The 54,852-nt window shown below is 71.1% G+C and carries 57 protein-coding genes, 3 tRNA genes and 2 pseudogenes (2 of these 62 only partly in view); 36 read left to right on the plus strand and 26 right to left on the minus strand.

Annotated elements, in window-relative coordinates:
* From ACH4E8_RS22855 to ACH4E8_RS22925, 15 genes and pseudogenes are all read left to right on the plus strand, one after another.
* Positions 1-99, plus strand: a pseudogene (locus ACH4E8_RS22855) (protein spdB) (its annotated part extends 571 nt beyond the left edge of the window); the annotation flags it as partial.
* A 517-nt stretch (positions 100-616) separates the two neighbouring features.
* The gene (locus ACH4E8_RS22860; protein WP_398450975.1) at positions 617-994 is read left to right on the plus strand and encodes an RRQRL motif-containing zinc-binding protein; all 378 of its coding nucleotides are present in this window, start codon (positions 617-619) and stop codon (positions 992-994) included.
* 22 nt (positions 995-1,016) lie between these two features.
* Positions 1,017-1,355 (plus strand): hypothetical protein, encoded by a 339-nt coding sequence (locus ACH4E8_RS22865; protein ID WP_398450977.1) that lies wholly within the window; start codon positions 1,017-1,019, stop codon positions 1,353-1,355.
* A gap of 90 nt (positions 1,356-1,445) precedes the next feature.
* Complete coding sequence (locus tag ACH4E8_RS22870; RefSeq protein WP_398450979.1) at positions 1,446-1,664, plus strand: DUF6257 family protein; 219 nt, start codon at positions 1,446-1,448, stop codon at positions 1,662-1,664.
* A gap of 97 nt (positions 1,665-1,761) precedes the next feature.
* The gene (locus ACH4E8_RS22875) at positions 1,762-3,912 is read left to right on the plus strand and encodes an FtsK/SpoIIIE domain-containing protein (RefSeq protein ID WP_398450981.1); all 2,151 of its coding nucleotides are present in this window, start codon (positions 1,762-1,764) and stop codon (positions 3,910-3,912) included.
* A gap of 204 nt (positions 3,913-4,116) precedes the next feature.
* Positions 4,117-4,305, plus strand: a complete 189-nt coding sequence (locus tag ACH4E8_RS22880) for a hypothetical protein (protein WP_398450983.1) — start codon at positions 4,117-4,119, stop codon at positions 4,303-4,305.
* Between the two features lie 8 nt (positions 4,306-4,313).
* Entirely contained in the window at positions 4,314-4,466 is a 153-nt protein-coding gene (locus ACH4E8_RS22885; protein WP_398450985.1) for a hypothetical protein, read from the plus strand.
* 12 nt (positions 4,467-4,478) lie between these two features.
* A complete protein-coding gene (locus ACH4E8_RS22890; RefSeq protein ID WP_398450987.1) occupies positions 4,479-4,730 on the plus strand; it encodes a hypothetical protein in 252 nt (83 codons plus the stop codon).
* A complete protein-coding gene (locus ACH4E8_RS22895; RefSeq protein ID WP_398450989.1) occupies positions 4,724-5,221 on the plus strand; it encodes a hypothetical protein in 498 nt (165 codons plus the stop codon). Before ACH4E8_RS22890 ends, ACH4E8_RS22895 begins: the two co-directional genes overlap by 7 nt.
* 90 nt (positions 5,222-5,311) lie before the next feature.
* A complete protein-coding gene (locus tag ACH4E8_RS22900; RefSeq protein ID WP_398450991.1) occupies positions 5,312-6,193 on the plus strand; it encodes a hypothetical protein in 882 nt (293 codons plus the stop codon).
* On the plus strand, positions 6,190-7,044 hold the full coding sequence (locus tag ACH4E8_RS22905) for a bifunctional DNA primase/polymerase (RefSeq protein WP_398450992.1): 855 nt from the start codon (positions 6,190-6,192) through the stop codon (positions 7,042-7,044). The genes ACH4E8_RS22900 and ACH4E8_RS22905 overlap by 4 nt, the downstream gene beginning before the upstream one ends.
* 23 nt (positions 7,045-7,067) lie before the next feature.
* Positions 7,068-7,397: a hypothetical protein gene (locus ACH4E8_RS22910; protein ID WP_398450994.1), complete on the plus strand. Its 330-nt coding sequence runs from the start codon at positions 7,068-7,070 to the stop codon at positions 7,395-7,397.
* Positions 7,394-8,527, plus strand: coding sequence for a DUF3631 domain-containing protein (locus ACH4E8_RS22915; protein WP_398450996.1), 1,134 nt, complete (start codon positions 7,394-7,396; stop codon positions 8,525-8,527). The genes ACH4E8_RS22910 and ACH4E8_RS22915 overlap by 4 nt, the downstream gene beginning before the upstream one ends.
* A 249-nt stretch (positions 8,528-8,776) precedes the next feature.
* The gene (locus tag ACH4E8_RS22920; protein WP_398450998.1) at positions 8,777-8,968 is read left to right on the plus strand and encodes a helix-turn-helix domain-containing protein; all 192 of its coding nucleotides are present in this window, start codon (positions 8,777-8,779) and stop codon (positions 8,966-8,968) included.
* 11 nt (positions 8,969-8,979) lie between these two features.
* A complete protein-coding gene (locus tag ACH4E8_RS22925) occupies positions 8,980-10,266 on the plus strand; it encodes a tyrosine-type recombinase/integrase (RefSeq protein WP_398451000.1) in 1,287 nt (428 codons plus the stop codon).
* 65 nt (positions 10,267-10,331) lie between these two features.
* On the opposite strand, the gene ACH4E8_RS22930 is transcribed toward ACH4E8_RS22925, so the two are convergent.
* The 4 genes from ACH4E8_RS22930 to ACH4E8_RS22945 form a co-directional block, all read right to left on the minus strand.
* A tRNA-Ser gene (locus ACH4E8_RS22930) sits at positions 10,332-10,416 on the minus strand.
* Between the two features lie 139 nt (positions 10,417-10,555).
* Complete coding sequence (tadA, locus tag ACH4E8_RS22935) at positions 10,556-10,984, minus strand: tRNA adenosine(34) deaminase TadA (RefSeq protein ID WP_398451295.1); 429 nt, start codon at positions 10,982-10,984, stop codon at positions 10,556-10,558.
* 62 nt (positions 10,985-11,046) lie between these two features.
* The gene (locus ACH4E8_RS22940; protein ID WP_398451002.1) at positions 11,047-11,574 is read right to left on the minus strand and encodes a hypothetical protein; all 528 of its coding nucleotides are present in this window, start codon (positions 11,572-11,574) and stop codon (positions 11,047-11,049) included.
* Positions 11,575-11,722: 148 nt separating this feature from the next.
* Positions 11,723-11,968 carry a hypothetical protein gene (locus tag ACH4E8_RS22945; RefSeq protein WP_398451004.1) on the minus strand — a complete coding sequence of 82 codons (246 nt, stop codon included), beginning with the start codon at positions 11,966-11,968 and terminating at the stop codon, positions 11,723-11,725.
* A 73-nt stretch (positions 11,969-12,041) separates the two neighbouring features.
* Here ACH4E8_RS22945 and upp point away from each other — a divergent pair, with 73 nt between their 5' ends.
* Complete coding sequence (gene upp, locus ACH4E8_RS22950; protein ID WP_398451006.1) at positions 12,042-12,677, plus strand: uracil phosphoribosyltransferase; 636 nt, start codon at positions 12,042-12,044, stop codon at positions 12,675-12,677.
* A 38-nt stretch (positions 12,678-12,715) separates the two neighbouring features.
* Here upp and ACH4E8_RS22955 read toward each other — a convergent pair whose 3' ends face one another.
* Both ACH4E8_RS22955 and ACH4E8_RS22960 read right to left on the minus strand, forming a co-directional pair.
* A complete protein-coding gene (locus ACH4E8_RS22955) occupies positions 12,716-13,351 on the minus strand; it encodes a LytR C-terminal domain-containing protein (RefSeq protein WP_398451008.1) in 636 nt (211 codons plus the stop codon).
* Between the two features lie 168 nt (positions 13,352-13,519).
* Complete coding sequence (locus ACH4E8_RS22960; protein WP_003955420.1) at positions 13,520-13,816, minus strand: type II toxin-antitoxin system VapB family antitoxin; 297 nt, start codon at positions 13,814-13,816, stop codon at positions 13,520-13,522.
* A 269-nt stretch (positions 13,817-14,085) separates the two neighbouring features.
* On the opposite strand from ACH4E8_RS22960, the gene ACH4E8_RS22965 reads away from it, so the two are divergent.
* The gene (locus tag ACH4E8_RS22965) at positions 14,086-15,690 is read left to right on the plus strand and encodes a helicase HerA-like domain-containing protein (RefSeq protein WP_398451010.1); all 1,605 of its coding nucleotides are present in this window, start codon (positions 14,086-14,088) and stop codon (positions 15,688-15,690) included.
* Positions 15,691-15,777: 87 nt separating this feature from the next.
* Here ACH4E8_RS22965 and ACH4E8_RS22970 read toward each other — a convergent pair whose 3' ends face one another.
* The 4 genes from ACH4E8_RS22970 to ACH4E8_RS22985 all read right to left on the minus strand — a co-directional run bounded on the left by ACH4E8_RS22970 (position 15,778) and on the right by ACH4E8_RS22985 (position 21,604).
* Entirely contained in the window at positions 15,778-17,319 is a 1,542-nt protein-coding gene (locus ACH4E8_RS22970) for a M28 family metallopeptidase (protein WP_398451012.1), read from the minus strand.
* A gap of 251 nt (positions 17,320-17,570) precedes the next feature.
* A complete protein-coding gene (locus ACH4E8_RS22975) occupies positions 17,571-18,158 on the minus strand; it encodes an HhH-GPD-type base excision DNA repair protein (protein ID WP_398451013.1) in 588 nt (195 codons plus the stop codon).
* A 275-nt stretch (positions 18,159-18,433) separates the two neighbouring features.
* Positions 18,434-18,787: a hypothetical protein gene (locus ACH4E8_RS22980; protein WP_398451014.1), complete on the minus strand. Its 354-nt coding sequence runs from the start codon at positions 18,785-18,787 to the stop codon at positions 18,434-18,436.
* Positions 18,788-19,240: 453 nt separating this feature from the next.
* Positions 19,241-21,604, minus strand: a complete 2,364-nt coding sequence (locus tag ACH4E8_RS22985) for a glycosyl hydrolase family 18 protein (protein ID WP_398451015.1) — start codon at positions 21,602-21,604, stop codon at positions 19,241-19,243.
* A 234-nt stretch (positions 21,605-21,838) separates the two neighbouring features.
* Between ACH4E8_RS22985 and ACH4E8_RS22990 the strand changes: the two genes are divergently transcribed.
* Entirely contained in the window at positions 21,839-22,957 is a 1,119-nt protein-coding gene (locus tag ACH4E8_RS22990; RefSeq protein WP_398451016.1) for a helix-turn-helix domain-containing protein, read from the plus strand.
* On the opposite strand, the gene ACH4E8_RS22995 is transcribed toward ACH4E8_RS22990, so the two are convergent.
* Positions 22,914-23,612, minus strand: a complete 699-nt coding sequence (locus tag ACH4E8_RS22995) for a TetR/AcrR family transcriptional regulator (protein ID WP_398451017.1) — start codon at positions 23,610-23,612, stop codon at positions 22,914-22,916. The two genes, ACH4E8_RS22990 and ACH4E8_RS22995, sit on opposite strands and share 44 nt — an antisense overlap.
* 115 nt (positions 23,613-23,727) lie before the next feature.
* Between ACH4E8_RS22995 and ACH4E8_RS23000 the strand changes: the two genes are divergently transcribed.
* The 4 genes from ACH4E8_RS23000 to ACH4E8_RS23015 all read left to right on the plus strand — a co-directional run bounded on the left by ACH4E8_RS23000 (position 23,728) and on the right by ACH4E8_RS23015 (position 28,262).
* Positions 23,728-25,206 carry an MFS transporter gene (locus tag ACH4E8_RS23000; RefSeq protein ID WP_398451019.1) on the plus strand — a complete coding sequence of 493 codons (1,479 nt, stop codon included), beginning with the start codon at positions 23,728-23,730 and terminating at the stop codon, positions 25,204-25,206.
* Positions 25,196-25,801, plus strand: a complete 606-nt coding sequence (locus ACH4E8_RS23005) for a DUF1877 family protein (RefSeq protein ID WP_398451021.1) — start codon at positions 25,196-25,198, stop codon at positions 25,799-25,801. The genes ACH4E8_RS23000 and ACH4E8_RS23005 overlap by 11 nt, the downstream gene beginning before the upstream one ends.
* Positions 25,802-26,087: 286 nt before the next feature.
* Positions 26,088-27,335 (plus strand): MFS transporter, encoded by a 1,248-nt coding sequence (locus tag ACH4E8_RS23010; RefSeq protein ID WP_398451297.1) that lies wholly within the window; start codon positions 26,088-26,090, stop codon positions 27,333-27,335.
* 27 nt (positions 27,336-27,362) lie between these two features.
* A complete protein-coding gene (locus ACH4E8_RS23015; protein WP_398451023.1) occupies positions 27,363-28,262 on the plus strand; it encodes a phosphorothioated DNA-binding restriction endonuclease in 900 nt (299 codons plus the stop codon).
* Here ACH4E8_RS23015 and ACH4E8_RS23020 read toward each other — a convergent pair.
* Complete coding sequence (locus ACH4E8_RS23020) at positions 28,248-28,802, minus strand: TIR domain-containing protein (protein WP_398451025.1); 555 nt, start codon at positions 28,800-28,802, stop codon at positions 28,248-28,250. The two genes, ACH4E8_RS23015 and ACH4E8_RS23020, sit on opposite strands and share 15 nt — an antisense overlap.
* A gap of 205 nt (positions 28,803-29,007) precedes the next feature.
* Between ACH4E8_RS23020 and ACH4E8_RS23025 the strand changes: the two genes are divergently transcribed.
* Positions 29,008-30,558 carry a DUF2252 domain-containing protein gene (locus ACH4E8_RS23025; RefSeq protein ID WP_398451027.1) on the plus strand — a complete coding sequence of 517 codons (1,551 nt, stop codon included), beginning with the start codon at positions 29,008-29,010 and terminating at the stop codon, positions 30,556-30,558.
* A 16-nt stretch (positions 30,559-30,574) separates the two neighbouring features.
* Here the strand turns inward: ACH4E8_RS23025 and ACH4E8_RS23030 are convergent, their stop codons facing one another.
* A complete protein-coding gene (locus ACH4E8_RS23030) occupies positions 30,575-31,933 on the minus strand; it encodes a DUF1266 domain-containing protein (protein ID WP_398451029.1) in 1,359 nt (452 codons plus the stop codon).
* Between the two features lie 226 nt (positions 31,934-32,159).
* Here ACH4E8_RS23030 and ACH4E8_RS23035 point away from each other — a divergent pair, with 226 nt between their 5' ends.
* Entirely contained in the window at positions 32,160-32,981 is an 822-nt protein-coding gene (locus tag ACH4E8_RS23035) for a lipase family protein (protein ID WP_398451031.1), read from the plus strand.
* Between the two features lie 139 nt (positions 32,982-33,120).
* Here the strand turns inward: ACH4E8_RS23035 and ACH4E8_RS23040 are convergent, their stop codons facing one another.
* Entirely contained in the window at positions 33,121-33,795 is a 675-nt protein-coding gene (locus ACH4E8_RS23040) for a rhodanese-like domain-containing protein (RefSeq protein WP_398451032.1), read from the minus strand.
* 137 nt (positions 33,796-33,932) lie between these two features.
* On the opposite strand from ACH4E8_RS23040, the gene ACH4E8_RS23045 reads away from it, so the two are divergent.
* A complete protein-coding gene (locus tag ACH4E8_RS23045) occupies positions 33,933-34,220 on the plus strand; it encodes a metal-sensitive transcriptional regulator (protein WP_361536119.1) in 288 nt (95 codons plus the stop codon).
* Between the two features lie 95 nt (positions 34,221-34,315).
* On the opposite strand, the gene ACH4E8_RS23050 is transcribed toward ACH4E8_RS23045, so the two are convergent.
* The 3 genes from ACH4E8_RS23050 to ACH4E8_RS23060 form a co-directional block, all read right to left on the minus strand.
* Complete coding sequence (locus tag ACH4E8_RS23050) at positions 34,316-35,080, minus strand: sulfite exporter TauE/SafE family protein (RefSeq protein ID WP_398451034.1); 765 nt, start codon at positions 35,078-35,080, stop codon at positions 34,316-34,318.
* Positions 35,077-36,588, minus strand: a complete 1,512-nt coding sequence (locus ACH4E8_RS23055) for a rhodanese-like domain-containing protein (RefSeq protein WP_398451036.1) — start codon at positions 36,586-36,588, stop codon at positions 35,077-35,079. Before ACH4E8_RS23055 ends, ACH4E8_RS23050 begins: the two co-directional genes overlap by 4 nt.
* Before the next feature lie 128 nt (positions 36,589-36,716).
* The gene (locus tag ACH4E8_RS23060; protein ID WP_398451038.1) at positions 36,717-37,565 is read right to left on the minus strand and encodes a class I SAM-dependent methyltransferase; all 849 of its coding nucleotides are present in this window, start codon (positions 37,563-37,565) and stop codon (positions 36,717-36,719) included.
* Positions 37,566-37,770: 205 nt separating this feature from the next.
* Here ACH4E8_RS23060 and ACH4E8_RS23065 point away from each other — a divergent pair, with 205 nt between their 5' ends.
* Together ACH4E8_RS23065 and ACH4E8_RS23070 are read left to right on the plus strand one after the other, a co-directional pair.
* Complete coding sequence (locus ACH4E8_RS23065) at positions 37,771-39,195, plus strand: RICIN domain-containing protein (RefSeq protein WP_398451040.1); 1,425 nt, start codon at positions 37,771-37,773, stop codon at positions 39,193-39,195.
* 70 nt (positions 39,196-39,265) lie between these two features.
* The gene (locus ACH4E8_RS23070; protein WP_398451042.1) at positions 39,266-39,778 is read left to right on the plus strand and encodes a hypothetical protein; all 513 of its coding nucleotides are present in this window, start codon (positions 39,266-39,268) and stop codon (positions 39,776-39,778) included.
* 18 nt (positions 39,779-39,796) lie between these two features.
* On the opposite strand, the gene ACH4E8_RS23075 is transcribed toward ACH4E8_RS23070, so the two are convergent.
* The 3 genes from ACH4E8_RS23075 to ACH4E8_RS23085 are packed head-to-tail and all read right to left on the minus strand — an operon-like array spanning position 39,797 to position 42,005.
* Positions 39,797-40,573, minus strand: a complete 777-nt coding sequence (locus tag ACH4E8_RS23075; protein ID WP_398451044.1) for a GNAT family N-acetyltransferase — start codon at positions 40,571-40,573, stop codon at positions 39,797-39,799.
* The gene (locus ACH4E8_RS23080; protein WP_398451046.1) at positions 40,546-41,463 is read right to left on the minus strand and encodes an alpha/beta fold hydrolase; all 918 of its coding nucleotides are present in this window, start codon (positions 41,461-41,463) and stop codon (positions 40,546-40,548) included. The genes ACH4E8_RS23075 and ACH4E8_RS23080 overlap by 28 nt, the downstream gene beginning before the upstream one ends.
* Before the next feature lie 53 nt (positions 41,464-41,516).
* The gene (locus tag ACH4E8_RS23085; RefSeq protein WP_398451048.1) at positions 41,517-42,005 is read right to left on the minus strand and encodes a hypothetical protein; all 489 of its coding nucleotides are present in this window, start codon (positions 42,003-42,005) and stop codon (positions 41,517-41,519) included.
* Positions 42,006-42,154: 149 nt separating this feature from the next.
* On the opposite strand from ACH4E8_RS23085, the gene ACH4E8_RS23090 reads away from it, so the two are divergent.
* Positions 42,155-42,502, plus strand: a complete 348-nt coding sequence (locus ACH4E8_RS23090; RefSeq protein ID WP_398451050.1) for a VOC family protein — start codon at positions 42,155-42,157, stop codon at positions 42,500-42,502.
* Positions 42,503-42,533: 31 nt separating this feature from the next.
* Here the strand turns inward: ACH4E8_RS23090 and ACH4E8_RS23095 are convergent, their stop codons facing one another.
* Positions 42,534-43,004 carry an NUDIX domain-containing protein gene (locus ACH4E8_RS23095; RefSeq protein ID WP_398451052.1) on the minus strand — a complete coding sequence of 157 codons (471 nt, stop codon included), beginning with the start codon at positions 43,002-43,004 and terminating at the stop codon, positions 42,534-42,536.
* Positions 43,005-43,006: 2 nt separating this feature from the next.
* A pseudogene (locus ACH4E8_RS23100) lies at positions 43,007-43,138 on the minus strand (XRE family transcriptional regulator); the annotation flags it as partial.
* Positions 43,139-43,860: 722 nt separating this feature from the next.
* Here ACH4E8_RS23100 and ACH4E8_RS23105 point away from each other — a divergent pair.
* The 4 genes from ACH4E8_RS23105 to ACH4E8_RS23120 all read left to right on the plus strand — a co-directional run bounded on the left by ACH4E8_RS23105 (position 43,861) and on the right by ACH4E8_RS23120 (position 47,519).
* Positions 43,861-44,673, plus strand: a complete 813-nt coding sequence (locus tag ACH4E8_RS23105) for an RNA-directed DNA polymerase (RefSeq protein ID WP_398451054.1) — start codon at positions 43,861-43,863, stop codon at positions 44,671-44,673.
* A 610-nt stretch (positions 44,674-45,283) separates the two neighbouring features.
* Complete coding sequence (locus ACH4E8_RS23110) at positions 45,284-46,072, plus strand: hypothetical protein (RefSeq protein ID WP_398451056.1); 789 nt, start codon at positions 45,284-45,286, stop codon at positions 46,070-46,072.
* A 107-nt stretch (positions 46,073-46,179) separates the two neighbouring features.
* Positions 46,180-46,842 carry an HAD family hydrolase gene (locus ACH4E8_RS23115; protein WP_398451058.1) on the plus strand — a complete coding sequence of 221 codons (663 nt, stop codon included), beginning with the start codon at positions 46,180-46,182 and terminating at the stop codon, positions 46,840-46,842.
* 107 nt (positions 46,843-46,949) lie between these two features.
* Positions 46,950-47,519 carry an HD domain-containing protein gene (locus ACH4E8_RS23120; protein ID WP_398451059.1) on the plus strand — a complete coding sequence of 190 codons (570 nt, stop codon included), beginning with the start codon at positions 46,950-46,952 and terminating at the stop codon, positions 47,517-47,519.
* Here ACH4E8_RS23120 and ACH4E8_RS23125 read toward each other — a convergent pair.
* Both ACH4E8_RS23125 and ACH4E8_RS23130 read right to left on the minus strand, forming a co-directional pair.
* A complete protein-coding gene (locus tag ACH4E8_RS23125; protein WP_398451061.1) occupies positions 47,507-47,980 on the minus strand; it encodes an NUDIX hydrolase in 474 nt (157 codons plus the stop codon). The genes ACH4E8_RS23120 and ACH4E8_RS23125 overlap by 13 nt on opposite strands.
* Positions 47,977-48,741 carry a helix-turn-helix domain-containing protein gene (locus tag ACH4E8_RS23130; RefSeq protein WP_398451063.1) on the minus strand — a complete coding sequence of 255 codons (765 nt, stop codon included), beginning with the start codon at positions 48,739-48,741 and terminating at the stop codon, positions 47,977-47,979. Before ACH4E8_RS23130 ends, ACH4E8_RS23125 begins: the two co-directional genes overlap by 4 nt.
* Positions 48,742-49,186: 445 nt before the next feature.
* Between ACH4E8_RS23130 and ACH4E8_RS23135 the strand changes: the two genes are divergently transcribed.
* Both ACH4E8_RS23135 and ACH4E8_RS23140 read left to right on the plus strand, forming a co-directional pair.
* Positions 49,187-49,405 (plus strand): hypothetical protein, encoded by a 219-nt coding sequence (locus ACH4E8_RS23135; protein WP_398451064.1) that lies wholly within the window; start codon positions 49,187-49,189, stop codon positions 49,403-49,405.
* 76 nt (positions 49,406-49,481) lie between these two features.
* On the plus strand, positions 49,482-50,366 hold the full coding sequence (locus tag ACH4E8_RS23140; protein ID WP_398451066.1) for a methyltransferase domain-containing protein: 885 nt from the start codon (positions 49,482-49,484) through the stop codon (positions 50,364-50,366).
* A gap of 66 nt (positions 50,367-50,432) precedes the next feature.
* Here the strand turns inward: ACH4E8_RS23140 and ACH4E8_RS23145 are convergent.
* Positions 50,433-50,505 (minus strand) — tRNA-Arg (locus ACH4E8_RS23145).
* A gap of 254 nt (positions 50,506-50,759) precedes the next feature.
* Positions 50,760-50,850 (minus strand) — tRNA-Ser (locus ACH4E8_RS23150).
* Between the two features lie 384 nt (positions 50,851-51,234).
* On the opposite strand from ACH4E8_RS23150, the gene ACH4E8_RS23155 reads away from it, so the two are divergent.
* Positions 51,235-51,747, plus strand: a complete 513-nt coding sequence (locus tag ACH4E8_RS23155) for an SSI family serine proteinase inhibitor (RefSeq protein WP_398451068.1) — start codon at positions 51,235-51,237, stop codon at positions 51,745-51,747.
* A 173-nt stretch (positions 51,748-51,920) separates the two neighbouring features.
* On the plus strand, positions 51,921-54,852 hold the 5' portion of the coding sequence (locus tag ACH4E8_RS23160; RefSeq protein WP_398451070.1) for a PAS domain-containing protein. Its footprint extends 1,280 nt past the window's final position; the window shows 2,932 of its 4,212 coding nt (coding positions 1-2,932); the start codon lies at positions 51,921-51,923; its stop codon lies off the right edge, out of view.

Raw genomic sequence — 54,852 nt, forward strand, 5'->3', positions numbered from 1 at the left:
GGGGGGAATCGACCGGCCGCGCGCTCGCCAGCGTCACCACTTCCGACACCCCCGACGCCACGGGGTGGGAGCTCCCGGTGTGGGGCCCGATCGTCCCGCTGGATGACCGCCCCACCCTCCCCAGCGCGAATGCGGAGGAATCGACCGATCCCATGTTGAATCGGTCTACCTCTGACCTGGACGGATCGACCCCGCCCGTGGTGCGTCTGGATCGGCTGCCGATGCCCGATCCGGTCGCCCCCACCGCCACAAAGTCGACCCCGATCCACAAGCCGAATCCCTACCGCGCCGACCACGTTCGGCACTTCGATCTGTTCGACGAATCGGCGCCAGTCGTGCCGGTCGGATCGACCCCGCGGAAGGCGATCGCCGCCGACACCCGACGGCCGCGCAGGGTCACTGGCAAGGTCCCGACCGCGGCCCGCACCCGACACCCGCGGCGCAGTGATGCGGAGTTGCTGGACGAGGCTCGGACCCTGACCGCGGGCATGCCGGACACGCAGGTGACGGCCGAGAAGATCCGGCTGGCGCTGCACGTCGCGCCGGCCCGGGCACGACGGCTGCGGGATGCGCTCCTGGCCGAACGGCAGACCGCGGTCGGCAAGGACGGTGCGGCATGAACCGCGTCGACTGCTTCGACCCGACCGGCGCCCGCCACGGCATCCCCACCTACCCCTGGCGCTGCGCCCCCGACGGCTACGCCACCCGCCGCCAACTCCGGGCCCGCGGTTTGCGGCCCGGAGGTCAGCAGGTGGCCGCGCAGACGCTCCGGCCCCGCCGCCGTAGTCGTCCGCCGCTGGTCGCGTACCTCTACCGGGTCGACCTGGCGCTTCCGGTGCGACCGATGACGTCCCGCAAGTGGGGTGCGCTGGCGTTGGCGATGCTCGCCCGCCACACCTGCCCACAGTGCCGGACCACCCACGACTACTGCATCCCCACCTCGCTCGGAGTGTGCGTCGAATGCGCCCACCCCGTCACCTCAACCGCCGCGTGACGATGCCCAGAAGGGAGCGGCCGTGAACGAAGGCCACGAGATCACCGCAGCGTCCGCCGCCGCGGTAGAAGCCGCCAAGCAGGGCGAACAGTTCGCTCTGATGCTGTCCGCGATTCAAGCCGCCCAGGCCCAGCAGCACGCCGGCGGCTGCGGGTGCCAGCACACCCAGCCGCCGGCCCGCACGCACCGGAGCACCGGTCAGATGCTCGCCATCGCGGGCGCGGTGTGCGCCTGCGGCGCGGTCGCCGTCGGCATGTTCCTCGCCATCGCCGTCACCGCACTCGCGGTCGCCGGCGGGAGCGTCGTGCTCCTGCTCCTGGTCCGCGAACTCCGCACCAACCAGAACCAGCAGAAGCGGTGAGCTGACCGGCTGCCTGCCCACCCCCGAGTCAGACGCGCCCGGGGGTGGGCGGGGAGCTGGGACAGCCCCGGCCCGGAGAGGGGACCTGCGATGGCACGGACCGAGGAGCGCGAGCCCAAGCTGACCGCGGGCGAGAAGACAAAGGTCGCGTGGCTGGTGCTGCGGATGGCAAAGCGCGGCCTGGCTGATGACCGCGTCCGCGGCGGCGTCGTGGATCAGGGCGACCTGGAACGCAAGGTCGAGAAGGTCATCGAGGGCGCCCGCAAGCGCGAGGAGCGCGAGGCGAAGGCGGCCCGCAAGAAGAAGTAGAGGCGCCCCGGGACGGCCACCTGCCGGCAAGCACCGGCCGTCCCGGGGCCCATGCCCCCTATCGACCGCCCGTGGGGCGGGATCGGAGAACTCCATCATGACGGAATCCACAGCGCCCCCGCCCGTGATGGGGAGCGTTCACGACCTGGACGAACACCGGACTGCTCGTGCGGGTGGGCCGGTGTCCCTCCTCAAGCCCACCGACGGCGCCTCCGCTCCGGAGGTGGAGGCGGTTGATCGGCCGGACAACCCGCTGGCCGACTGGCTGACGGTGCCGGACGGCCCGGTACTTCCGGTGTGGGCCCGCTCGGCAGAGTCCGTCAAGGCCAACACCGCGGCGCTGGGCCGGTTGGCGTGGTGGCACTCCCGCTACCACGGCATCCGGACCCCGAAGTACCTGGTGAAGGCCGTGGCGTTGGCGGCGCGGGGCTTCTTCCGCGCGGTGTGGGGCCTGTGGCCCACCCTGTCCGCGCAAGACCACACCGCCGCGGTCAAAGCCCTCCGGGCGCAGTCGAAAGCCCGGCCGGAGGATGTTGAGTTGGCGGTGCGGCTCCAGATCGCGCACGCCGCCCGCACCCGTACCCGCCGCTGGCGATTCGGCGCCGCCGCCACCGCTGCCGCCGCTGCCGCGGTCGGCGTCGCCCTCATCCCGCCGCTGGCTCAGGTCGGCGTCGGGGCCGCCATCATCGTGCCGTTGGCGCACCTGGGCCGGGGTAAGGAAACCCGCCTGCTGGATCAGGCGGCGCCCCCGCTCCGGGTGGACATGTCCGCCCAGCAGCTCAACGACGCGCTGCGCGCCGCTGGCCTCCTCAAAAGCGGCAAGGGTGACGAGGATGGGCCGAAGGTGTCGTGCAGCATGGGCCCGGTGCGTGACGGCCGTGGTTGGGCTGTGATCTTCGACCTGCCCCGCGGGGGCGGCAAGACCGCCTCCGACGTACTCGCCAAACGGGAGGTCATCGCCCAGGAACTCGGGGTCGATGAGATCCAGGTCATCATGTCCCGGGTCCGGGCCGCGAAGGGCGGCAACGCGGGCCGCGTCAGCATGTGGGTGGCGGACGATGACCCCTACCTCGGCACCCCGAACCCGTCCCCGCTGGAGAAGGCCGAACGGTTCTCCATCTGGGAACCCGTGCCGTTCGGCCAAGACGCCCGCGGCACCCGGGTGGCTATCCCGGTGATGTGGCAGTCCATGTTCTTCGGCGGCCTGCCCCGTCGGGGCAAGACGTTCTCCCAACGCCTGCTGACCGCGGCCGGTCTGCTGGACGCCTACGTCCGTCACTACGTGGCCGACGGCAAGGGCGGCGCCGACTGGATGCCCATGAAAGCCGTCGCCCACCGCCTCGTCATGGGAGCCGAAGACGACGCCATCGAAGCGTTGAAGGCCATGCTCGCGGAACTCCTCGCTGAGATGGAGCGCCGTTTCGCGCTGCTCCGGGACCTGCCCACCTCGGTGTGCCCGGAGGGCAAGCTCACCCCCGACATCTCCGTGAAGTACAACCTGCCCGTCATCTTCGTCACCATCGACGAGTTGCAGGAGTACTTCACCGCGATGGAGCGGGAGGACCGTGAGCAGGTCATCAACGACCTGTGCCGCATCGCCCGCCGCGGGCCCGCGGCCGGCTTCATCTGCAACTTCGCCTCCCAGCGCCCGGACGCCGAGTCGGTACCGCCGAAGCTGCGGGAGATCATCACCATCCGCTACTCCACGCAGGTCGTGGACCGCACCAGCAGTGACATGGTCCTCGGCAAGGGCAAGGCCGCCCAGGGGGCGGACGCCTCCGTGCTGTCCGAGGAACACAAGGGCGTCGGCGTGCTGGTCACCGGCCCCGCCTCCTACGTCACGGTCCGGGCCGACTACCTCGACGGCCCCACCTTCGCCGCCCTGTGCCGCAAGGGTCGCGCCCTGCGTGAGCAGGCCGGGCAGCTCACCGGGGACGCCGCTGGCGACGTGACCGCCGCGGCCGACGCCGCCGGGGTCACCGTGCCCGCGATCGTCTCGGACGTGCTGGAGGTCATGCGGCACACGCCGCGCATGTTCACCACCGACCTCCTCGCCGCCCTCGTCAACCTCGACGAAGACGTCTACGGCGACTTCACCGCCGAACGCCTCGCGGCCGAGCTGGAGACAGCCGGGGTGAAGCGGACCAGCAAGCAAGTCAAGATCAGCGGCAGCAACGGCGCCGGCTACCAACGCCGCGACATCGAAGACGCAGTCCCCGCTGAACTCCTCCTCGCCACCGGCAGGTAAAGGGGGGACCCCCTACCCCCGCCCCCGCGAACACCCCCACCACACCCCGCCGCGCGGTGATCTTCACCCCCGCCCAGGTAACGGGCCCCCTTTACCCCGGTCAAGGGGCAGGTAAAGGGCTCTGACCTGCGAGGTAACGGGGGTAAAGGGGGGACACCCCCACCCGCCCACACCCCGCCCAGCACGCCGAAAGGAGGGTCCGGCATGGCCGTGACCATCTCCCTCGTCGCCATCTTCGGCCTCATCCTCTACTTCCTCCTCCGCTCCCACAGCCTCACCCCCGGGAGCGCGTTCACCGCCGCCGGCTTCGGCTTCTTCCTCGCCTCCACCGGCGCCGCGACCCCCATCAACCAGCTCACCACCGCAGTCCTCAACGCCATCCCCAACCTGTAGGAGCCCCCGTGGACTACTGCGACGAATGCGCCTCCGACGGCTGCCGCGGACACGAACTCTGCGACGACTGCACCGGCGACATCTGCGACGACTGCGGCGGCTGCGACTGCCCCGACAACACCTGCCCCGGCTGGATCGCCCACCAGACCGGCAACGACTAGGAAGGCACCTGCATGGCCCGACAGCCTGCCCGCCGCACCAACAACCACCCGCCCGGTATGGAGGAGGTTGAGATCCGCCTCATCGCCCGTGACGGCGTCACCCAAGCCCTGGCCGGCCAGATCGCCGCCGCCATCCCCAACTGCCCCACCCCCCGCATCTACCGCTCCCGCAAGACCCCCGGCCAGACCCTCGCCTACATCCGCGCCCAGATCCCCACCAGCAGCATCCCGCGCACCCTCAACGCCCCGGAGTCGTCGTGCTGACCGCGGTCATCGCCGTACTCGGCACCCTCGCCGGCGGCGCGCTGGCCACCTACACCCAGCGCAGCACCGACCGTGCCGCCCGCGCCGAACGACATCAACAGCAAGTCGCTGACGCGCTCATCGCCCTGCTGGAAGCGATCCTGCGCTACCGCGAACACCACTGGCTCACCATCGCCCGACTGCGGGCCGGGGAACCGGAGACACCCGAGCAGGTCGACGCCCGGTTCCGACTCCGGACCGAAATCACCATCGCCCGTGACCGCCTCGCCCTCACCGCACGCGGAACGGCCTTGGTCGACCTGGGCGAGCAAGCCGCGTGGGCAGCAATCGAACTGAGCGATATCCCCCTGGGGCCCACCCGCGACGGGGCATTCGCACCGGACGTCGAAGCCGCCCTCGACACTGGCCGCGACTCCAGCCGGGACGCTCACACCGCCCTGCGACAAGCAGGCAGCACTTACCTCCTCGCCAAGACCCGCACCTTCCCGTAGCCCACTCGCACGAGGGCGGCCCGCCATCTCGCCAAAGACCGGGCCGCCCTCATCCAGCACAACTCAACAGAGGAACTGGAGGCATCCAGGATGACCCAGCCCACCCCCTTCGCGCGAGGGGCCACGCCCCCGAGCCGGGAGCTCCCGGCCACCAACAACCCGGGGATGCGGTTCTACCTCACCACCCACAAGAAGCACTGGCTGCGGGAAACACCGGTCGCTCTGTTCCTGAAGTCCGAGCATCTCGCGTCGGCTGTGAAGCCCCTCCAGCCCCGGGGCCGCTACGCGGTCGACTCCGGAGGCTTCACCGAGCTTCAGCGACACGGCCGCTGGACCCGCACCCCCCGCCAGTACGTTCAGGATCTGCGCCGCATCTGGGAACACGTCGGCCCCTACGACTGGGCAGCCGGGCAAGACTGGATGTGCGAAGACCTCATCATCAACGGCGGGCAGGCCGGACCGCTCACCTTCGCAGGCACCCACCTGTCCGTAGCCGAGCACCAGCGCCGAACGGTCCGGAACTTCCTCGAACTCCGGTCGATCGCCCCCACCCTGCGGATCATCCCCACCCTGCAAGGCAGCACCATCCCCGAGTACCACCAATGCGCGGACCTCTACGAGTCCTACGGCGTGAACCTGCGCGCCGAACCGATCGTCGGGCTCGGGTCGGTGTGCCGTCTCCAGTCCACCCGCCAAGGCGCGGCCATCGTCACCGCCATGGCCGCCCGCGGCTACCGGCTGCACGGCTTCGGCTTCAAGACGCTGGGCCTGGCCCGCGTCGGCCATCTGCTGGCCTCCGCCGATTCCGCCGCTTGGAGCTCCCACGCCCGCCGCCGCCCCCCGCTCCCCGGCCACACGCACCTGAACTGCGCCAACTGCATCGACTACGCCCTGATGTGGCGCACCCGGGTCCTCAACAGCCTCCCGCCCCAGCCCGGCAGCCCGACCACTGGACTGGGGGCCGCCGCATGAACACCCTTCTGAGCACGGCCCTCGACCTGGCCGACCGTGGGGTACCCGTGCTTCCCCTGCGGGCAAAGCGACCCCCCGCGAACTGCCCGGACTGCCGGGACACCGCGTGCGGGGGGCGCCCGAACATGCGGGTACCGGGCCCGTGCCGGTGCCCGCTGCCCTGCCACGCCTGGGCCGCCGCCACCACCAACCCGCGCGTCCTCACCTCGCTCCAGTGGGCGGCTGACTGGCACCACGCCGACGTCGTGGCCTACCACCCCGGCGGCGCCGGGCTGACCGTCGTCGACCTCGACAACGTGGCCGCGGTCGAATGGGCCCGTGCCGCGCTGCCGGCGACGCGGACCGTGGCCACGACGCGCGGTGAGCACTGGATCTACCAGGGCACCATGCGGTCCGCGAACGCCGTTCGGGCGGGCGTGGACGTCAAGTCCCTGATGCAGTACGCCCGCTGGTTGGGCCCCGGCGATGGCTGCATGACCGCGCTGCCGGATGCCGTGCGCGCCCTCGTCGTGAAGGAAGACACCACGCCCGCCCGCGGACCTGCCGCAGCTCCGGTGCGGGCCGTGTGGGATGCGGCCGTAGCGACTGGCTGCCGCCACACCGTCCGGTACGTCCAAACCGGGCTGGACAAGGGGCTGGCGCTCATCCGGGCCCGTACCGAAACCGGCGCCGGGAGCCAGGCTTTCGGTGTTGCGCGGTTCCTCGCCGCCCAGCACCGCCAGTGCCCCGGGCCCTGCGGCCTTGACACCCTCGCCACCCACCTCGTAGCCGCGGCCGTCGCCGTCGGCGTCCCCCACGCCTACGCCCAACGTGCCGTCACCAACGGACTCACCGGGACGGGTGCCGCATGACCGCCCCCGGAAGGCGCGCGCGGGTGGTTTCTTCCTCTCCCCCCAGCAACACCAGCCCCGCCGAACCCACCCGGGCAACCGACGGTCGTAGCGCGCCGAAAAGCGCCGCCGAAGGCGTCGTCTCTGCTTCTCGCCCTGACCCGCACCCGACCAGCGACGGACGCACGATCGTCGGCGGACTCCACATCGTCGCCCCCGGCCGCGGCACCACCCCCACCGCCCGCTCCTGGTGCGCCTGCGGACGCGACCTCTACGCCGTCGGCCACCGCCGCACGCTCGACCTGATCGCCGACCACGCCCACCACCGGGACGTCTGCCCGCACCACAACCAGGAAGGCAGGGCCGCCGCATGACCGCCATCAACGGAGCCAAACTCCTCGACGCCGTGGAGGCGTTCCACCGCAGGTTCAACGTCTTCCCCCGAGAGGCCGCGTACGTCGCGGTCGTGCTGTGGAACGCGCACACCCACCTGCTCGACTGCTTCGAGTCCACCCCCCGGCTGGCGTTCCTCTCCCCCGAACCGGGCAGCGGCAAGACCCGGGGGCTGGAGATCTGCGGGACGCTCGTCCCCAGCCCGATGGTCGCGGTCAACGCCAGCCCCGCGGCACTGTTCCGGGCCGTGTCCGGGATGGACGCCCGCCCCACCATCCTCTTCGATGAGATCGACACCGTCTTCGGCCCCAAGGCCAAGGACAACGAAGAGCTGCGTGGACTGCTCAACGCAGGGCACCGCCGTACCGGGGTGTCGTACTGGTGCGTCGGCGACGGCAGCACGCAGACCGTCCAGGCGTTCCCCTCGTACGCGGCCGTCGCGGTGGCCGGGCTGGGATGGCTACCCGACACGATCCTGACCCGCTCCGTGGTCATCCGGATGCGCCGCCGCGCCCCCAACGAGCGGGTAGAAGCCTTCCGCTCCCGCATCCACGAACCCGAGGGACACGCACTGCGTGACCAGCTCGCCCAGTGGGCCGACAGCATCCGTGACGACGTCACCGGAGCGTGGCCCGAGATGCCAGACGGGGTTTCGGACCGCCCGGCTGACGTCTGGGAACCCCTGCTCGCCATCGCTGACGCGGCCGGCGGGCACTGGCCCGAGCGGGCACGCGCCGCCTGCATCGAACTGGTCACCGCCGCCACCGCAGGGGACAAGGCGTCGCTCGGTATCAGGCTGCTTACCGACCTACGCGACACCGTGTTCTGCGAAGCGGACCGCATGCCCACCGCGCAGATCGTCGCTGGCCTGTGCGCCATGGACGAAGCCCCCTGGGCTGACATGAACGGGCGCCCGCTCGACTCCCGCCAGCTCGCCAAGCAACTCGGGGAGTACGTCACCGCGGACAACACCCCGATCCGAGCCCGAAACATCCGCACTGGAACCGGGGTCGTCAAGGGCTACTACGCCGCAGACCTTCACGACGCGTGGCAGCGGTACTGCCCCCCGCCCGGGGCCGGATCCGCTACATCCGCTACGCCCACCGAATAGACCCCCTCCCACCAGCGCAAACGGTGTAGCGGCTGAGGCGTCCCACAGCCGCTACACCCCCGCTACAGCACACCCACACCCGCTACAGGCCCCGCCCTGTAGCGGACCCCTCCGCTACACCCCGCCCCCTCCGCTACGCAAAACCCGCCTCTGACCTGCGGCGTAGCGGTCGTAGCGGATGTAGCGGACTTACAGGGGACGGGCCGACCGTACGGGAGGTACCCCTTGGACGCCGTTCCTGGGCCCGCCATGGACCAGACCTTGAGCCTGCTCACCGTCGAGGAGGCGGCCCGTCGCCTCCAGATCGGCCGAACCGTCTGCTACCGACTCATCCGCTCCGGAGAGCTGGAGTCCATCACCGTCGGCCACCTCCGCAGGGTTCCCGCCGACGCCGTACCTGAGTTCGTCTCGCGCCGCCGCCACACCCGTACCGCTGCCTGAGGAGCACACGTATGACCGAAGCGAACAACGAGAAGAAGCGCACGCGGCAGCCCAACGGCCGCAGCTCCATCTACCTCGGCAAGGACGGCCGCTGGCACGGCCGCGTAACCGTCGGCATCCGCGACGACGGCAAGCCGGACCGCCGCCACGTGGAGCGCAAGACGCGCGCCGAAGCGACGGCCGCTGTCCGTGAGCTGGAGCAGCAGCGCGACGCCAGGACCATCCGCAAGGCGGGGCGGCCCTGGACGGTCAAGACCTGGCTGACCCACTGGGTGGAGAACATCGCGCCGCTCGCAGTCAACGAGAACACCATGGTGGGATACGGCGTCGCCGTGCGGAAGCACCTGATCCCCGCGCTGGGTGCCCATCGACTCGACAAGCTCAAGCCCGAGCACATCGAGCTCTTCTACGGGCGGATGCAGACCGACGGCCGCAAGGCCGGAACGATCCACCAGATTCACCGGACGTTCCGAACCGCGCTCAACGAGGCGGTACGGCGTGGTCACCTCGCGCGGAATCCCGTGCAGCTCGCCAAGGCGCCTCGCGTCAGCGAGGAGGAGGTAGAGCCCTACACCGTCGAGGAGGTACAGCGGCTGCTGCGCGCGGCGGACGAGGGACGGAACTCCGCACGCTGGGCCGTCGCTCTCGCTCTGGGCCTTCGGCAGGGTGAAGCGCTCGGACTCAAGTGGGCCGATGTGAACCTTGAGCGCGGCGTGCTGATGGTCCGCCGCAGCCGGCGGCGGCCCCGCTACGCCCACGGGTGTGAAGACACCTGCGGCAGGAAAGCCGGCTACTGCCCGCAGCGTCAGCGGACCAATCCCGAGACGGCCGACACGAAGTCCCGCGCGGGGCGACGGGCGGTCGGTCTGCCCTCCCAGCTCGTAGACCTGCTGCGGATGCACCAGGCCAAGCAGGCAGACGAGCGGGCGACGGCGGGCGACGACTGGACAGAGGAAGGCTGGCTCTTCGCGACGCCGACCGGGCGGGGGACGTCCCCCAGAACGGACTACGACGACTGGAAGGAACTTCTGACCGACGCGAAGGTACGAGACGGCCGACTGCACGACGCCCGGCACACCGCTGCCACGGTCCTTCTGATCCTTGGCGTGTCGGAGCGAGCGGTCATGGGGCTCATGGGGTGGTCGACCACGGCCATGGCCGCCAGGTATCAGCACATGGTCGACTCCGTCCGGAGGGATGTCGCCCGACAGGTCGACGGACTCATCTGGAAGCCGGACGGGGCCCGGTCGGACGATGGTGACGACGGCCCCGCCGGGGCTCTCGTACCGGCCAACTGAAACGGAAACTGAGACGGAAACGGGTGAGGCGCCCTGTCCATCGGACCGGGCGCCTCATCTACCAGCGGTAGCGGAGGGATTTGAACCCTCGGTGACTTGCGCCACACTCGCTTTCGAGGCGAGCTCCTTCGGCCGCTCGGACACGCTACCGGGAGAGAGCTTAGCCCAAGGTGGGCCGAGGTCTGAAATCCGTATTCGCGGCGGGGGCAGCGGGGCGATCGGGTCGGCGGTCGCGGGTCAGCGGTCGCGGGTCAGCGGTCGCGAGTCGGCGGTCAGGGGCAGGTCAGGGTCAGCGGTCGCGGAAGAAGGTCGTGAGCGCCGCCGCGCACTCGTCCGCGAGGACGCCCTCGATCACCTCGGGGCGGTGGTTCAGCCGGCGGTCCCGTACGACGTCCCACAGCGAGCCGACGGCGCCGGCCTTCTCGTCGCGCGCGCCGTAGACGACCCGGCCCACCCGGGACTGGGTGATCGCGCCCGCGCACATGGTGCACGGCTCCAGGGTGACCACCAGGGTGCAGTTGGTCAGCCGCCAGCCCGAGAGGCGTTTCGCGGCCCGGCGGATCGCGAGGACCTCGGCGTGGGCGGTGGGGTCGCCGGTCAGTTCGCGTTCGTTGTGGGCGGCGGCGAGCACGGTGCCGACGCCGTCGAGGACGACGGCGCCGACCGGTACGTCACCGGAGCGCGCCGCGCGCACCGCCTCGGCGAGCGCGGCGCGCATCGACGTCGCCCAGGGGTCCCGCACGGGATCGCGCCCCCCGGGCGCCGGTGCCACTTCCCTCACTAGCGCACGGCCTCCAGGATCTCGCCCGCGCCCAGCGCTTCGGCGATCTCTCCCAGGACGTCGGTGTCCAGGGTCAGCAGGTCGGTCTGGGACAGGCCGAAGTCGGCGAGGACGTCGCCGTCGCCGGCCGGACCCGCGGGGACGGCGCCGTCGGTGCCGGGCGGGGCGTCGTCGTCCGCCGCGTCCGGCTCACCGTCTTCGGTGCCGTCGAGGTCGAGGGCGTCGAGGTCGCCGGCCGGGTCGTCATCGTCCCCGCCGAGCAGTTCGTTGGTCAGGATCTCCCCGTACGAGGAGCGCGCGGCCGCGGCCGCGTTGGAGACGAAGACCCGGGGGTCGTCCTCGCCCTCCACCCGGACGAGGGCGAACCAGGCGCCCTCCTGCTCGATGAAGAGGATCACCGTGTCCTCGTCGATCGAGGCGTCCCGGGCCAGGTCGGCCAGGTCCGACAGGGTCTCAACATCGTCGAGCTCTGTGTCGCTCGCTTCCCACCCGTCTTGAGTGCGCGCGAGCAGTGCGGCGAAGTACACCGTGACTCTCCCACTGATCAGAGGTGTGACGACCGGGCGGCGCGGCATGAGTGCCCCGCCCAATCGGAATCGTGGCAGAAACCCGGGCTTTGCGAGAGGTCTTCCGTCGTTGCGTCGGCCACCAGTTGTTTTGCGCGCTCCATCGGAGTTACCAGCGGAAGGTGCGCATGCGCATCTGCTGGCGCATCCGGGCGGCCCTGGCGCGCCGGGGCTGGACGCGGTCCCGCAGCGCCTTCGCCTCGTTCAGTTCGCGCAGGAAGGCGGCGCGGCGCCGGCGGCGTTCGGCGTCCTCCGCGGACTCGTCCCGCTCGCCGCGGTTCCCCGCCTCATCCTGCTGCGCGCGCTCCTTCTCTACGTGCTCGACGTCCTCCGGCTCCGGCACGGGCCTCACCACCCCACGGCTCTACGTAAGCCTCCACCTTCCCTCGCTCACCTCGCTTGATGCGACCCGGGCTACTGTGGACGGCATGCGGATCCACGTCGTCGACCACCCTCTGGTGGCGCACAAGCTCACCACGTTGCGCGACAGGCGCACCGACTCCCCGACCTTCCGGCGGCTCGCCGACGAGTTGGTCACCCTGCTCGCCTACGAGGCGACGCGGGACGTGCGCACCGAGCAGGTCGACATCGACACGCCGGTGACCAGGACCACCGGGGTGAAGCTCTCGCACCCGCGCCCCCTGGTCGTGCCGATCCTGCGGGCCGGGCTCGGGATGCTGGACGGCATGGTCCGGCTGCTGCCGACGGCCGAGGTCGGCTTCCTCGGGATGATCCGCAACGAGGAGACGCTGGAGGCGTCCACGTACGCGACGCGGATGCCGGAGGACCTGTCCGGGCGGCAGGTGTACGTCGTCGATCCGATGCTCGCGACCGGCGGCACGCTCGTCGCGGCGATCCGCGAGCTGATCGCGCGCGGCGCCGACGACGTGACCGCGGTGGTGCTCCTCGCGGCGCCCGAGGGCGTCGAGGTCATGGAGCGCGAGCTGGCGGGCGCCCCTGTGACGGTCGTCACCGCGGCCGTCGACGAGCGGCTGAACGAGCACGGCTACATCGTGCCGGGGCTCGGCGACGCGGGCGACCGCATGTACGGCTCCGCGGACTAGGGCGTTTCGGCCGCTTCCGCGCTGGCCGGCCGCGCGGTTCAGCAGGCGGTCTTGGGCTTGGGGGCCGGCTTCGCCAGGGCCACCAGCGCTTGTTCCGCCGTCGGCTTCGGGGCGAGCGCGGTGAAGGACGTGCCGAGGATCAGGTCGACGTCGCCGGTCGTGCGCGCGTCCGTCTTCGTCGTCGCGCCGGAGAGCTGCGTGGACAGTACGGAGAACGGCCCCTTCGTCGCCCCGGGCGCCCCCAGCAGGACCGCGGGACCCGGCACCTTCTTGTCGTACTCCGCCGTGGCGTTGCCGACCTTGCCGATGGTGAAGCCGCGGGCCTTCAGCTCGTCGGCCGCAGCCTTGGCGAGGCCGCCGCGCGGGGTCGCGTTGTAGACGTTCACCGTCACCTGGGCCGGCTTGAGGGTGACGGGCGCGGCGGGCGGGGGCGTGGCGGTGTTCTTGGCCGGCTGGCAGCCGGGTTTGCGGGACGCGGTGGTCTCCTTGTCGGAGCCGCCGGTGAAGGCGTCGATGAGCTGGACCGTTCCCCATCCGGCCAGGCCGAGGGCGACCACGCCGGCGACGGCCGCCGTGACGATCCTGCGGTGGTTGCGGGGGCGGCGCATCCGGGGGTACTTGTCCCCCGTGATGCGGTACTTTCCCCCCATCCCGGGAGGAGTCAGCATGCTCATGGGCGCAGCGTAGTGCGACCTGCCCGCCGTGCCTACAAGATGATCAATGCGTGACCCCCGTACGGCCCTGGAATGGGCCCGAAAGGATCAGTGGGGCGCCGCCGATCAGGCGGGACGCGTGCCCCGTCCGGAGTCGTCGGGCGTCGGCCCGTCCGGAGTCGTCGGGTGTCAGCCCAGTTCGAGCACGCGGGCGTGCAGCACCTGGCGCTGCTGGAGGGCGGCGCGCACCGCGCGGTGCAGCCCGTCCTCCAGATAGAGGTCGCCCTGCCACTTCACGACGTGCGCGAAGAGGTCGCCGTAGAACGTCGAGTCCTCCGCGAGGAGCGTCTCCAGGTCGAGCTGCCCCTTGGTGGTCACGAGCTGATCGAGGCGGACCGGGCGCGGTGCGACGTCCGCCCACTGCCGGGTGGATTCCCGGCCATGGTCGGGGTAAGGCCGGCCGTTTCCGATGCGCTTGAAGATCACACGGAAAGCCTACCGGTCAAGCCCCTCCGGGCGCAGCCATGGCGGGCCGGTGCGATCCTGGGCGAAGCCTGACAAAGCAGATTTCGATCAGCAGTTGATCCGCGGTCGTCCCGTAGTCGACCCGCGGTCGATCCGTAGTCGACCCGTAGTCGATCAACGGACGAGCAGCGCACGAGCAGCGGTCGGCCGGCCGCCGAAGAGCCGTGGAGCACGGCTCGGTTCGGTTCGGTTCGCAGCCGACCGGCGAGACCGGGAGACCTGGGGGCCGCATGGCCGAGAGCACGAGCAGCGCCGACAGCACCGACGGCACCGACAACGCCGACGGCACCGCCGACGGCGGCGGGGGCCTGCCGGAGCCGGCGCGGACCATCGCCGCGGGATACCCCCCGTCCGCCGCCGCCCTCGACCTCGGCGCGCTGCTGTGGGACGGCCGCTGCCTCGCCGACGCCCCGATCCGCGTCCCGCTCGCGATGCTCAACCGCCACGGGCTGGTCGCCGGCGCGACCGGCACGGGCAAGACGAAGACGCTCCAGCTCCTCGCGGAGCAGCTCTCGGCCGCCGGCGTGCCCGTCTTCCTCGCGGACGTGAAGGGCGACGTGTCCGGGATCTCCGCGCCCGGCCAGGCCGGCGACCGGGTGCAGCAGCGCGCCGTCGAGGTGGGGCAGGAGTGGACCGCGCGCGGCTTCCCCGCCGAGTTCTACGGGCTCGGCGGCATCGGCCCCGGCATCCCCGTCCGGGCGACCGTCACCAGCTTCGGACCGGTGCTGCTGGCCAAGGTGCTCCAGCTCAACCAGACCCAGGAGCAATCGCTCGGGCTGATCTTCCACTACGCGGACGCCAAGGGCCTGGAGCTGGACGACCTCAAGGACCTGCGGGCGGTGGTCGCCTTCCTGGTGTCCGACGAGGGCCGGGCGGAGCTGAAGACCATCGGCGGGCTGTCGGCGGCGACCGCCGGCGTCATCCTGCGCTCCCTCACGGCCTTCGAACAGCAGGGCGCCGGCAGCTTCTTCGGCCGGCCAGAGTTCGACACGAAGGAACTGTTGCGCACCGCCGACGACGGACGGGGCGTGGTGTCGGTGCTGGAGCTGGCCGCGGTGCAGGACCGGCCGCAGCTCTTCTCCACCTTCTTGATGTGGCTGCTGGCGGACCTCTTCCACGACCTGCCGGAGGTCGGCGACGTGGAGCGGCCGAAGCTGGTGTTCTTCCTCGACGAGGCGCATCTGCTGTTCACCGGTGCGACGAAGGCGTTCCTGGCGGCGATCACCCAGACCGTGCGGCTGATCAGGTCGAAGGGCGTCGGGGTCTTCTTCGTCACGCAGACGCCGAAGGACGTGCCGTCGGACGTGCTGGGGCAGTTGGGGAACCGGGTGCAGCACGCGCTGCGCGCCTTCACCCCGGAGGACGCCAAGGCGCTGAAGGCGACCGTGCAGACCTTCCCGAACTCGCCGTACGACCTGGAGGAGGTGCTGACCGGGCTCGGTACGGGCGAGGCGGTGGTGACCGTGCTCAGCGAGTCGGGGGCGCCGACGCCGGTCGCGGCGACCCGGCTGCGGGCGCCGCAGTCGCTGATGGGGCCGATCGATGCGGCGGCGCTGGACGCGGCGGTGCGGGCGTCGTCGCTGTACGGGCAGTACGCGCAGGAGGAGGACCGGGAGTCGGCGTACGAGAAGCTCGCGGCGCGAGCGGCGCCGGCGCCCGCCCCGGACGAGGAGGCGCTGGCTGCCGAGCGCCCGCCGACCCCCGGGGAGCAGGACTCCCTGGTCTCGCAGGTGGTGGGGAGCAGCGCCTTCAAGTCGCTGGCGCGGTCGGTGGGGACCCAGTTGGGGCGGGAGATCACCCGGTCCCTGTTCGGGACCGCCCGGCGGAAGCGCTGAGGTTTCGCGCCGCCGCCGGGGGTCGCCGGGGCTGTTACTCCGTCACTGCGGTCACTGCGGTCACTGCCGTCACTGCCGTCACTGCGGTCACTCGGTCACCGCGGAGTGGCCGCCGTTGGTGGTGCCCTCGCCGGTGCTCGTGGCGGGGGCGACCGGCTTGCTCAGCGAGCTGATGTCGTGGGCGTAGGTGCCGGTCGCGTTGGCGATGATGCCGATGTTGATTCCGAACGCCGTCATGTTGACGTTGTTCAGGTCGTCCCCGGCGCTGTGGTAGTTCGGGTCGTACGAGATCCCGGCCGTGCCGCCGAACTTCGCAGCCTGCGCCGGGGTCTTCTTCACCTCGGCGCCGGTGAAGGTGCCGCCGGAGGGGATGCCGGCCGCGATGAACGGGCCGTAGTCGGAGCGGCCGGTGAAGTCCGAGCCCTCGTGCGGGGTGCCCCGCCCGTCCAGGAACTTCTGCATGTCGCGCTCGATCTGCTCCGAGCCCTTGGGGCCGGGGCCGGCGCCGACGCCGTCGGAGTTGTCGCCGTCGTAGATGAAGATGCCGTAGTTCGGCGAGGCGATCATGTCGAAGTTGAGGTACGCCTTGATCTCCTTCTTGCCGAGGGAGCTGAGGCCGGCGACGTACGCCTTCGAGCCGAGCAGGTCGTTCTCCTCGGCGGACCACCAGGCGAAGCGGATCTTGTTCGTGGGCCGCTTCTCGGCCTTGGCCAGCTCTTCCGCGACCTCCAGCAGACCGGCCGAGCCGGAGCCGTTGTCGTTGATGCCGGCGCCTTCGGAGACGCTGTCGAGGTGGGCGCCGAGCATGACCGTGTTCGCCGCGTTGCCGTGCTTGGTCTCGGCGATCACGTTCCGGGTGGTGCGGGTCTCCTGGAGCTGCCGCAGCTCCAGGGTGATCCGCACGGGACCGTTGGCCAGCTCGCCGGCGAGCTTCTCGCCCTCGGCCTGGACGAGCCCGCCGGTGGGGATCTTCACCCCGGCCGGGTCGCCGAGGGTGCCGCCCATCGAGCCTTCGGCGTTGTTGTAGACGAGCGCGCCGACGGCGCCCGCGTCCGCCGCGGTGGCCTGCTTCTGCGCGAAGGTGCAGCCGCCGCGCTTGATCAGGGCGATCTTGCCGGTGAAGGCGCCGGCCGCGTAGTCGGCGGGCTCGCAGCCGGTGGTGTCGTCCACGGGGACGGCCGCGAGGTCGGCGGTGGTGCCGCCGACCGGGGTGGACTTGGTGTAGTCCATCGCGGTGACCTGGACGGACCGCGGCGCGGGCGAGACGACCGCCAGCTTCTCGGCCTGGGTCTCGATGTACGGGAACTGGAACGGCTGGTACGAGACGTCGTAGCCGTACTTCTTGAGCTGCTGGTACACGTACGCGGCGGAGGCGTCGTACCCGAGGGTGCCGGCGGCCCGGTTGCCGGTGGAGTCCGCTATCTGCTGGAACTTTTCCAGGTGTTCGCGGGCGTCGTCCGCGGAGGACTTCTTGACCAGCTTCGCCGCGAGCTTCGCGGCGCTGCGCGCGTCGCGCTCGGCCGGCGAGTGGCGGTCGGCCGAAGCGGGGGAAGCTGAGGCCAGCAGCAGCGGTGTCGCGAGTGCGGCGGCGGCCAGGGCTGCCACGGCTCTGTGACGGGTTGCCTTCACCTGTTTCCTTCCGTCGTGGACGTCACGTAATGGACATGTCGAAACCGGAAGCTAGCGGGGGCCGGCCTCCTTAGGGAACGCTTGTGCCCCAACTCACGTCGCCGATCCTCATCCGGCACCACCTGACCTCGTACGCAACGGAACTGACGGATCGGGACTTTCCCGACAGGTCTTCAGGACGGTCGTTCAGAGCAACTGTTCAAGGTGGGTGCTCAAGGCGGGTGCTCACGGCGGCTGTTCGGCATGGCTGTTCAGGGGGACTGCTTCGCCCGGGCGGCGCGCTTCATCTCCTGCTTGTGCGCACGGACCTTGGCCAGGGACTCCGGGCCCGTGATGTCGGCCGCGGAGCGGTACGAACCCTCCTCGCCGTACGCCCCGGCCGCCTCCCGCCAGCCCGCGGGCCGCACGTCGAACTGCTTGCCGAGCAGGGCCAGGAAGATGCGCGCCTTCTGCTCGCCGAAGCCCGGCAGCGCCTTCAGCCGGGCGAGCAACTCGGCGCCGTCCGGGACGTCGCGCCAGATGGCGGTGGGCTCGCCGTCATAGGTGTCGACGAGGTACTGGCAGAGGGTCTGCACCCGCTTGGCCATGCTTCCCGGATAGCGGTGGACGGCGGGCTTCTCCTTCAGCAGTTCGGCGAAGGCGTCGGGGTCGTACGCGGCGATCTCGCCGGCGTCCAGGTCGTCCCGGCCCATGCGGCTGGCGATGGTGTACGGGCCGGAGAAGGCCCACTCCATCGGGACCTGCTGGTCGAGCAGCATGCCGACGAGCGCGGCGAGCGGGCTGCGGCTCAGCAGCGCGTCCGCCTCGGGCTGCTGGGCGAGGTGGATCGTGGGACTCATGTACCGATGGTCACCCGGGCGGGGGCGGGCCGCCAGCGATCCGCGTCCGCGCGGCGAGTACTCGCCACTCGGGCGTGTGCCTGGTGGGGGCGGGAACCCTGGGAGGGAAGGACGAGAACGCGAAACAGGGGCAACGGGGGGACAGCGGGATGCAGGGAGTGCAGAGAGGCAGAAGTGCAGGGGACCGGGGGAAAGGCACCGGGGCCCCCGCCGCCGTGTACAGCGGGGACCCCGGTGGGCTTGCGGGGCGCTGTCGCGCGCCCGGGCTCGGATCGTTACTCGGCGGCCGGACCCTCCGCGGCTTCCACGGCTTCCGGAGCCTCCGCGGCTTCCGGCGCTGGGCTTTCGGCGGCCGGCTCGGCGGCTGGCTCAGAGGCCGGTTCGGCGGCCGGCTCGGCGCCGGGGTGATGGTGGTGGTGCGTCGGGGAGAGGATCGCGGCGTCCTTGAGGATCACGGCGTGCTCCAGGACGTCTTCCGCCGGGTCGTCGATCTGGCCGATCGAGACCAGCGTGAGCTGGTGGCCGTTGCGGGTCTCGTCGGCGACGGCGGTGCCGGTGGGGAACGTGACGGCGAGTGCCGTCGTGCCGAGTGCGGTCAGTATGAGCCGGGCGTACGTGGTCCTGGTCAATGTCGCCTCCGCCTGCGTGGGGTGCGTGGGGATCGGGTCGTGAGGAGTGGGAACGCGGTGCTCGCGGGGTGTATCCGCCAAACCGGCCAGGAGGTCACGGCGGTAAACCGAGCGAACACACAATTCACCCGTTCGGCCTATAAGAAAAACCCGGACGCACTATCACGGAGGGGGCGAGTCGGATGGGAGCCGAACTGCTGGACGGCCACGACCGTCCCGAGCGTTTTGTCCGCGGTGTCCGCGCGGCCGGCCGCGGCTTCCGAGACTCCGGCGGTGGTTTCCAAGGGTCCGGCCACGGTTCCCGAGGGTCCAGCGGCGGCGGTCATGCATCCGGTCCACGGTCTCCGTGCGTCCGGTCCACGGCGGTCGCGCATGTGGTCCACGGTGGTCGCGCACCCCGCACGGGCGCGCGACCACCGCGATCACGGACCGGACTCACCCGCCGTCGGCAGGTCAGGGCAGCCCGGTGTGCAGGGCGTTCATCAGCGTCCCGGTCGGGGTGTCACCGGACATCTCCCAGACCATGGCGCCGAGCAGGCCCTTGGACTTGATCCATTCGGTCTTCTTCCCGATGGACCAGGTGTCGTCGAAGCTCCACCACTGCCCACCGGGGCCGGTGTAGCCGTACGTCGAGATGGACTGCGGGTCGTGGTGCACGGTCATGTTCGGGTAGCTGGTCATCATGTTGTGGTAGCCCCTGATGCCCGCCTCCTCGGCGAACTGTCCGGGGGCCGCACCGTTCGCGGTCTGCCATTCGCCGTTCACCCCGGGCGCGCCCGCGGCGACGTCCTTCCAGCCCCGGCCGTAGAAGGGGAAGCCGACCGTGAGCTTGCGCGGGTTGACCCCGGCGTCGAGGTAGGTCTGCACGGCCCGCTCGACGCTGAAGTCGAAGGTGTACGGGTCCTGGGCGTCCCGGTGCAGATTGGCCTGGTGGCCGGTGCGCAGCGGCTCCCAGGAGTTGTCGCTGCCGGAACCGTGGAAGTCGTAGCCCTGGACGTTGGCGTAGTCGAGGTAGTCGAAGATCTTCGTCAGGTCCCAGCCGGCCGCGATCTTCGCCGGATCGGCGGGGGTGAAGGCGGTCAGCAGCCGGTGTTCGCCGCCGAGCGCGTCGAGTTGCTTGCGGAACTCGGCCAGCAGCGCGGTGAGGTTGTCCTTGTCGGCCGCCTTCCAGTGGTTGCCCGGGTGGCCCTCGGCGCCCGGCCACTCCCAGTCGATGTCGATGCCGTCGAAGACGCCGGCGCCGGTGCCGGGGCCGCCCGCGCCGTTGTAGACGGGCAGGTTGCCCTTGATCCAGACGTCCACGCAGGAGCGGACGAACTTCTCCCGCGATGCCGGGGTGGCGGCTGCGTCCGAGAAGAACTTGGAGAAGGTCCAGCCGCCGAGCGAGACCACGAACTTCAGGTGCGGGTGCTTGGCCTTCAGCTTCTTGATCTGGTTGAAGTTGCCGCGCAGCTTGCCCCAGCCGTCGTCCGCGACGCCGTCCACGGACTGCGCGGCGGAGAAGGGCCGGCCGTAGTCGGCGTCCGCGTCGCCCGCGCCGGTGCCCTCGTCCGGGTCCTGCGGATTGCCGGAGATGCCCTTGGTGACCCCGGCCTGGCAGGTCAGGTTGACCGGGTCGACGTTCTCGAAGGCGTAGTTGACGACGTCCAGCTTCGCGGCGGCGCCGGAGGTGTCGAGGTTCTTGACGAAGTACTGCCGCCCGTACAGGCCCCATTGGATGAAGTAGCCGACCTTGAGGTGGTTCCCGGGGCCGGCGACGTCGTCGGTGGTGACGGCGAGGGCGTTGGAGGCGGGCGAGGAGTTGTCGGCGGTGTCGCGCGCCTTGACGGTGAAGGTGTAGGCGGTCGCCGGGGAGAGCCCGGTGACGGTGGCCGCGGTGGTGGTGACCGTCTTGACCAGGGTGGCGCCGCGGAAGACGTCGTACGCGGCGACGGCGACGTTGTCGGTGGCGGCGTTCCAGGCCAGGCTGACCGAGGAGGCGGTCTTCGCGGTGGAGCGGAGGTTGCCCGGTGCGGTCGGCGGGGTCGGGTCGCTCGCCGGGTCGACCGTGCGCAGCGCCAGCGGGGCGCTCGGCGGGCCGAGGTTGCCCCGGGTGTCCTTGGCGCGGACGGTGAAGGAGTACGCGGTCGCCGGGGAGAGCCCGGTGACGGTCGCGTCGGTGCCGGTGGAACTCGCCACCACGGCGGTGCCGTTGAGCACGTCGTACGAGGCGACGGGGTAGTCACCGGGGGTCGCCGCGTCCCAGGCGAGGGCGGCGGTGCGCGCGGTGACGGAGGTGGCGCGCGGGGCGCTCGGTGCGGTCGGCGGCTTGTCCGGGGTGCCGTCGCACTTGTCGCCGTTCACGGTGCAGGCGGTGGGGGTGCCCACCGGGCCGTTGCCGATGAACCAGTAGCTCCAGGGGTTGCTGCTGCCGCCGGCCGGGATCGTGCCGTTGTAGTGGGCGTTCTTCACGGTGACGCGGCTGCCGTTGACGGTGGCGTCGCCGTGGTAGTGGCCGGTGACGGTGACGCCGGCGGGGAGGTCGAACTCCAACGTCCAGCCGTTGACGGCGGCGGTGCCGCTGTTGTGGATGGTGTAGACGCCGCGCCACCAGGAGCCGTTGTTCTCGGTGGAGAAGGTGGCGGTGAGGGTGCCGGCGGCCTGCGCGGGGGAGGCGGCGAGACCGGTGAGGGTGGCGACGGGGAGGGCGAGGGCGGCGAGCGCCGCGGCGATGCGGTTGCGCAGCTTGCGTGCGGCGCCGCGCGCGGTCGGGCGTCGGCGCCGGGATCTGTGGGGGTCCTCGTGGGGGTCTTTGCGGGGGTGGGTTCTCGTGAACATGGCTCTCCCTGCGGTAGGGGTGCGTGGCCGTGCTCAGGACGATCAACCGCTCGACGGTTCAGTCGATCAACCCCTCAAGCTACCTGGTCTGGACCAATCGGGAAGGCGGCGGAAGCAGCGGTTTTCCGTCAGTGTCGGCATTCCGCCGCCGGTGGGTAGTGGGTGGGCGCAGTGGTCTGTACCTTTCCTTCCGTACTCCTGACCGTGCTCGACCGGGTTTCGCCGGGAGGCGTCATGGGCGGCACGCATGAGCGGCACGAAGTGAGCGGCACGACGGGCACGGAGGGCGGGGCCGCGGACGCGGACGTCAGTGGCCCGGACGTCAGTGGCCCGGACGCGGACGTCAGTGGCCCGGACGTCAGTGGCCCGGACGCCGGGGGCGCGCGGGCCCTCGCTGCGCTCGGCGTACCGCCCGACGAGGAGTTCCTGTACCGGGCGCTGCTGACCCGCCCCCGGGCGACCGTCGCCGAACTCGCCTCCGCCACCGGCTGGAACGCCGACCGCGTCCGCCGTCGCACCCGTGCGCTGGAGCAGCGCGGCATGTTGCTGCGCACGGCCTGCCGTCCGGCGCGCTTCACCCCCGCGCCGCCCGACGTGGTGCTCGACGCGCTCGCGCGCCGCCGCGAGGAGGAGATCGCCCGGGCCCGACTCGCCGCGGTCGCGCTCACCGACGCGTTCCGCACGGCGGGCCCGGAGGAGGGCCCCGCGCTGCAACAACTCGGCGGCGACGGCCCGTCGCTGGACCGGATGGCGCGCAGGCTCCAGACGGTGGCGCGCGAGGAGGTGCTGACCTTGGGGGTGCCGGATCCTGGTGCGCCCCCGGGCGGTCCGGGAGTGCCCCCGGGCGGACCGGGGACGCCCTCGGTCGTACGGCGTCGGGCTCTGTACGACCCCGGGTCGGTGCCGGTGCAGCCCGGGGTGGAGGGCCGGTTGCTCGTCGAGCCGGCGCCGCTCGCGCTGGTCGTCGCGGACCGCCGCACGGCGCTGGTGCGGGGGCCCGGGCAGGGCCGGGAAGCGGTGGAGGGCGCGGTGCTGCTGCGCCCCTCGGCGCTGCTCGACGGGCTGCTGACGCTGTACGAGTTGCTGTGGCAGCGTTCCGTACCGCCCGGGGACGACGCGGCGGACGGCCCGCTGTCCGCCGCCGACCAGCAGTTGCTGTCGCTGTCCGCGGCGGGCCTGACGGACCGGGCCATCGCCCGCCGGCTGGGCGTCGCGCAGCGCACGGTGGAGCGCCGGATGCGGCGGATCATGAACGCGTTGGGCGCCCGCACCCGCTTCCAAGCCGGGCTCCAGGCCGCGGGCCACGGGATCAGCGCGGTGCGTAGTGCTCCAGGAACATGTCCACACCGCTGACGACCAGCCGTTCCGTCAGTTCGTCGTCGATGGTCGCGCCGTAGTGCCCGAAGACCAGGTGCGGGTGGACCAGTAGCGCGTGGAGTTGGATCGTGGCCACCTCCAGGTCCGGAATGACCAGCCGGCCGCGGTCGGCGAGGGCCCGTAGCGCCCGGGCGACCTCCGGGTGGTGGCTGGTGGGGCTGCCGTCGCGCCAGGCGCGCGCCAGGTCCGGGAAGCGGTGCAACTCGGCGGCGACGAGGGTGCGCAGGGCGGCGAGTTCGTGGTCCTCGCGCACGGCGCGGACCCAAGCACGGGCGGTGTCGACGAAGGCGGTGCGCAGGTCGTCGGCGTCGGCGAGGCGGTCGAGCCGGGCGACGGCGGTGTGGGCGTCGGCAGCCGCTCCGGTTCCGGCCACCGGCCTGTCGACCGCGCCCGCGACCACCGCGGTGAACAGCACTTCCTTGCTGCCGAAGTGGTTGTAGACCGTCACCTTGGAAACGCCCGCCTCGGCGGCGATGGCGTCCATGCCGACGCCGAAGCCGTCGCGCAGGAAGAGGGTGCGGGCGGCGGTGACGATGGCCTGCCGCTTGCGCTCGGCGCGGGGGCCGCGAGGTCCGCTCGGCTCGCTGGGGCGGTTGGTGTCCACGGTGTCCACACCCTCGATCGTACCCATCGACTTAAACTGTACGGTTGAGTTCACATGAACTGAACGGTACGGTTCAGTTGACCGGGTTCCGACCGTCCACAGGCGCCCCTCCCTCCCCTTTGTCGCCCTCCAAGGAGCAGCCATGTCCGCAACCGACGCACACCCGCACGGCCACGCGCACGGCCGCCCGCACGGCCACCCGCCCGCCGGAGCGGCGCAGCACCCGCCGCCGCTCCCGCGCCGCTGGGCCGCGCTCGCCGTCATCTGCCTGGCGCAGTTCATGCTGGTCCTGGACGTGACGGTGGTGAACGTCGCACTCCCCGACATGGCCGCCGAACTCGGCCTCGGCCGCGCCGCGCTGACCTGGGTCGTCACCGCGTACACCCTCGCGTTCGGCGGTCTGATGCTGCTCGGCGGCCGGCTCGCCGACGCCCTGGGCACCCGCCGCGTGCTCCTCGCCGGCCTCGCCGTCTTCACCGCCGCGTCCCTGGTCACCGGGCTCGCGCAGAGCGCGGAGCTGCTGCTCGGCGGCCGGCTCGCGCAGGGCGTCGGCGCGGCGCTGCTCTCCCCCGCCGCGCTCGCGGTCGTCACCACCTCCTTCCACGGCCCGGAGCGCAACCGGGCGCTCGGCGTGTGGGCGGCGATCGGCGGCACCGGCTCGGCGGCCGGCGTGCTGATCGGCGGTGCGCTGACCGAGGGACCGGGCTGGCAGTGGGTGTTCTACGTGAACGTGCCCGTCGGCCTCGCGGTCCTCGCCGCACTACCGGCGCTGGTCCCGGCGGCCACCGCGCCGCGGGCCCGCACCGCCGCCCGGCTGGACGTGCCCGGTGCGCTCCTCGTCACCACCGCGACCGGTGCGTTGATCTACGGGCTCGTGCGCGCCGGCGACGAGGGCTGGGGCGACGCCGGAACCCTGCTCGCCCTCGTCGGCTCGGCCGCGTCGTACGCGGCGTTCGCAGCGGTCGAACGCGCCTCCCGCGCCCCGCTGATGGACCTGCGGATGCTCGCCCGCCGCCCGGTGGTCGCCGGCTCGTTCCTGATGCTGGTCGCCACCGCGCTGCTGATCTCCTTCTTCTTCCTCGGCTCGATGTACCTCCAGCACGCGCGCGGCTTCGGCCCGCTCAAGACCGGGCTCGCCTTCCTGCCGGTCGCGGTAGGCGTCGGGCTGGGCGCGCACCTGGGCTCCCGGCTGGTCGGCCGGATCGGCAGCCGCGCCTGCGCGGTGGGCGGCACGGCCGTCGCGACGGCGGGCGCGGTGCCGCTGGCGCTGCTCTCCGACGACTCCTCGGTGTACGGCGTCTTCGTCCCCGGTCTCGTCGTGGCGTCGCTGGGCGTGGGCGCGGTGTTCGTGACGGCGACGACGACGGCGCTCGCGATGGTCGCGCACGAGGAGGCGGGGCTCGCGTCCGGAGTCGTCAACACCTTCCACGAGGTGGGCGCTTCGGTCGGCGTTGCCGTGGTCTCGACGGTCGCGGCGGCGGGCATCGGTGCCGGTGCGAGCGCCGGCTTCACGGACGCGTACGCACTGCTCGCCGTCGTCGCGGGCGCCAGCGCGCTGGTGTCCGTCGCCCTGGTCCCACGGGGCCGCCCCGACACGACGGGCGTCCCCCATGCGCACTGAGCCGAGTCCGCCGGCCACCCTCGTACGACTGCTGCTCCTGGCCGCCTTCCTGGGGGCGGGCGGCCCGCGCCCCCGGCTCGACCCGACCGCGGGCGCCGGCGCCGGGCTCGGCGTCCACTTCGCGATCGCCCAGGCAGCGGCGGCCCGCCTCGCGACCGCGGACGCGCAGGAAGTGCTGTCGTACGTGACGGAGTTGGAGGACCGGGCGGAGTGCGGCGCGCGGGACGGGTGCTCGGTGGCGACGGACGGGCAGTGGTTGGTGCTGCACCGCTGCGTCACGGCCGGGCCGGCGGTGCGGCCGGGTCGCTCAGGTGGTCCGCCGGGCCCGTTGGCGTACGCCTTCCTCGGCACCCGCCGGCTGGCCGCCCCGGCCGACTTCTTCGCGGCGTCCCTGCTCTCCCCCGCCGAAGCGGCCCGCACCGCGCAGGCCCTGGCGGGGGTGGGCCGGGGCTGGCTGCGGAGCCGCTTCCGGCTGCTGGGCGCCGGCGACGACACGGCGTTCGACCATGCGTGGGAGGCGTTCGGGGACCTCCGGGCCTTCTTCGCCCGCGCCGCGTCCGCATCGCGTGCGGTCCTCTTCACCGCGACCGGCTGAGCCGACCGGGTCCCTTCAGCCCATGCCGGCCGGTGTCGGACGGGTTCGGGGCCCCGGCAGCGGCAGCGCGCCTCGCGACCGCGGGCGCGGGCGCGGCCGGTTGATGTGGCCGCGCCCCGGGCAGTACCTCTGCGACCCGCTGCGGTGCGCCGCGCCGGAGCTGCTGCCCCGACACTGACACCGCCAGGGGGATCGCATGTCGTTCAGACAGGAAGAGTCCAGACGGGACGAGTCCGAGCAGAAGGCGTCCGGCGAGAACGGGTCCGACCCGGCCCCCTCGCCCGAGATGCGGCGGCGCGTCGCCGCGGCCAGCTTCGTCGGCACGGCGATCGAGTTCTACGACTTCTACATCTACGGCACCGCCGCCGCGCTCGTCCTCGACGACGCCTTCTTCCCGCACCTCTCCCCGGTCAACAGCGTGCTCGCGTCCTTCTCCACGTACGCCGTCGCCTTCATCGCCCGCCCCGTCGGCTCCGTGCTCTTCGGCCACTTCGGCGACCGGCTGGGCCGCAAGTCGGTGCTCGTCGCGTCGCTGCTGCTGATGGGCCTGTCCACGGCGGCGATCGGGCTGCTGCCGACGTACGACACCTGGGGCGCGTGGGCCCCGGCGCTGCTGGTGACGCTGCGCTTCCTCCAGGGGATCGGGCTGGGCGGCGAGTGGGGCGGCGCGGCGCTGCTCGCGGTGGAGCACGCCCCCGCCGACCGGCGCGGCCGGTTCGCGGCGTACCCCCAACTCGGCCCGGCGCTCGGCTTCTTCGCCGCGACGGGCGTCTTCCTGCTGCTGACCAGCGCTTTGAGCGACTCCGCGTTCGAGGCGTGGGCGTGGCGGGTGCCGTTCCTGCTGTCGCTGGCGCTGGTGGCCGTCGGCCTGTTCGTACGGCTGCGGATCAGTGAGACGCCGGCCTTCCGCCGCGTGGTGGCCGACCGGCGCACCAGCCGCAACCCCTTCGTCGACGTGGTGCGCGACCACCCGCGGGAACTGCTGCTGGGCGCGGGCGGGATGGTGGTGGCGTACGGCCTGTTCTACACCGCCGCGACCTACTGCCTGGCGTACGGCACCAAGACGCTCGGCATCAGTCGCACCAGCATGCTGCTGGCCGAGATGGTCGCGGCCGTCCTCCTCGCCGTCGCCACCTGGTTCGCCGCGACCCGCTCCGACCTGCTGGGCCGGCGCCGCATGGTGGTGGCGGGCACGGTCGCCGCGGTGCTGTGGGGCCCGCTGATCTTCCCCCTGTTGGACACCGGCCGGCTCTCGCTGATCGTGCTCGGCATCGGCGGCACGCTCTTCATCTCGGGCGTGATCTACGGCCCGATGGGCGCCTTCCTGCCGGAGCTGTTCCCCGCCCACCTGCGCTACTCCGGCGCCGGCTCCGCCTACAGCCTCGGCGGCGTCCTCGGCGGCGCCGTGGCCCCGCTGGTCTCCACCCGCCTCCAGGACCAGATCGGTTCATGGGCGGTCGGTTGGTACGTGAGCCTGATGGCGCTGGTGTCGCTGGTGTGCGTGCTGTTGCTGCCGGAGACCAGGAAGCGTTGACGGTGGCGGATCGTACGATCGCTTCCCATGGCGACGGACTGGGTGGAACAGGCGGGCAGGCTACGGCAATGGACCCAGAACGGCATGCGGGCGCCGCACAAGCCCCTGCTGTTCCTGTACGCCCTGGGCCGCTTCCAGGAGGACCCCGATGCCGCGCTCGCGTACAGCGCGGTCGAGGGCGACCTCAAGCGCCTGCTGGTGGAGTACGGTCCGCGCCACAAGACCTCGCCCGGCTACCCCTTCCACCACCTGGTCAGCGACGGCGTGTGGGAGGTGCACACCTCCCAGGGCCCCGGCAGCCCCGGCAACGGCGTGACGCAACTGCGCACGTCGAACGCCGTCGGCCGGCTCTCCCCCGACCTGCAACGCGCCCTGCGCCGGGACGCCTCCCTGCTGGGCCGGATCGCCCGCGTCCTGCTCGACCTGCACTTCCCGCCGTCCCTGCACGGCGAACTCTGCGAGGCCGTCGGCCTGGAGCTGGAACTCGCGGAGACCGCGACCGTCTCGGCCCGCCGCCGCAGCCGCGACCGCCAGCTGCGGGACCTGGTCCTCACCGCGTACGAGTACCAGTGCGCCTTCTGCGGCTACGACGGCCGCATCGGCACGGTCCCGGTGGGCCTGGAAGCCGCCCACGTCCGCTGGTGGGCCCTGGCCGGCCCGGACACGGTCGACAACGCGCTGTGCCTGTGCTCCCTGCACCACAAGCTCTTCGACAAGGGCGTCCTCGGCGTCACGCCGACGCATCGCGTCATGGTCTCCCAGTCCTTCGTCGGCCGCAGCGAATCCGCCCGCACCCACGTGCTCGACCTGACGGCCCGCCCTCTGCTGGGCCCCCAGCCGGGCAACCCGCGGATCGCCGCCGAGCACCGGCGGTGGCACGAGGAGCAGGTGTTCCACGGGAAGGCGAGGGAGTCAGCGGAGGGGTGAACCGGGCCGCGGGACGTGTTCCGAGGGCGCGAGGGGAGCGTCTGCGAGGAGGGTCCGACGGATGTTGGCCGCCGCGGCCAGTTCGGGGACCAAGGCCGCCAAGTCGTCGGTGAGCCGGGTGAGGTCGGATTCGACGTTGCGGTGGTCGATCCTGCGGTACTGGCAGTCGGCCAGTACGGCGAGGTCGGGCGGCAGGTCCTCCGGCCGGAGCCGGGGCGTGCGCCCCACCAGGACGGGGATGACGATCCCGCCGTTCTCGAAGGCTTCCCGTATCTCCCGGCGAGTCCAGTCCTCGGCGGCGTCCAGCGGGCTCCGTCCGGCAGCCGCGGCTTCGGCCCAGCGTGGGCCGATGAAGGCGAGCAGCACGCGGCAACCGCGGGCGGCCGTGATCAGTGCCCGGGAGTAGCGGCTGCCCGCCGCGATCGACTTGCTGGCGCGGAACACGTGCTCGTCACCGAACCTGCGGGACAGTTCCCGCTCGACGAGCGCAGCGGTGACTTCCTCGTCGCCCGTTCGATAGTTCACGAAGATCAAGGACATGCCGAAATCCCCTCCTGTCGATTCCTGTCGATTCCTGATGACTCGCGTCGCATCGCATCGATCCGCGGCACCGGTCCCGCACGGCCTCCCCCGGCCCCTGCCCGCCAGCGTGCGCGCGCCGCCGAGCGGAGAATAATGGCAGGTGGGGCCGGTGCCACGGGCCCTCGGTGCGTGGTGCGCAGCTTCCGGTCGGAGGTGCAGCGGCATGGCAGCCAAGCAGCGGGCGACGAAGACGCAGCCGGCGAAGGGATCGGCGAAGAAGCCGACGAAGGCGCAGCAAGCCAAGGGGCCGGCGAAGAAGCCGACGAAAACGCAGCCGGTGAAGGAGCAGCTCGCCTACGGTGGCCTGCTGCGGCGCGGGCGGCGCAGTGCGTTGTCGCCGCGGGAGCGGGTCGAGCGGGGGCGGACCGCGCGCAAGGAGGTGCCGCGGTCGCAGCACGCGGAGTACGCGCCGGACGCACGGCGGCGCGACCCCGTGGACGTGGTGGAGGCGCAGTCCGCGGCGCGCGTGCCGGAACTGGTGCCCATCCGGTACGGGCGGATGGTCGAGTCGCCGTTCCGCTTCTACCGCGGCGCCGCCGCGATCATGGCCGGTGACCTGGCGGCGGCCACGCCCAGCACCGGGCTCACGGCCCAGCTCTGCGGGGACGCCCACATGATGAACTTCCGGCTGCTCGGCTCCCCCGAGCGCCGGCTCGTCTTCGACATCAACGACTTCGACGAGACGCTGCCGGGCCCGTGGGAGTGGGACGTGAAGCGGCTCGCGACCAGCCTGGTCATCGCCGGTCGGGAGAACGGCTACTCGAAGAAGGAGCGGGCCGGCGTGGTGCGCGCGGCGGTGCGCACGTACCGGCAGCGGATCAGGGCGTACGCCGGCATGGGGCACCTGGAGGTCTGGTACGACCACGGCGACATGGAGCAGGTGCAGGCGCTCGCCGACGAGCGGTTGAACCAGCGCGGGCGGATGCGGCTGGCCGACGCGATGGCGAAGGCGCGGACCCGCGACAGCCTCCAGGCGTTCCACAAGCTGACCGAGATGCGCGACGACGGACGCCGGTTCGCCGCCGATCCGCCGCTGGTCGTGCCGGTCGACGAGTTGCTGCGGGGCGCGGCGTTGGACCGGCTGGTGCAGGAGATCCACGACCTGGTGGAGCGGTACGCCACCTCGCTGCCCATGGAGCGCCGGCACCTGCTGGCGCAGTACCGGGTCGTCGACATCGCCCGCAAGGTGGTGGGCGTCGGCAGCGTCGGCACCCGCTGCTGGATCCTGCTGCTGCTCGGCCGGGACGACGGCGATCCGCTGATCCTCCAGGCCAAGGAGGCCGACCGTTCGGTGCTCGCCCCCTTCGCCGGCGAGAGCGCGTACGACAACCAGGGGCAGCGGGTGGTGGCGGGGCAGCGGTTGATGCAGGCCGTGGGGGACGTGTTCCTCGGGTGGGAGCGGATCACGGACGTGGACGTGCCGCAGCGGGACTTCTACGTAAGGCAGTTGCACGACTGGAAGGGCATCGTGGTCCCGCAGTCGATGGTCCCGCGCGGCATGCGGCTCTTCGCGGAGCTCTGCGGCGCGACCCTGGCCCGGGCGCACGCCCGCTCCGGCGACCGGATCGCGATCGGCGCGTACCTGGGCAGCAGCGACGTCTTCGACACCGCCCTGGTCGCGTTCGCCGAGCGGTACGCCGACCAGAACGAGCGCGACCACCTGGCGCTGGTGGAGGCGGTGCGCACGGGGCGGGTGCGGGCCGAAGGAGCGTGAGCACCCGCCCGGGCGGTCACTTCCAGGGGATGTTGCGCCAGGGGCTGGCGGGGTCCGTGGTCAGGGTGCGGTGGGAGGCGAGGGCGTTCTCGTACCAGTCGCCGAACTCCTCCTCGTCGAAGTGGAGGCAGCGCCCGAGGACGTACGCCGCCGACATCTCCTCCCACGAGCGGTAGTTGGCGCGACAGGCGCGGCCCGCGCGCAGCAGCCCGTCCTCCGTCTCCGCCACGGTGCAGTAGCGGGCGCCCAGCCCCCAGCGGGCCATGCAGGAGGCGCGCCCGTAGTCCCACGCCTCGACGGAGCGGATGAAGCCGCCCTCCGACAGCAGCCCGTCGGCGCGGAAGCGGGCCTCGTAGCGGGCGATCCGGCCGATGAGCCGCTGCACCCCGGCGATCTGGGCGGCGACTTCGGACTCGGGGCGCGCCTCGCCGGGGGCGACGCCCTCGGGGGTGATGCGCGGTTCGGCGGCGTGGGCGGCGTTGGCGCGCACGACGCGTTCGGCGACGGCGCGCCAGTGGTCGACCTCGACGGCCCCGGCGAAGTCCAGCGCCAGCGAGCGGCGCAGTTGCAGGGCGAACTCCCAGACGGGGCTGACCATCTCGGCGCGCAACAGGCGCTCCAGGGTCCGCTGCCAGTCTGCGCGGGTGTCGATGCCCCACCACTCCTGTAGCCGGTTGCGCTCCCGCTGGTAGCCGCCGCCGTGGTAGCCGACGGCGTTCCAGAACTCCCCGTTGTTGACGAACAGCAGGGCCCCGCAGGCCAGTCCGTGCGCCACCGGTCCGTGCAGCGGGCCGCCGACGTGCAGGGCGCGCAGCCGTCCCCTGAGCCGGAAGCCGTCCTCGGGCGGCAGGGCGTGGCGCAGCCACTGGGCGCGGTGGCCGGGTGTGGTGGGGAAGTACGCCTCGCACGGGGAGCCGGGGTTGATCACGATCCAGGGCGGGTCGTGCTCCTTCCACTGCCGGGCGAACCAACCGAGGGAGCCGGAGGTGTAGACGGGGTCCTGGGTCGGCACCGGCAACATGCCCTCGGTGACGAGGGCGAGGCACTGGGCGCCGACCTGGGGCGAGAAGTGCGGCAGCAGCTTCATGCGGTCGGGGTGGGCGTCGACGAAGGCGCGGGACTCGGCCGCGTACAGCCAGTTGCGGCCGAGCACGTCGAAGTAGCCGGGCCAGTCGCCGCGCGTCTTCGCCTCGTACAGCTCGCGCTCGATGTGGCTGGGGGCCTGCCAGGAGGGTGCGGCGGCCGGCTCCGGACCGACGCTGCCGGATGGCGGCGGGCCGCCGAAGCCGGATGCGCCGCCGGACGCACCGCCGGGGCCCGGGCCGGTGGTCAGCCCCTCACCGTTGCCCATCTCCATTCCCATGCCCGTCCCCATGGGACCGACTCTACCGAGCGGGTGTTCGGAGCCGGACGCGGCGGTGGGCCGGTCGAACGGTGCGCGGGGCGCGGCCGGGTGACGGCGGGGCCCGGCCGTCGTGTCGGCGGCCGCCCGGCGCGAGACGTCGGTACGAGTGACGGGTGCGCGACCGGGCGTCCGCGGACGAGGAGTCGGCACAGCCGGAACGACCGGCAGCAGCACGTGAACAAGGAGGGACCCGTTCGTGCCCGTACCGTCCACGATCGACCATCGAGCCACCGGCTACAGCCTGCCGCACGCCTACTGGATGGCGCGGGCCGCGGAGTTGGCGTACCAGCCGCCGGACCAGGTCCGTCGACAGGCGCAGGAGTGGGGATTCGACCGGGTGCGCCACCACGAGTCGCTGTTCGAACCGCCGTTCGCGCTGGACGACACCCAGGCGTACACGATGGCCAGCGACCGGATGATCGTGACGGCGTTCCGCGGGACGGAGCCCGTGCAGATCCGGGACTGGCTGTCGGACGCCAACACCCCGCCGTGGCCGGGGCCGGCGATGACCGGCTACGTGCACTACGGCTTCGGCGCGGCGCTGGACTCGGTGTACCCGGAGGTCAGGGATGCCATCGCGGAGTTCCGGGACGGCGAGCAGACGGTGTGGTTCACCGGGCACAGCCTGGGCGGCGCACTGGCGATGCTCGCGAGCTGCCAGCTCTATCTGGAGAAGCCCAAGGTGCGCGCGGACGGGGTGTACACCTTCGGGCAGCCGCGGACGTGCGACCGGATCCTCGCGGCGGCGGCCAACCAGGGCTTCAAGGACCGCTTCTACCGGTTCGTGAACAACAACGACATCGTGCCGCAGCTACCGCCCGAGCCGGCGTACACCCACGTCGACGCGGTGCGCTACTTCGACGCTAAGGGGAAGCTGCACACGGCGACGCCGCTGCTGCCGGGGCTGGTCGACCGGGCGCGGGGGCTGACGGCGGACGCGTTCGCACCGGCGAGCGACGGGGTGCGGGACCACTTCATCACCAACTACATCGCGGTGCTGGAGAAGAACCTGGACTGACCGGGCAGATGGGTTCGAGGGGCCGCCCGGTGCGTCGGGCGGCCCTCTCGTTGTGCAGGTGTACGGTTCACGGGCGTACGACTCGCAGGCGTACGGCTCACGGGCGTACGGCTCAGGCGCGCGCGACGTAACCGCGCGCTCACAGCGCCCGCAGGCGCTCCTGCGCCGCCGTGAGGTCCGCGGGCGCGGGCCGGTTGTGCGGCAGCTTCGCCAGGACCGCGGCCATGCCGCAGGTGTTGGTGAGCGCGGAGAACACCAGCCCGCCCGCGACGCCCGCCGCGAGCAGCAGCCAGGCCGGGTGCACCAGGGCGCCGAGCCCGACCCCGGTCAGCACCAGCGTGCCGGCGGTCAGCCGGACCTGGCGGTCCATGGCCCAGGCGCGGCGGGGCACCGCGCAGACGGTCCCGGCCTCGGCCCCGGCGACGGACTGCGGGTGCTCCAGCGCCAGCCCGCGGTCCGCCCACGCCGACGTGCCGCCGACGAGGGTCGCGGCGCGCACCCCGTGCCGGGCCAGCGCCGCACACGCCCGCTCCGAGCGCGCGCCGGACGCGCACACCATCAGCAGCGGCCGCCGCCCGGCGGCCCCGGTCAGCTCGGGCAGCGCCCGACGGAGCTGGTCGAGGGGGACGTTGACGGCGCCGGGCAGGTGACCGGCCGCGTACTCACCGGGCGTGCGGACGTCGACGACGGCCAGCTCGGACAGCCGGGCGTACGCCCCGTCGACGTCGAGGCGCGCGCCGATGCCGGCGTCGGCGTTCGTGTTCGCGGTCGTGTTCGTGCCCGGGGTCGTGTTCGCGTTCGCGTTCGTGCTCATCTCTTCTGCTGCCTTTCTGTTGCGGTACGGCGCCGACCTCGGTGTTCGCGGTCGGGTGCCGAATCGGGGTAAATTACCCCCAGGGGTATCTGGACGCATCCAGGGGTCTCAGGGGGATCGATCGAGGAGGGTCGTTCGTGGAGCTGGACATGGCCGCGGCCGAACTGAAGGCCGTGCTGAACCGCCTGCGCCGGGCGCAGGGGCAGATCTCCGGAGTCATCCGCATGATCGAGGAGGGGCGCGACTGCGAGGACGTCGTGACCCAGCTCGCCGCGGCTTCGCGCGCCCTGGACCGGGCGGGGTTCGCCATCATCGCCACCGGTCTCCAGCAGTGCATGACCGACATCGAGTCGGGTGCGAAGCGCGAGGAGGACCCGGAGAAGATGCGGGCGCGGCTGGAGAAGCTCTTCCTTTCGCTGGCGTGACGCCCTGGAGCCGCCGCCCCGCCGCCCCGGCGTGACGCGCCGGGGCGGCGGCCCGGCCTGGAGCACGGGGCGCCGTACGACGCCCGCGCCGCTCATCACGAGCCCCACCACACCGCGTCCACGAGCATCACGGCCGCCACCGCCGCCAGCCCCCACGCGAAAACCGTCCGCAGGGTCCCAGCGTCGACCTTCCCGGCGAGCCGCTTCCCGTCCCACGCGCCCAGCACCGCGGCGCCCGCGAACGGCGCGATCAGCCCCCAGTCCAGCCCTTCGGCCGTCCCGGAGCGGGTGGCGAGCGCGGCGAGCGCGTTCACGCTGATCACCAGCAGGCTGGTGCCGACGGCGGCCCGCATGCGCAGCCCGAGCGTGCCGGTCAGGGTCGGTACGACGAGGAAGCCGCCGCCCACGCCCAGCACGCCGGTCACCGCGCCGAGCCCGGCGCCCGCGCCGGCCGCGGCACCGGGCCGCCCCGGCCGTGCCCCTCCGGTGTCGTCGTCGGCCTTCGCCGGCCGCAGCATCCGGACCGCCACCACCGCGGCGATCACGGCGAACGCCCCGGTCAGCACGGCCTCCGGCAGCCGCCCGGCGAGCGCGCCGCCGAGCGCCGCGGGCACGAGTCCCGCCGCCGCGAAGAGGCCGCCGGTGCGCCAGCGCACGTTCCCCTCGCGGGCGTGCGAGACGAGCGCGGTCGCGGAGGTGATCGCGACGATCACCAGGCTCGCGGTGGTGGCCGCGGCCGGGCTGAAGCCGAGCAGATAGATCAGCGCGGGGACGGCGAGGACGCTGCCGCCGCCCCCGAGGCCGCCCAGCGCGAGCCCGACGACGGCCCCGGCGAGCAGCGCGAGTATGAGCGCGGTCATGCCGTCGCTTCACCGGCGACGGCGACGGCGTCTGCGCCTGCGCCTGCGTCTGCGCCAGTACCTGCGCCAGTGCCAGTGCCGGACGCCTCGCTAGCCGCCCCACCGGACGCCCCGTCGAACGCCCCACCAGCCGCCTCGCCAGCCGCCTCGCTGAACGCCAGCCCCGCCGCCTGCGCCGCCAGGAAGCCGTCGTCAACGGCGACGACCTCGCGCCCCGCGGCGTCCAGCAGGGACGCGGCGATCGCGGCCCGCATCCCGCCCGCGCAGTGCACCCACACCACGCCATCGGGCACCTCGCCCAGCCGGGACCGCAGCTCGTGCACGGGTATGTGGACGGAGCCGGTGAGCCACCCTTGCGCGGACCGCTCGGAGTCCCGCCGTACGTCCACCACGACGACCTCGTCCTGCGTCGCGTCCGCGAGCTCCGCGAAGGTCGCGCGCCGGAAGGAACGCGGCCGGTCGCCGTCGCGCAGCCAGCCGTCCACCGCGCCCGGCGCCCCCGCGCCCGGCCGGTCGATCCCGACCCGCACCAGCTCCCGCTGGGCGTCCGCGAGCTGCTGCGGCGACTCGGCGAGCAGCGTGATCGGCTTGCCCCACGGCACCAGCCAGGCCAGGTACGTGGCGAGCTGCCCGTCCGCCTCGAAGTTCACCGCGCCCGCGACGTGCCCCGCCGCGAACGCGACCCGATTGCGCAGGTCGACGACCCACTCGCCCTCCGCCAGCCGCGCCGCGATCGCGTCGGCGTCGGCGACGGCGGGCGGGGTCAGGTCGACGGGGCCCGGCCCGCGGGCGTTCAGCGGCCCCATGTGCATGTAGTACGCAGGGATGTCGTCGAGTCCGGCGAGCAGCTCGGCGACGAACGTGTCCACGTCCTTGACCAGCGCTTCGTTGCCGATGCGCTCAGCTCCGATGGTGCTGCCGCCGCCGACCGCGCCGTTCTGCGCGGAGGAACAGAAGCTGCCGAAGCCGTGCGTGGGCAGTACGGCGGTCTCGTCGGGCAGCTCGTCGGCGAGCCGGTGCGCGGACGCGTGCTGCGCCCGGGCGAGCCCTTCGGTGAGCCGGGGCTCGACGAGGTCGGGCCGCCCGACGGTGCCGATGAGCAGCGAGCCGCCGGTGAACGCGGCGACGGGCCCGCCTGCCTCCTCCAGCACGTACGCGGTGTGGTGCGGGGTGTGCCCCGGGGTGGCGACGGCGCGCAGCACGAGGTCGACGTCGACGTCGAAGCGGTCCCCGTCGGCGACGGGCGTGCGCTCGTACGCGACGCGGGCGCCGGCCGGCACGAGGTAGTCGGCACCGGTGACGCGGGCGAGTTCAAGCCCCCCGGTCACGTAGTCGTTGTGGACGTGCGTCTCGACGACGTGCGTGATGCGCACGGAGCGCCGGGCGGCGGCCGCCAGCACGTGGTCGACGTCTCGGGGCGGGTCGACGACGACGGCGGTACGGGCGCCGCCGGCGAGGTAGCTGCGATTGCCGAGACCCGGCACCTCAACGGTGTCGATGAAGAACACTGCCCTGATCCTTTCCCTGCCGGTTTACCCCCCGGGGTATATGTGGACCGTACCAAATTACCCCCGGGGGTATACAAGCCCCCAGCAAAACACCTGTTCAGAGCAGGTGTGCAGGACTCAGGGTGGGCTCAGATGCGGGTTTCCGCGCCGCCGCGGCGCACGCCCGTGACAAGGCTGGAAACGAACGGCAGCGTGACGGCTCCGTCGGCGCTCGCGTACGGCGCAAGCAGCCCCCGCACGACCTCCCCGACGCGCGCCAGCCCGTCCGGCCGCGCCTCGGCGACGGCCTGCCCCCAGGGCGTCGCGGCGAGGCACCCCGGCACGTACTCGCTCAGCGCCGGCAGGTGGACCTCCGCGACGACCTCGCGCGCGACCACGTCGCCCAGCCCGTACGCCCGGAACAGCCCGGTCAGCTCGGCGGCGGAACACCCGAAGGCGGAGCCGCACCAATCCCCCAGCTCCACCCCGCCGACCTGCTCGTACGCCTGCTGCTGCGCGGCGAAGAACGGTGACCTGACCGCCTCGACCCAGGTGGTGACGGCCACCCGCCCACCGGGCCGCAGCACCCGGACGAACTCGGCGACGGCGGCGCCCCGGTCCGGGAAGAACTGCATCCCCTGCTGGCACAGGACGACGTCGAACGCGCCCGCCGCGTACGGCAGGTCCCCCGCCTCCGCCTCCTGCCACTCGACGACGACCCCGTCGTCGGCGGCGCGCGCGGCGGCGGTCCGCAGCATCCCCGGCACGATGTCCACCCCGACGACGCGGCTCCCGCCGCCGGCCATCCGCACGGCTGCGCCCCGCGCCACGAACCCCGTGCCGCAGGCCACGTCGATCAGCGCGAGCCCGGGCCGCAGCCCGGCGACGTCCAACAGGGCCTCGACGAAGGGCTCCATGACCGGCGCGACGTACTGCTCGTACCGGTCGGGCCCGTCACCCTGCGTGAGCCGGAATCCTCGCGCGGCGCCCTCGCCCATACCTCGACCCTAGGTACGCGGGCCGCACCCCGCACGTCGGTACGTCGTGCGCCGTACGGGCGCTGCACGGGCGCCGTACGGGCTACGTACGCCGTACGGGCTACGTACGTCGTACGGGCAGCGTCGGCGCCGCCCCCGCCGGCATTGCGCCGGTGCTGTGCGGCCGTTGATCAGAAATTGACGTGCGCCCCGGACACTCCGCGGCATGATCTTCCGACCAAGACCCGTGCGTCTGACCGCGCGGATACGCACCGCCGCCGTCCTGGCAGTCGCCACCCTCGGCACCACCCTCGTCGCCACCACGGGAGCGGCACAGGCCACGGACACGGCCCGCCCCTCCGCCGCACAGCCCCGGCCCGCCGCGTCCCCCGACGCCGACCCGACGTTCCGGGTCATCGAGGACAAGAGCCTGCCCGTGCAGCGGGACAAGGCCCGCGCCTCGGTGGGCATCGCCTCCGCCCCCCGCTGCGACGGGGACGGCGCCAGCGGCCCCCGCGTCCAGCTCATGTACGTCCGCGGGGACCGGCAGCCCGACCGGTTCGACCAGTTCCGCGAGCAGTTCCAGGCCCACGCCGTCAACCTCAACAGCAAGTTCGTCGAGGCGTCCGAGCGGATGGGGGAGCGCCGCGAGGTCCGCTTCGTCCACGACGCGAACTGCCGCCCGACCATCACCCGGGTCGTCGTCCCCCAGGCCGCCATCGACGGCGACGGCGATCCCACCTGGCGCGCGGTGATGGCCCAGGGCCACACCAGCAACGACCGCAAGTACCTGATCTGGGCCGAGAACAACGTCTGCGGCCTCGGCTTCGGCTACAACGTCGACCAGCGCCCCGGGCAGGAGAACGCCAACAACACCAACTCGGCCTGGCCGATGATCGGCATGGGGCCGCGCGGCTGCTTCAGCGACCCCAACGTCGACGTGCACGAACTCCTCCACACCATGGGCGCCGTCCAGCCGAACGCGCCCAAGTCGACCGGGAACGGCGCCCACTGCTACGTCCAGGGCGACCTGATGTGCTACGACGACGGCAACATCCCCAACCCGCCGGGCCGGCTGGTCCCCTGCGACTTCCCGGAGCGGGCCGTCATCGACTGCAACCGCAACATGTACTTCAACCCGAAGCCCCAGCCGGGCAGCTACCTCGACCGCAACTGGAACATCGCCAACAGCCGCTTCCTGATCCGCGGCGGCGGCTCCACCACCCCGGTGCCGGCCAAGGCGCAGTTGCGCAGCGCGGTCGGCGGCTGGGCAGCCGACGTCGACATGGCGAGCACCGCCAACGGCACCAAGGTCAAGGCCGAGATGAGCAGCGCGCACCAGGCCCAGCGCTGGAACCTGGACCGCCTGACCGACGGGCGCTACCGCATCGCGTCGGCCCTCGACACGGGCAAGGTCCTGGACTCCAACACCGACCGCTCCCGGGTGGTGGACGGCACCAGCCACTTCGCCCAGATCTGGAGCTCGGGCAACGGCGAGAACCAGAAGTGGACGCTGCGGCAGGTCGCCGGCGGCCGGTACGAGGTCGTCGGCAACGACGGCGGCTGTCTGACCGCGTCCCGGTACGGCGCCGCGCTCGGCGTCTGGTCCTGCGACAACAGCGACAGCCAGCGGTGGACGTTGGCGCCCTGACGTCAGGGCGCGCCGGTGGGCCGGGCGGCACCTGCCCGGCCCACCGCGACAACGTCGTAGTGTCGTGGTCATGAGCGCCACCACCGCTGCCATGATCGCCGCCGTCGTCGGGGTGCTCGGCACCCTCTTCGCCCCGTTGATCACGGTACGGGCCACGAGGCGCCAGCGGGCGGAGGACCTCCGCACCGAGGAGCGCCGGCGTCACTTCGACGACCGGCGCACCGCGTACACCGCGATGAACCGCGCCTCCCGCCACTTCCACACCATGCTGAAGGACGCCCTGCACCGCCTGCGGGACGGCGTGTACACCGACGAGGACCGCCTCCAGGTCGAAGAGGCCCGCCGCGAGTACCGGGACCGCTACGCCGAGGCCCAGATGATCGTCCCCGAGGCGGTCCTCGACGCCTCCCGCGAGGTGAACGCCGTCCTCGCCGGAGCCGACGCCGTCATCAAGCGGATCGACCGCGGCCTGGCCCGGGAGGGCGAGGACGCACCCCGCGCACTGACCGACCTGAAGGCCGCGGAACCCAAGCTCACCGCGATGCGCCGGATCATGCGCGAGGACCTGGGCACGCTCGACTGACCTGCGCCTAGACGCGGTTCACCGACGGCTGCGCCCCGGCGCCCGGGTGAAGACGTGCGAGCGGCCGACCGCGACGAAGCCCCGGCGGGCGTACCACTGCCGCGGCCAGTCGTCGGGGTCGGCGAGCAGGAAGACGAGCCCGCAGCCCGCGGCGTGCTGGAGCGCGGTCGCGAGCACGATGTCGGCGTAGCCGCGCCGGACGTGGGTGTCGGCGGTGACGACGTCCTCGATCTGCGCGATCCCCCGGGCCGCGTCGAGATAGAGGTCGGCCCAGGACCCGACGACACCCTCCGCGTCCCGCACGGCGAGGAACCGCACCTCGTCCGCCCCGCGCAGCCGTGCCGCCCTCCGGTCCGCGAACTGCTGGACCACCTGCTCATCGGCCCGCGGCATCCACACCCTGACCTGCCGCACCACCGCGTCCCGCAACTCCCCGAGCCGAACCGTCCGCGCCGGCTCTGCCGGCCGGCCGACGGTGCCGGCGTACGTCATGACCAGCTCCGTCTCGTGCCCGTACCCCGCCGCGGCGAGCACCGACGCGCACCCGTCCCCGACGGCATCGTCCAAAACGGTGATCCGCCGGTGCTTCAGGTGCCCGAGGACGCTGTCGGCCAACGCTGGCAGTCCATCGGGGTCCGGTGCCCCGTCGACCACGAGCTGGTTGTTCTCGTACGACGCGGCGTACCGCGGATCCAATACCGCCACCCCACCGGGCACCTCCTCCACCACCGCGGCCTGCCGCCGCGCGAAGGCGGCACGGAAGTCGGCTATGTGCTGGAGCACTTCGACTGACATGCGGGCAGTTTACGTACCGCCGCGCCCGCGCAGGAGCGCCAGAATCCCAGCAGCGCCGAGACCGTCTCGGCGGGCCGGTGCACGTTCGGCGAATGCCCGCCGCCTTCGATCCTGACGAACGCGGCCCCCAATTCACGGGCCATCTTCTCGACCCCTTCAGGAACCCAAGTCTCGTCGGGCGTCCCGGACAACACGCACGTCGGCAGCGAAAGGCCCGCGAGCCGGTCCGTGTCGTCGGTCTCGTTCAGCATCTGCTCCGCTGCCGCGGCCAATTGCCCCGGAACATTGCTCAACCACCGCCGTTCCAGGAATTCCACCACGTCGGCGGGGGTGTCGACGTCGTCGTTCCGCACGAAGGGCCACATGTCGGCGAGCGCCATCGAGTCGACGACGGACAGCAGCAGCCGCAGACGTTCCTGCTGGCCCTCCGAGACGCCCGCCGGACCGAAGTTCATCAGCGTCACGGACGCCCAGAGCTCCGGGTCCCCCGCCGTGTCGAGCACGGCCGCCCGAACGAGGCTCCCCCCGTACGAATGCCCGACGAGGTGCACCGGCCCGGCGCCGATCGCCCCGACGACGGCCACGAGGTCCTCCACCAGGTCCTGCTGCGCGTACGAGGGCTCCACCGAGCCGCCGTCCCCCGTCTCGTACTGCCCCCGGCCGTCGACCGCCAGGACGCGCACGCCCCCCTCGCTCAGCCCGGACAGCAGCGGCAGGAAGTCCTCCTTGCTCCCCATGAACCCGGGCACGAGCAGGGCCGTCGGTCCCACTCCCCCCTCGGCCGAACCGCCGAGGGCCGGAACGTCCAGCGCCGCGAAGACCCCCCGCTCCGTCCGCAGCCGAACGGCGCGCGCGTGCTCCGGACCCTCCAGGCTCAACAACTGACTCATGGGCGGCCATGATAGGCGCGCACCCAACTCCCCTGCCTCCAGCCCTGGTTGCCTCACCCCTCGGGCTGCGCCCCGCCCCCACCCCGCGGCGCCGGCACCCGCACGCTCCGATCGTCCCGGTGCCACCCTCCGATGCGCCCGATCAGCTTCCAGATCCCCTTCTCCTCGTTCCGCACGACCTGCCGCCGCGACTCCCAGGAGAGGACGTCCTGCCCGTAGGCACTGCGGGCCAGCGAATTCACGTCCTCTTCGACGCCCCGCAGATGCTTCCCGAGCCGCTGAATGCCGTCATTGCTGTCCCGTAAATACAGATAAGCGATGAGCACGACGGTCCCGACGATCACCAACCGCCCATACCCGAGATTGCTCCCCAACGTCGCCGCGATGGCTGTTGCCGCCCCGGCATACCCCGCCAACTGCTGCCGCGCCGAGATCCGCTGCACGACCTCGGACCGAAGGGACTCGTACTCCCTCATCCGCAGCTCAATGACCTTGCCGATTTTCTCGCGCTCGCTGTCGGGCTCACATTCGGACTCGTTCACGGCATCCCCCTTCGCGACGTTTCCGCCGAGATGATGCCCTCCGCCCCCGTCCCCGACACGTCGGGACGCAGCGCCCCGGCACGCGCCCCGGGCGGGCCGTAGTACTCCTGGGGGCACAAGGACAGGTTCGTTCTCGCTTGGAGTCGTCGATGGCCGTTCGCCGTGTCGTACCCAACATCCGGTCGGAGGCCGCACAGGAGAGCCGGGAGTTCTACGGCCTCCTGGGCTTCGAGGAGGTCATGAACCACGGCTGGATCATGACGCTCGCCTCCCCCACCGCCCCAACAGCCCAAATCAGCATCATGACCGACGACAAGACAGCCCCCGTCACCCCCGACATGAGCATCGAGGTCGACGACGTGGACGCGGCCTACGCGACCATGCGGAAGAACGGTGCGGAGATCGTCCACCCCTTGCAGGACGAGTCGTGGGGCGTACGACGGTTCTTCGTCCGCGACCCCAGCGGCCGGGTGGTCAACGTCCTGGGCCACCGCTGACGACCCCTCCACACCGCCCCGCCGTCCCCGCTCAGCCGAGGTACGGTCGCTCCCGCCCCTCCAGGAAGTGCCCGATCCTCAACCGCTGCGTGGAGTGCATCGGCAGTTCGTCCAACTCCTCCGGCGGAACGAACCGCAACTCGGTGGACTCCTGCGAGATTTCGAGCCGTCCTCCGACGATCCGCGCCGTGAAGCACACGTTGCACTGCCGACGGACCTCGCCGTCCGAATAGGCGATGATGTGCTTCGGATCGGTGTAGGTGCCGACCAGCCCCGTGATCTCCACCTCCAGACCGGTCTCCTCCCGCACCTCCCGTACAGCCGTCCCCGGCAGCGAGTCGGCGAGATCCATTCCACCACCGGGCAGCGCCCACAGATCGCTGTCCCGCCGTCGCTGGAGCAGGATGCGCCCCCACTCGTCGGTGACCACCGCCGATGCCGCCACGACCATGCTGTTCGGCTCGGGCGCCGTCGGATCGTCGTAGTACTCGGTCCGCGCCACGCTCACCCCTCCTCGTGGTCCACGGGTACCGCCGTCGCCCACACGGCGTCGAAGCTCTCCGCGTAGGTGTCGAACAATCCCCCGCCCTCGCTGCGGCGAAGATGCCACAACGGCGCACCGTACGCGTTGACGCCCCGCCCCCCGCAGGCGGCAGCACACAATCCATCTAACGCCTGGGCCCTGGTCCTCATCCGCAACGGCGCCGGACTCGCCACCGTCCGACAGGCCGGACCACGACGCTTCTGAGGTGCCGGCGACGGACCCAACGATGATGGCGGTGCGGCAGGCCCCCCATGGCCGTCTGATCCGCTCCCCGAAACCTCCTGGGGCGGTTGCCGTCAAACACTGCCGTCAACGCAAAAACCAGAGGCCCTGTCGATCTCTCGACAGGGCCTCTGGCCTGCTGTGCACTCGGCAGGATTCGAACCTGCAACCTTCTGATCCGTAGGATCGGGCAGCCCGTGCCCAGGACCGCCGACGACTGCGAACGCCGCGTGTCCACGTGGGCAGTCATGGGTGTCTGTGTGCCGTCGTTGCTGTCACGGTTGCTGTCAACCGACTCCGACCGCTGCCGCGCATTCGCGACGCCCCAGCCAGAAACGAAGACGTGAGCGTGGCTGGAGCGATCGGTGAGACGCGTGTGCACGGCCGAGTCCGCACGCGTGATCACGGCATCACACCTGACTCAATCAGAGACGAGTCACCGGCCTACTAGCCAGACGTGCGTAAGCGTGATCTTGCGGCACAGCTCCAGTCAGGGCCATCGATCGAAACCCACCTATTTCTGGAACTCGCACTCTCTGGCAGGTAACCTACGCTTCACTGACGGAACTTGACGGGGCGGCAGGAAGTACTCGTGGCAACGGCACACTATTTGGACCTTGCAGCTCTCCGCTTGTTCAACATAGAAAGCCGTAGCGAGCTTCCAGATATTATCAATTTCCGCGATATTAGCTTTTCGTGGGGGCGAGGGTACCGCGACGAGATGCTGGAGCACATTTCCAGAACTCACTGCGGCCCCAACAAAGTAGAAATCATAGAGCACCCTAAAGATCCCATCTCAGTACGCCCACTCGCCCGGTTCGACATAAAAGACCGCTTAACATACGAAGCCATAGTCGCAGAAATTGCTTCGACTGTGGATAGCCTCATACCCGAGAACGTGTTCAGCTACAGAGTCAACCGCAACCAAATTCACTCAGTAAGCGATTGGCTTGAGTGGCGAAATCAGGCGCGCAAGATTCTAGAGCAAGACCCTCAAATCGCCATGGCAAGAACCGACATCGCCTCTTTCTACGAGAATATCGATATCGGAATTCTTAACGCAGATCTAGCACAAGTCGGGATCAACGACCCGTTGATCAGTCAGCTGCACTCCTTCCTTTACAGGTTCCAGCAGCAATCACACGCCTGGGGGCTTCCCCAGGGGTCAAGTGCATCGGGCGCCCTGTCCAACATCTACCTGATTCCTTACGACGAACAAATAAGGAAATTCGGAGTAAGGCATGTACGGTACTCGGACGACACCTATATATTCGGTCAAAGCTGGGAGCAATTGCGATCAGCGCTAACTGGAGCCAACCAGGCACTGCGCGCAAGGCGCCTAGTTTGCGCGATGAGATTTCTTACTTTTATTACCGCGGAGCACCGCATGCGAAGGAGCTTCTAAACGACCTATTCCACAGCGCTACACGCATGGGACCAGCAGGAGAGCGCGATATCAAGTTTTCCCTTACACGGTTCCGCAGAAGAAGAGATGACACGGCCGTGCACTGGGCCCTAGATAACCTTAAAGAACTGCATCATCTTTCAGATCAAATCCTTCGATACGTAGATAGCCTACACGGCTATCGAGAGGACTTGAAAAACACTCTCGAATCAACGGTGCTGGATTTCAACCTAACCGATTACCCCTATCTTGAAAGGAACATACTCCACTCGGCGCTACGCAAAGAGATCCAATCTCCCCTACTGAAAGATTACGCATGGCATGTGCTACGCGATAGAAACCGCTCAAACTACCCGCGCGAGTTTGCAGCCCGGTACATAGGGCGATTCTCTGGGATGGCAGATGGCCCCCTCTTGCGCATGCAGTACGAAGCAGAAGGTAGTGAGCCTGTACAGCGAGCGATACTTATAGCGCTGCACGAATGCCGATATGTTGAGCCATCACTCCTTCGTTCGCTGTCAAACTCCACTTCCGACCTTCGATGGGTTGCAAACTACCTTATTCGAAATCCCCCTGTCGTACCGCTTCCACGCTAAGGAACTAAGAGATCGTGCTGAGGATTATCACATACTTGACATCGTGCACGGCGCTGCTGGCGCTAGCATTCTCTTTTCCAAACACCACAGTCGGCGATATCTCGATCGGAGGATTCTTGGCCCTGATTGCCCCTGCAGCGGTCACCATTATCGGAGAAATGGCGACCATTCGCATGAGGTGGTACTCGATCCGCCACAGAAATAAGCCAGTGCGCATATCTGCAGCTTATCTTTTCCGAATTAAACTCGATGGAAAATACCTACTAGTTAAGGGGGCCCGGTTTCCTCACTATCAACCCGCTGGAGGAGTATTCAAGGTCTCACCAAAAGGTCAATCATTTCTAGCAAGCATAGGCGCCCAGGACGACGACTTGATCCCCATAGACCAAACGAGTGCGGCCGACATCAGGATCCGCATAAAAGGAGCGAGCATTTCAAAATTCTATAACTGGTTCGAGAGTCGAAGCGGCAGAGAAGACGCCCCCTGGCGAGAGTTCCACGAGGAGCTAATATCTACCGCCATTCTTCCTTCGGGATCATTTCCATACATCTTCCATGAGTACCAAGGCCGCGTCGTGGATAGCATTCGCTTCAGCCAATACGCAAATTCACACGAAATAATAATAGCGGACATCTATGAACTTCTACCAACTTCGGAACAGGAGGATGCCTTGAGGTCTACATTTTCATCCCAGCGAGACAGATTTGGCTGGTTTTCCGAAGAAGAGATTAGGCGGCGCGGCACGCTTCCCGGAGCACCTAACGTCATGCCGATAGCCGAGCATTCCCAGAAGATCATCTAGGGAAGATTTAGATACTCGGCTATGGGCATTGACAGCGAAATATGCTCGTGGGGATCGGCCACGGGACAGCTATCAGCAGCCGTCCAAGTCCCCGTAGGATCGGCTCCATGATTCGTGCAGTGGTGTTTGACGTCGGGGAATGTCTCGTGGACGAGACGCGCGAGTACGGGACCTGGGCGGACTGGCTGGGTGTCCCCCGGCACACCTTCGCTGCGGTGTTCGGCGCGGTCATCGCGCAGGGGCGGGACTACCGGGAGACGTTCCAGGAGGTTCGCCCCGGCTTCGACCTGGACCAGGAGCGCGAGCGGCGGGCGGCTGCGGGGCAGCCCGAGTACTTCGGGGAAGAGGATCTGTACGACGACGTGCGGCCCGCGCTGGCGCAGCTCCGTGCGGACGAGCTCTGGCTCGGGATCGCGGGGAACCAGACCGTACGGGCCGGTGGGCTGCTGCGTGGGCTGTTCACCGGCGACGTGGATCTGATCGGCACCAGTGACGACTGGGGCGCGTCCAAGCCCGACAGCGCGTTCTTCGAACGGGTCGCCTCGGTCGTCCCCTTCGACGTCTCGGAGATCCTGTACGTCGGGGACCGGGTCGACAACGACATCCGGCCCGCCGTCGCAACCGGCATGCCCACCGCGCTCATCCGCCGCGGGCCATGGGCCACCATCCAGTGGAACACCCCCGACGCAGAGACGCTGCCGACCCTGCGGATCAGCAGCCTCCTCGAACTCCCGGAGCGGATCGCCAAGCTCAACGCATCAGCCTGCTGAGCGCGCACTTCGAGCAGGACATGCAGGTCGCACAGCCCCGCCGCCTCACGCAGGTACCGCGCCGAACGAAGATGAGCCCGCTCTCCCCCGCCGTAGCCTTGCTCCCCATGGAGCTGACTCGATGGGCCTATGCGCTCTCCGAATCCCTGCTGTCCGCGCCGCTCCCGCGCCGTTGGGCCCACTCCCTCGGTGTGGCCGAGCGGGCCCGCTCACTCGCTCCGATACTCGGTGCCGACGCCGAACTGCTCGAAGCCTCAGCCGTCCTCCACGACATCGGCTACGCACCGTCCATCGCCACCACGGGCTTCCACCCGCTCGACGGAGCCCGGTTCCTCCGGCACACGGAGCACGCCGACGAACGCGTCGTCAGCCTTGTCGCGCACCACTCCTGCGCAGTCCTGGAGGCTGAAGAACGGGGCCTCCAGCACGACCTGGAGACCGAGTTCGCGCAGGAGCGGCTCGAGTTGCGGGACGCCCTGACCTTCTGCGACATGACGACGACGCCGTATGGTCAGCTCACGACACCGACCGCCCGGCTGGCGGAGATCGTCCAGCGGTACGGTCCGGACACCCTCGTCGGCCGCTTCATCCAGCGGGCCACGCCGGAGATGCATTCCGCGGTGCATCGCGTCGAACGCCGTCTGGCCGAGTCCGCACCGGGCGGTCAGCCGATGTAGGGGGCTCGCCTTGACGCGTCCAGACCGTGCTGGATGCGGAGCCTCATGGACGGGTGGATGTCGAGTTCGTCCAGGCCGGCGGGATCGACCCAACGGACCTCTTTGGACTCGCTGCTGGTTCGCAGGGACCCTCGCACCAGGTGGGCACGGAAACAGATCGAGAACTGCTGCCGGACCTCGCCGTCGTCGTACGCGATCACGTGCTCGGGGTCGGAGTACAGACCCACGATGCCGTCCACCTCGACCCGGATGCCGGTCTCCTCCTCCACCTCGCGCACCGCCGTGTCACCGATGCGCTCCCCGATGTCGTGGCCACCACCGGGCAGCGCCCACAGGTCGTTGTCGGTCCGATGGATGAGCAACAGCAACCCGGCGTCGTCCCTGACGACGACCGTGACGGAGGGGACGACGGAGTTCGCCTCCGGGGCGTCGGGATCGCGGAAGTGGTCGATCCGGCTCATGTCTGGAGTCCTCCCAGGTCAGTGGGCGAGGAGATGGGCCGTGCCGCCTCCCAAACCCGCTCGATGCTCTCGGCGTACGAGTCGAACATCCTGCCTCCGGAGACCCGTTGGAGGTGCAGGACCGGGGCCAGATAGGCCCCCATCCCGTAGAGGTGGCCATTGGCGAACATCTCGTCATCTGCCCGGTAGATGGAGTTGTACAGCGTCGTTGCGTGCAGTCTGAACTCCACGCCGGGCAGCCCGAAGAACGACCTGTAGTTGACCAGAGCGTTCTGAATCTTGCCGGCCAGAGCCGCGCCGATGCCTTCGTCCGCGCCACGAACCGCGACCGCGTCACTGCCAGGGCTGCCCAGCAGGAACCGGATCTGCACACCGGCAGCGGACTTCTCCCCGACCACCCGGTGAAACGCCGCGTCCTCCGTCAGCCAGAATCCGGAGTACACGAGCACGTCTATCCGTTCCCTCGCCTGCACCATGAGGTCGACGAACGCCGATACGGGCAGATCGGACCGACGCTCGTAGAACGCCACCAGTTCGGGGCTGTTGGCACGCGCCGCCCGCGTCTCTCTCAGCGCGGGCCAGAGGGCGTACGCACTCTCCCCCAGCACCTCCGCCGCCAACGCGGCCGTGGTCCGGCGCGGCGTCCGATTGAGGTTGACCCAACGCTCCACCGACTTGGGATCGATGCCAACCGTCTTCGCGAGTGTGGCGTACGTCCAACCTCCCGCCGCCAGCGCGGCTCGAAGTCTCTGATTCGGCACGGCTTCCCCCTTGGGCTCGGGACGGCTTCAGGGACGTTCTACCGGACACGAACGTCCCCAATTGGGGTTCGAAGGAGGTTCCCCCGTCCTGATGACGCGAGCCAAGATCTCCGCAACCTGCCGCCCGCTCACCGTCGGGCCTGGTCAACCCCGTTGAGGAGCCGCGCTATGCCGCTGCGTAAACCATCAAGTCGTCCTCGCCCCAAGACCACAACAGCCGCACCGAGGTGGGACGAATGACGCGCCCCGGTCTGCCAGAACGCGATGAAGACCGGGCCCGGATGACGCTGCGGGTGTCGCGGGACTCGGGCCGGACCTGGGGCCCGACCACGGTCGTGTGCTGCGTCGACCCCAAGGACCTGCCGACAGATCCCATGCGCTTCCCGCCCTGCCAGTGCGCACGCTGCCGCGGCACGAACGCCACGTCTACTGCGGGGGTGCTGGCGTGAGGGCTTCCGCGACCGATGCCGTGTGGTCGGCCCTGGCCCGGGCCCTGTTCGCGCGCCAGGACCTGACGTCCGACTGGGTGCCCAGCTTCGCCGCCGTACCGCGCTCCGCGTTCCTGCCGGACATCATCTGGCCGTACGACCCCGGCCGCGGTGACCACGTCCGTGTCTCCCGGTTCAAGGAACCCGGGCGCCTGGTCCACGTACGCGCACTGTGACGTCCCCATCGTCACCCAGTGGGACGAGAACAGCGACGCCCACACACCACTGACCGAACCCACCAGCTCGTCGTCCATGCCCAGCATCACCCTGTCGATGCTGCGGGACCTGGACGTGGGCGCCGGCTCGCGCGTGCTGGAGATCGGCACCGGGACCGGGTGGTCGACCGCACTCCTCGCCCACCGCCTCGGCCGACGCAACGTGGTCAGCATGGAAGTGGACGCCCCCATCGCGGCCCGGGCCCGGGTCGTCCTGCGGCGCTTCGGGCTGCCCGTGACCGTCGTCGGCGCGGACGGGCTCCTCGGGCACGCGGCCGGTGCTCCGTACGACCGAATCATCGCGACCTGCGGGGTCCGGACGATTCCGTACGCGTGGGTGGAACAGTCCCGCCCCGGCGGGCTGATCCTGGTCCCCTGGGGCACCCACTACGCACCCATGGACGTGAACGTCCTCCTCACCGTCGCAGACGAAGGCCGCTCGGCGTCCGGGCGCTTCCTCGGGCCGGTGGAGTTCACCAAGCTCCGCGCCCACCGCCTCACCTGGCCGAACCACGCGGACTACCTGGCCACGTACAGCTTCGGCAGCGCGGCAAAATCCCTGACCTCGGTCACCGCCACCGACCTCGGCGCCGGGCGGTTCGAGCCCTCCCACCTCGCCGTCGGCACCCGCGTCCCCTACTGCGTCCACGCCCCCGCACCCTCCCGCGGTGGAGTCCAGCCCGTCTGGTTCTACGGCCTCACGGACACGTCCTGGGCCGTGGTCCTCTTCCGCAACGGCGCCGGACTCGCCACCGTCCGACAGGCCGGACCACGACGCCTCTGGGACGAGGTCGAAGAGGCCCTGCGCTGGTGGCGAGACGCGCGACGTCCCGGCTTCGAACGGTTCGGGCTCACCGTCACGGCGGAAGGGCAAACCGTCTGGCTCGACGACCCGTCGCAGCCGTGCCAACGCCGGGCATGAGGCGCGGAGAGCGGAGAGGTGACAAAGGAAGAGGCCCCGGATCTCTCCGGGGCCTCTTCCTCGCTGTGCACTCGGCAGGATTCGAACCTGCAACCTTCTGATCCGTAGTCAGATGCTCTATCCGTTAAGCTACGAGTGCTTGTGCTTCCCGGGCTTTTCCTCCCGGTCGGCGTCGCGAGAACAACATTACATGACCTGCGCCGTCAGGCGAAATCCATTCGTCATACCGGGGCTGACCTGGGGAAAACCCGTCCAGAGGGGCTCAGCGGGGTCCGGTCCGGAAGGCCCGCGCAGGGGTGGGTGACCGGCGCCACACACAGCTCTCGCCGGGGCAAACGCGGGGGAAACACAAGAGCCCCGGGCCAGTGATGGCCGAGGGCTCTTGTGGTGAAGCGGAGGCGGAGGGATTTGAACCCTCGATGGGCGGTAAAACCCAAACCGCATTAGCAGTGCGGCGCCATAGACCGGACTAGGCGACGCCTCCAGCACCCCCGCGCAAGCGCGAGTGGTGTGCAGATGATGACACAGCCACGCGCGGTGTCACCAATCGCTGACCACGGTACTAGGCGGGCCCGGCCGACGGCAAAGCACATCCGAGGCACATCCGGGGACGTCCAGATGCCTTCACGGTGCGTCCGCAGGGCGTACACACCCGTCGGGCCGGGGAGCGGCGCGGACGGAGTGCGCAACGGACGGGCGCGGGGCGCGTTAGACGCGGTGGGGCCGCGTGGCCCCGAGCTCGGCCCCGGCCGGACGTCGTGCGTGTGCGGCGTCCTCGAACCGCGTACGACGCCCTCACCCGCGCGGGGTGTGCACAGCGGCACCCGCGTGCCGGAGGGGGCGTCACGAAGAACAAACAGGAGCGTTCATGCTGCGCCGCATCGTCCTCATCGCCTCCGCGTCCGCCGCCGTCCTCAGCGGCACGGCACTCGCCGGGCCCGCCAGTGCCGCGTCCGGGCTGCCCGTGCCGTTGCCCGTACCGGTGCCGGCGCCGTTGTCGTCGCTGCTCGGGGAGGAGCAGCCGAAGGACCGGTTGACGGTCGTCGTGTCGGAGACGGGGAACCCGCGGACCGACGGGCGGTACGAGTTGGACTGCAGCCCCGCGGGGGCGAAGGGCGCCCTCGGGATGCCGGGCGGGTCGCACCCCGCCGCGGCCGGGGCGTGTGCGCGGCTGGACGAGATGGCGCGGGAGGGGGAGAACCCGTTCGCGCCCGTGCCGCGGGACGCGCTCTGCACCCAGCAGGCCGGTGGGCCGGCCACCGCGCGGGTCACCGGGACCTGGCAGGGGCAGCGGGTGGACTCGACCTTCACCCGGCAGAACGGATGTGAGATCTCCCGCTGGAACCTCATGCGGCCCATCCTTCCGAGTGCCGGCGCATAGTGGCTCACCGGGCAGCTCACAGGGGTCGCGTACGCCGTACGGTCACGAGAAATGCACCGCACGCGCACACAACCCGGATGAGAGCTGCCCCTCTTCCCCCGCACCCGTCCGGCCGCTGCCTTTAGACTCCCTCCCAGTGACAGGCTGAAGGGCAGCAGGGAGGAACCGTCGTCGTGAGCAGCAGGCCATCCCGAGGCGCTGCTCGCCTCGCAGCCATACTCGACGCGCTCCCCGACGGGCTCGTGCTGGTGAATTGCAACGGCACGGTCGTCAACGCCAACACCATTGCGCTCGAACTCTTCGAGGCGCCGGGCACCGCCCTGGTCGGGCGCGGGCTGCTGGATCTGCTGCCCGCGTTCGACTCCAGGCTGATCCCCGGGTCGATGCGCCGCCCGGAGGCGGCCGGCCCGCGCGGTCGTACGAAGCCGACGCGGATGACCGCGCGGCGCACCGACGGCAGCGAGTTCCCGGTGGAGGTGACCAGCGCCAGCCTGGAGGACGGGCGGGAGGCGTACGACGCGCAGCACTCGCTCTACACCGGCGACGAACTGCTGATGCTGGTGGTGCGGGACTTGTCGGGGACGGTGGACACCGAGGCGGAGCTGGCGCGTTCGCAGCGACAGACCGAGATGATCCTGCGGGCCGCGGCCGAGGGCGTCGTCGGCACGGACACCGAGGGGCGGGTCGTCCTGGTCAATCCGGCCGCGGCGCAGATCCTCGGGTTCCGCGCCAGCGACCTCGGCGGGCAGGAGCTGCACCCGTTGGTGCTGCACTCGCGGGAGGACGGCAAGCCGTTCCCGTACCCCGAGTCGCCGCTCGCGGACACGCTCAGGTCGGGGCGCAAGCACCGGGTCCGCGGACAGGTGCTGTGGGCGAAGAACGGCTCGCGGGTGCCGGTCGACTTGACGACTTCGCCGGTGCGCGACGGGGACCAGCTCGTCGGCGCGGTGATGACGTTCACCGACCGCCGGCCGATCGAGAAGTTGGTCGAACAGCACGCGGCCGAACTGACGGGGACGACGGAGCGGCTGACGACCGAGCTGGAGCAGGCGCGGGAGGAGCACGCGGCCGAACTGGCCGACAAGGCCGAGCGCTACACCGTCGAGATCGAGGGGCGCGACGAGCGGTTCCTCGCGCTGGCGGGGCGGCAGGAACAGCTCACGGCGGTGCTCGGGGACGCGTTGCGCGGGCCCTTGGAGGAGTTGCGGGCCGAGCTCGGGACGCTGGCGGCCGATCCGGCCGGGCAGTTGTGGCCCGAGGCGAACCAGATCCTGCACCACCTGGCCGCCGGCTACTCGCGGATGACGACGCTGATCGACAACGTCCTCGGCTTCCAGCGCCTGGACGCCGGCGCCGAGCCGTTGGCCAAGTCGAAGTCGCTGTTCGACGCGGTCGTGACGGCCGGTGTCGAGGGTGCGGTGGAGCTGATCGGGCCGGGTCGGGTGCAGTTCGCGGTGCACGCGCCGCCGATCGAGGCCGAGGTGGACGCGGGTCGGTTGGCGACCGCGCTGGCGCATCTGATCGCGGACGTCGCCGGGGTCGACTCGACGGGGAAGACCCGTCCGGCGGCGGCTCCCGAAGCGGGTCCGGGGGGTGCAGCGGCCGGTGTTGACGGTGCGGGTGGTGCTGCCGGCGGTGGTGCTGCGGGTGGCGGCGGTGCGGCGTACGTGGACTCGACGGTCGTGGTCGCGGCGGCGCAGCGCGGTGAGGTCGTACGGCTTGAGGTGCGCGGGCCCTTCCCGGGGGGCGATCCGGTGCACCAGCCGATCGTCCGCGGGATCGTGGCGGCGCACGGCGGGGTGGTGCAGACGCACGAAGTGCCGGGGATGAGCGGCAGTGCGTACGTGGTGGAGGTGCCGCTCGGCGAGGGCGCGGGGGCCGTGGTCGCCGCGGCGCCGGCGACCGGGCGCGAGCTGGAGCTTCCGGCAGGGCAAGGGGCTGGCCGGGAGGCCGGACGGGATGCCGGGCAAGCCGTTCGGCAGGGCGGTCAGCAAGCCGTTCGGCAGGGCGGTCAGCCGGGCAACCAGCAGGCCGGTCAGCAGGATGGTCAACGGGCCGGTCAGCAAGAAGGCCGGCAGGGCGGTGGCGGTCAGCAGGGCGTCCAAGGGCGCGCGCTGGCGCTGCCGGAGCAGGCTTCGGGGGATCCGGCGCCGGGCGGCGGGCGCCGTAGGGCCCGCCGAGGGTCCACGGACGCGTTCCTGGCGAGCCCGCTGGAGGCGGAGCCGACCGCGGGTGAGGGCGGTGCCGGTGGCGACGGCGGTCCCGAGGGCGGGACCGGGCGTCGGCGCGGGCGGCCGAGCCCGGCGGAGGGCAACGTTCCGGCCGAAGGTGCCGTGGTGTCCGCCGCCGAAAGCGCGGCGCAGGCCGGTCGGCCCGCACTCGGTCAGGCAGTACCGCCGCAGGGCGTACCGGCCGGGGCCGGTACGGGTGACGGTGCTGGCGCTCCCGGTGGTGCCGGTGGTGCCGGTGGTGCCGGCGCTCCCGGTGGTGGTCGGCGGGCGCGGCACAGTGGAGTGCCCGAGCTGCCGGCCGGGCCGGGTGGGGCAGGTGCGCCAGGTGTGCCGGGTGGGCCAGGCGTGCCCGGCGCGGCAGGTGGGCCGGGCGGGGGCCAGGTTCCCGTACCGCCGCAGGGTGCTGCGCCGCAGCCCGTACCGCCGCAGGTACCCGTGCTGCCGCAGGCTCCGGTTCCGCCGCAGGTGCCCGTACCGCCGCAGGGTGTCGCGCCGCAGCCCGTACCGCCGCGAGGGGCGGCTCCGGTGCCGGCGCCCGTACCTGCGCAGGCGCAGGCTCCCGTGCCGGCGGAGGCCGCTGCCGGGCGGCGGGCCCGTCGGGCGCTCGCGCCCGCGCCCGCCGAGGGCCCGGCGCCGCAGGCCGCCGCGCGGCCCCCGTTCGCGCTGTCCGCCGGCGACGCCGCGCAGCACGAGACCGCCCGCACCGGACCGGGCGCCGACGACTTCACGCCGCCGCAGCCGCACCCCGTGGTGCCGCCCGGGCCGACGGGACGTCGTAGGGCGCGCCGGGAGATCGAGGGCCAGGGGGTCCAGGAAGTCCAGGGAAGTCAGGGAAGCCAGGAGGGTCAGCCGACGGAGGACACGGCACCGGCAC

This window comes from Streptomyces sp. NPDC017979 (assembly GCF_044328175.1).
Classification (GTDB): domain Bacteria; phylum Actinomycetota; class Actinomycetes; order Streptomycetales; family Streptomycetaceae; genus Streptomyces.

Bases quoted from the DNA above. Each gene is read 5' to 3' on its own strand.
- ACH4E8_RS22860 (WP_398450975.1), top strand. From the start codon at position 617: ATGAACCGCGTCGACTGCTTCGACCCGACCGGCGCCCGCCACGGCATC.
- ACH4E8_RS22870 (WP_398450979.1), top strand. From the start codon at position 1,446: ATGGCACGGACCGAGGAGCGCGAGCCCAAGCTGACCGCGGGCGAGAAG.
- ACH4E8_RS22875 (WP_398450981.1), top strand. From the start codon at position 1,762: ATGACGGAATCCACAGCGCCCCCGCCCGTGATGGGGAGCGTTCACGAC.
- ACH4E8_RS22880 (WP_398450983.1), top strand. From the start codon at position 4,117: ATGGCCGTGACCATCTCCCTCGTCGCCATCTTCGGCCTCATCCTCTAC.
- ACH4E8_RS22890 (WP_398450987.1), top strand. From the start codon at position 4,479: ATGGCCCGACAGCCTGCCCGCCGCACCAACAACCACCCGCCCGGTATG.
- ACH4E8_RS22900 (WP_398450991.1), top strand. From the start codon at position 5,312: ATGACCCAGCCCACCCCCTTCGCGCGAGGGGCCACGCCCCCGAGCCGG.
- ACH4E8_RS22905 (WP_398450992.1), top strand. From the start codon at position 6,190: ATGAACACCCTTCTGAGCACGGCCCTCGACCTGGCCGACCGTGGGGTA.
- ACH4E8_RS22915 (WP_398450996.1), top strand. From the start codon at position 7,394: ATGACCGCCATCAACGGAGCCAAACTCCTCGACGCCGTGGAGGCGTTC.
- ACH4E8_RS22920 (WP_398450998.1), top strand. From the start codon at position 8,777: ATGGACCAGACCTTGAGCCTGCTCACCGTCGAGGAGGCGGCCCGTCGC.
- ACH4E8_RS22925 (WP_398451000.1), top strand. From the start codon at position 8,980: ATGACCGAAGCGAACAACGAGAAGAAGCGCACGCGGCAGCCCAACGGC.
- tadA (WP_398451295.1), bottom strand. From the start codon at position 10,984: ATGCGCGCCGCGCTCGCCGAGGCGGTGCGCGCGGCGCGCTCCGGTGAC.
- upp (WP_398451006.1), top strand. From the start codon at position 12,042: ATGCGGATCCACGTCGTCGACCACCCTCTGGTGGCGCACAAGCTCACC.
- ACH4E8_RS22955 (WP_398451008.1), bottom strand. From the start codon at position 13,351: ATGAGCATGCTGACTCCTCCCGGGATGGGGGGAAAGTACCGCATCACG.
- ACH4E8_RS22965 (WP_398451010.1), top strand. From the start codon at position 14,086: ATGGCCGAGAGCACGAGCAGCGCCGACAGCACCGACGGCACCGACAAC.
- ACH4E8_RS22975 (WP_398451013.1), bottom strand. From the start codon at position 18,158: ATGAGTCCCACGATCCACCTCGCCCAGCAGCCCGAGGCGGACGCGCTG.
- ACH4E8_RS22985 (WP_398451015.1), bottom strand. From the start codon at position 21,604: ATGTTCACGAGAACCCACCCCCGCAAAGACCCCCACGAGGACCCCCAC.
- ACH4E8_RS22990 (WP_398451016.1), top strand. From the start codon at position 21,839: ATGGGCGGCACGCATGAGCGGCACGAAGTGAGCGGCACGACGGGCACG.
- ACH4E8_RS22995 (WP_398451017.1), bottom strand. From the start codon at position 23,612: ATGGGTACGATCGAGGGTGTGGACACCGTGGACACCAACCGCCCCAGC.
- ACH4E8_RS23000 (WP_398451019.1), top strand. From the start codon at position 23,728: ATGTCCGCAACCGACGCACACCCGCACGGCCACGCGCACGGCCGCCCG.
- ACH4E8_RS23005 (WP_398451021.1), top strand. From the start codon at position 25,196: ATGCGCACTGAGCCGAGTCCGCCGGCCACCCTCGTACGACTGCTGCTC.
- ACH4E8_RS23010 (WP_398451297.1), top strand. From the start codon at position 26,088: ATGCGGCGGCGCGTCGCCGCGGCCAGCTTCGTCGGCACGGCGATCGAG.
- ACH4E8_RS23015 (WP_398451023.1), top strand. From the start codon at position 27,363: ATGGCGACGGACTGGGTGGAACAGGCGGGCAGGCTACGGCAATGGACC.
- ACH4E8_RS23020 (WP_398451025.1), bottom strand. From the start codon at position 28,802: ATGTCCTTGATCTTCGTGAACTATCGAACGGGCGACGAGGAAGTCACC.
- ACH4E8_RS23025 (WP_398451027.1), top strand. From the start codon at position 29,008: ATGGCAGCCAAGCAGCGGGCGACGAAGACGCAGCCGGCGAAGGGATCG.
- ACH4E8_RS23030 (WP_398451029.1), bottom strand. From the start codon at position 31,933: ATGGGGACGGGCATGGGAATGGAGATGGGCAACGGTGAGGGGCTGACC.
- ACH4E8_RS23040 (WP_398451032.1), bottom strand. From the start codon at position 33,795: ATGAGCACGAACGCGAACGCGAACACGACCCCGGGCACGAACACGACC.
- ACH4E8_RS23050 (WP_398451034.1), bottom strand. From the start codon at position 35,080: ATGACCGCGCTCATACTCGCGCTGCTCGCCGGGGCCGTCGTCGGGCTC.
- ACH4E8_RS23060 (WP_398451038.1), bottom strand. From the start codon at position 37,565: ATGGGCGAGGGCGCCGCGCGAGGATTCCGGCTCACGCAGGGTGACGGG.
- ACH4E8_RS23065 (WP_398451040.1), top strand. From the start codon at position 37,771: ATGATCTTCCGACCAAGACCCGTGCGTCTGACCGCGCGGATACGCACC.
- ACH4E8_RS23070 (WP_398451042.1), top strand. From the start codon at position 39,266: ATGAGCGCCACCACCGCTGCCATGATCGCCGCCGTCGTCGGGGTGCTC.
- ACH4E8_RS23075 (WP_398451044.1), bottom strand. From the start codon at position 40,573: ATGTCAGTCGAAGTGCTCCAGCACATAGCCGACTTCCGTGCCGCCTTC.
- ACH4E8_RS23080 (WP_398451046.1), bottom strand. From the start codon at position 41,463: ATGAGTCAGTTGTTGAGCCTGGAGGGTCCGGAGCACGCGCGCGCCGTT.
- ACH4E8_RS23090 (WP_398451050.1), top strand. From the start codon at position 42,155: ATGGCCGTTCGCCGTGTCGTACCCAACATCCGGTCGGAGGCCGCACAG.
- ACH4E8_RS23115 (WP_398451058.1), top strand. From the start codon at position 46,180: ATGATTCGTGCAGTGGTGTTTGACGTCGGGGAATGTCTCGTGGACGAG.
- ACH4E8_RS23120 (WP_398451059.1), top strand. From the start codon at position 46,950: ATGGAGCTGACTCGATGGGCCTATGCGCTCTCCGAATCCCTGCTGTCC.
- ACH4E8_RS23125 (WP_398451061.1), bottom strand. From the start codon at position 47,980: ATGAGCCGGATCGACCACTTCCGCGATCCCGACGCCCCGGAGGCGAAC.
- ACH4E8_RS23140 (WP_398451066.1), top strand. From the start codon at position 49,482: ATGCCCAGCATCACCCTGTCGATGCTGCGGGACCTGGACGTGGGCGCC.
- ACH4E8_RS23155 (WP_398451068.1), top strand. From the start codon at position 51,235: ATGCTGCGCCGCATCGTCCTCATCGCCTCCGCGTCCGCCGCCGTCCTC.